The sequence below is a fragment of the Micromonospora sp. BL4 genome (genome assembly GCF_003667505.1).
Classification (GTDB): domain Bacteria; phylum Actinomycetota; class Actinomycetes; order Mycobacteriales; family Micromonosporaceae; genus Micromonospora.
Window position 1 is genome coordinate 1 of the sequence record NZ_RCVJ01000179.1, and the last position, 42,491, is coordinate 42,491.

General features: G+C 73.1%; 38 protein-coding genes. 20 read left to right on the forward strand and 18 right to left on the reverse strand.

All coding sequences use genetic code 11. The annotated features are described in order from the left end of the window. The first annotated feature begins 171 nt into the window (after positions 1 to 171). The 12 genes from EAD89_RS24060 to EAD89_RS24115 all read left to right on the forward strand — a co-directional run bounded on the left by EAD89_RS24060 (position 172) and on the right by EAD89_RS24115 (position 18,097). Positions 172 to 1,923: an ATP-binding protein gene (locus EAD89_RS24060; RefSeq protein ID WP_121652200.1), complete on the forward strand. Its 1,752-nt coding sequence runs from the start codon at positions 172 to 174 to the stop codon at positions 1,921 to 1,923. A gap of 15 nt (positions 1,924 to 1,938) precedes the next feature. Next, a complete protein-coding gene (locus EAD89_RS24065; protein ID WP_121652201.1) occupies positions 1,939 to 3,087 on the forward strand; it encodes an exonuclease SbcCD subunit D in 1,149 nt (382 codons plus the stop codon). Then, positions 3,087 to 5,561 (forward strand): AAA family ATPase, encoded by a 2,475-nt coding sequence (locus EAD89_RS24070; RefSeq protein WP_121677305.1) that lies wholly within the window; start codon positions 3,087 to 3,089, stop codon positions 5,559 to 5,561. The genes EAD89_RS24065 and EAD89_RS24070 overlap by 1 nt, the downstream gene beginning before the upstream one ends. Continuing rightward, complete coding sequence (locus EAD89_RS24075) at positions 5,558 to 6,517, forward strand: hypothetical protein (protein WP_121677306.1); 960 nt, start codon at positions 5,558 to 5,560, stop codon at positions 6,515 to 6,517. Before EAD89_RS24070 ends, EAD89_RS24075 begins: the two co-directional genes overlap by 4 nt. 18 nt (positions 6,518 to 6,535) lie before the next feature. Then, on the forward strand, positions 6,536 to 7,393 hold the full coding sequence (locus EAD89_RS24080; RefSeq protein WP_121677307.1) for a spermidine synthase: 858 nt from the start codon (positions 6,536 to 6,538) through the stop codon (positions 7,391 to 7,393). 126 nt (positions 7,394 to 7,519) lie between these two features. Further along, the gene (locus EAD89_RS24085) at positions 7,520 to 8,212 is read left to right on the forward strand and encodes a sigma-70 family RNA polymerase sigma factor (RefSeq protein WP_121654950.1); all 693 of its coding nucleotides are present in this window, start codon (positions 7,520 to 7,522) and stop codon (positions 8,210 to 8,212) included. Further along, on the forward strand, positions 8,209 to 8,994 hold the full coding sequence (locus tag EAD89_RS24090) for an anti-sigma factor (protein WP_121654951.1): 786 nt from the start codon (positions 8,209 to 8,211) through the stop codon (positions 8,992 to 8,994). The genes EAD89_RS24085 and EAD89_RS24090 overlap by 4 nt, the downstream gene beginning before the upstream one ends. Positions 8,995 to 9,199: 205 nt before the next feature. Then, the gene (locus tag EAD89_RS24095) at positions 9,200 to 9,850 is read left to right on the forward strand and encodes a hypothetical protein (protein WP_121654952.1); all 651 of its coding nucleotides are present in this window, start codon (positions 9,200 to 9,202) and stop codon (positions 9,848 to 9,850) included. Positions 9,851 to 10,061: 211 nt separating this feature from the next. Further along, on the forward strand, positions 10,062 to 12,125 hold the full coding sequence (locus EAD89_RS24100) for a DUF6541 family protein (RefSeq protein WP_147458861.1): 2,064 nt from the start codon (positions 10,062 to 10,064) through the stop codon (positions 12,123 to 12,125). Between the two features lie 346 nt (positions 12,126 to 12,471). Beyond that, positions 12,472 to 14,280, forward strand: a complete 1,809-nt coding sequence (locus EAD89_RS24105) for a stealth family protein (protein WP_121677309.1) — start codon at positions 12,472 to 12,474, stop codon at positions 14,278 to 14,280. Then, positions 14,277 to 15,263, forward strand: a complete 987-nt coding sequence (locus EAD89_RS24110) for a hypothetical protein (RefSeq protein ID WP_147458862.1) — start codon at positions 14,277 to 14,279, stop codon at positions 15,261 to 15,263. The genes EAD89_RS24105 and EAD89_RS24110 overlap by 4 nt, the downstream gene beginning before the upstream one ends. Next, positions 15,260 to 18,097, forward strand: a complete 2,838-nt coding sequence (locus EAD89_RS24115) for a stealth conserved region 3 domain-containing protein (protein WP_121677311.1) — start codon at positions 15,260 to 15,262, stop codon at positions 18,095 to 18,097. The genes EAD89_RS24110 and EAD89_RS24115 overlap by 4 nt, the downstream gene beginning before the upstream one ends. 90 nt (positions 18,098 to 18,187) lie before the next feature. Here EAD89_RS24115 and EAD89_RS24120 read toward each other — a convergent pair whose 3' ends face one another. Next, entirely contained in the window at positions 18,188 to 20,101 is a 1,914-nt protein-coding gene (locus tag EAD89_RS24120; RefSeq protein ID WP_121677312.1) for a stealth family protein, read from the reverse strand. A 430-nt stretch (positions 20,102 to 20,531) separates the two neighbouring features. Between EAD89_RS24120 and EAD89_RS24125 the strand changes: the two genes are divergently transcribed. Next, positions 20,532 to 21,452 (forward strand): DNA-3-methyladenine glycosylase, encoded by a 921-nt coding sequence (locus EAD89_RS24125; RefSeq protein ID WP_121677324.1) that lies wholly within the window; start codon positions 20,532 to 20,534, stop codon positions 21,450 to 21,452. A 10-nt stretch (positions 21,453 to 21,462) separates the two neighbouring features. Here the strand turns inward: EAD89_RS24125 and EAD89_RS24130 are convergent, their stop codons facing one another. Next, the gene (locus EAD89_RS24130; protein ID WP_121677313.1) at positions 21,463 to 21,966 is read right to left on the reverse strand and encodes a DUF1990 family protein; all 504 of its coding nucleotides are present in this window, start codon (positions 21,964 to 21,966) and stop codon (positions 21,463 to 21,465) included. A 95-nt stretch (positions 21,967 to 22,061) separates the two neighbouring features. Here EAD89_RS24130 and EAD89_RS24135 point away from each other — a divergent pair, with 95 nt between their 5' ends. Continuing rightward, positions 22,062 to 22,559 (forward strand): N-acetyltransferase, encoded by a 498-nt coding sequence (locus EAD89_RS24135; protein ID WP_121654958.1) that lies wholly within the window; start codon positions 22,062 to 22,064, stop codon positions 22,557 to 22,559. Here EAD89_RS24135 and EAD89_RS24140 read toward each other — a convergent pair. Both EAD89_RS24140 and EAD89_RS24145 read right to left on the reverse strand, forming a co-directional pair. Then, on the reverse strand, positions 22,534 to 22,956 hold the full coding sequence (locus tag EAD89_RS24140) for an SRPBCC family protein (protein ID WP_121677314.1): 423 nt from the start codon (positions 22,954 to 22,956) through the stop codon (positions 22,534 to 22,536). The two genes, EAD89_RS24135 and EAD89_RS24140, sit on opposite strands and share 26 nt — an antisense overlap. A 127-nt stretch (positions 22,957 to 23,083) precedes the next feature. After that, positions 23,084 to 23,296 (reverse strand): hypothetical protein, encoded by a 213-nt coding sequence (locus tag EAD89_RS24145; protein ID WP_121654960.1) that lies wholly within the window; start codon positions 23,294 to 23,296, stop codon positions 23,084 to 23,086. 135 nt (positions 23,297 to 23,431) lie between these two features. Between EAD89_RS24145 and EAD89_RS24150 the strand changes: the two genes are divergently transcribed. Beyond that, on the forward strand, positions 23,432 to 24,547 hold the full coding sequence (locus EAD89_RS24150) for an ATP-dependent DNA ligase (RefSeq protein WP_121677315.1): 1,116 nt from the start codon (positions 23,432 to 23,434) through the stop codon (positions 24,545 to 24,547). A gap of 58 nt (positions 24,548 to 24,605) precedes the next feature. Continuing rightward, positions 24,606 to 26,177: an alpha/beta hydrolase gene (locus EAD89_RS24155; protein ID WP_121677325.1), complete on the forward strand. Its 1,572-nt coding sequence runs from the start codon at positions 24,606 to 24,608 to the stop codon at positions 26,175 to 26,177. Here the strand turns inward: EAD89_RS24155 and EAD89_RS24160 are convergent. Next, a complete protein-coding gene (locus EAD89_RS24160; RefSeq protein WP_121677326.1) occupies positions 26,104 to 26,616 on the reverse strand; it encodes a potassium channel family protein in 513 nt (170 codons plus the stop codon). The genes EAD89_RS24155 and EAD89_RS24160 overlap by 74 nt on opposite strands. A gap of 72 nt (positions 26,617 to 26,688) precedes the next feature. Between EAD89_RS24160 and EAD89_RS24165 the strand changes: the two genes are divergently transcribed. Further along, a complete protein-coding gene (locus tag EAD89_RS24165) occupies positions 26,689 to 27,141 on the forward strand; it encodes a GNAT family N-acetyltransferase (RefSeq protein WP_121677316.1) in 453 nt (150 codons plus the stop codon). Positions 27,142 to 27,259: 118 nt separating this feature from the next. On the opposite strand, the gene EAD89_RS24170 is transcribed toward EAD89_RS24165, so the two are convergent. The 10 genes from EAD89_RS24170 to ligD all read right to left on the reverse strand — a co-directional run bounded on the left by EAD89_RS24170 (position 27,260) and on the right by ligD (position 38,834). Beyond that, on the reverse strand, positions 27,260 to 27,994 hold the full coding sequence (locus EAD89_RS24170) for an ABC transporter ATP-binding protein (RefSeq protein ID WP_121654018.1): 735 nt from the start codon (positions 27,992 to 27,994) through the stop codon (positions 27,260 to 27,262). A gap of 11 nt (positions 27,995 to 28,005) precedes the next feature. Beyond that, complete coding sequence (locus EAD89_RS24175) at positions 28,006 to 29,001, reverse strand: ABC transporter ATP-binding protein (RefSeq protein WP_121654017.1); 996 nt, start codon at positions 28,999 to 29,001, stop codon at positions 28,006 to 28,008. Position 29,002: 1 nt separating this feature from the next. Continuing rightward, positions 29,003 to 31,708: an FtsX-like permease family protein gene (locus EAD89_RS24180; RefSeq protein ID WP_121677317.1), complete on the reverse strand. Its 2,706-nt coding sequence runs from the start codon at positions 31,706 to 31,708 to the stop codon at positions 29,003 to 29,005. Positions 31,709 to 31,757: 49 nt separating this feature from the next. Continuing rightward, complete coding sequence (locus EAD89_RS24185) at positions 31,758 to 34,943, reverse strand: ABC transporter permease (protein WP_121677318.1); 3,186 nt, start codon at positions 34,941 to 34,943, stop codon at positions 31,758 to 31,760. Positions 34,944 to 35,092: 149 nt separating this feature from the next. Then, positions 35,093 to 35,257 (reverse strand): hypothetical protein, encoded by a 165-nt coding sequence (locus EAD89_RS30820; protein ID WP_199723370.1) that lies wholly within the window; start codon positions 35,255 to 35,257, stop codon positions 35,093 to 35,095. Further along, the gene (locus tag EAD89_RS24190; RefSeq protein ID WP_007457017.1) at positions 35,254 to 35,469 is read right to left on the reverse strand and encodes a helix-turn-helix transcriptional regulator; all 216 of its coding nucleotides are present in this window, start codon (positions 35,467 to 35,469) and stop codon (positions 35,254 to 35,256) included. The genes EAD89_RS30820 and EAD89_RS24190 overlap by 4 nt, the downstream gene beginning before the upstream one ends. Next, positions 35,469 to 35,927, reverse strand: a complete 459-nt coding sequence (locus EAD89_RS24195; RefSeq protein WP_233579055.1) for a DUF2975 domain-containing protein — start codon at positions 35,925 to 35,927, stop codon at positions 35,469 to 35,471. Before EAD89_RS24195 ends, EAD89_RS24190 begins: the two co-directional genes overlap by 1 nt. Before the next feature lie 154 nt (positions 35,928 to 36,081). Continuing rightward, positions 36,082 to 37,170 carry a hypothetical protein gene (locus tag EAD89_RS24200; protein ID WP_121677319.1) on the reverse strand — a complete coding sequence of 363 codons (1,089 nt, stop codon included), beginning with the start codon at positions 37,168 to 37,170 and terminating at the stop codon, positions 36,082 to 36,084. Continuing rightward, positions 37,167 to 37,733, reverse strand: a complete 567-nt coding sequence (locus EAD89_RS24205) for an RNA polymerase sigma factor (protein WP_121677320.1) — start codon at positions 37,731 to 37,733, stop codon at positions 37,167 to 37,169. Before EAD89_RS24205 ends, EAD89_RS24200 begins: the two co-directional genes overlap by 4 nt. A gap of 66 nt (positions 37,734 to 37,799) precedes the next feature. After that, a complete protein-coding gene (gene ligD / locus EAD89_RS24210) occupies positions 37,800 to 38,834 on the reverse strand; it encodes a non-homologous end-joining DNA ligase (protein WP_121677321.1) in 1,035 nt (344 codons plus the stop codon). Positions 38,835 to 38,881: 47 nt separating this feature from the next. On the opposite strand from ligD, the gene msrB reads away from it, so the two are divergent. After that, a complete protein-coding gene (gene msrB, locus EAD89_RS24215) occupies positions 38,882 to 39,286 on the forward strand; it encodes a peptide-methionine (R)-S-oxide reductase MsrB (RefSeq protein ID WP_121654010.1) in 405 nt (134 codons plus the stop codon). 37 nt (positions 39,287 to 39,323) lie between these two features. Here the strand turns inward: msrB and EAD89_RS24220 are convergent, their stop codons facing one another. The 3 genes from EAD89_RS24220 to EAD89_RS24230 all read right to left on the reverse strand — a co-directional run bounded on the left by EAD89_RS24220 (position 39,324) and on the right by EAD89_RS24230 (position 41,108). Further along, positions 39,324 to 39,914, reverse strand: a complete 591-nt coding sequence (locus EAD89_RS24220; RefSeq protein WP_121654009.1) for a DUF305 domain-containing protein — start codon at positions 39,912 to 39,914, stop codon at positions 39,324 to 39,326. Positions 39,915 to 39,977: 63 nt separating this feature from the next. Further along, positions 39,978 to 40,724, reverse strand: coding sequence for a lytic polysaccharide monooxygenase (locus EAD89_RS24225; RefSeq protein ID WP_121677322.1), 747 nt, complete (start codon positions 40,722 to 40,724; stop codon positions 39,978 to 39,980). Positions 40,725 to 40,832: 108 nt separating this feature from the next. Beyond that, on the reverse strand, positions 40,833 to 41,108 hold the full coding sequence (locus tag EAD89_RS24230) for an isoamylase early set domain-containing protein (protein WP_121654007.1): 276 nt from the start codon (positions 41,106 to 41,108) through the stop codon (positions 40,833 to 40,835). A gap of 155 nt (positions 41,109 to 41,263) precedes the next feature. On the opposite strand from EAD89_RS24230, the gene EAD89_RS24235 reads away from it, so the two are divergent. After that, the gene (locus tag EAD89_RS24235) at positions 41,264 to 41,524 is read left to right on the forward strand and encodes a Prokaryotic metallothionein (RefSeq protein WP_089017074.1); all 261 of its coding nucleotides are present in this window, start codon (positions 41,264 to 41,266) and stop codon (positions 41,522 to 41,524) included. Positions 41,525 to 41,704: 180 nt separating this feature from the next. Further along, a partial coding sequence (locus EAD89_RS24240) for an EamA family transporter (RefSeq protein ID WP_121677323.1) occupies positions 41,705 to 42,491 on the forward strand: 787 nt, incomplete at its 3' end.

Sequence of the window (42,491 nt, forward strand, 5' to 3'; positions counted from 1 at the left end):
GCCCCGACCCGCGACACCCCTGACGCTGGGTGCGTCGACGGTCACGCACGGCGCGCGACCGTGGGTGGCGATGGTGTCGTCCGCCGCGTCGCGTGGCGACCTGTCGTACTCCTCGGGCAGGATGCACGTCATGCGCGCCGACCGTGATGCCCGACCGACCCGGGTCGCCCGATGACCGACGCCGGCCTCGACAGCCCGGGCGAGCCGGTCGGCCGGGTGCTGGGCACCGCCGACGCCACCCCCCTGCAGTTCTGGACGGCCGTGGCGCCCGGCAGCTACCTCCAGCTCGACGACGTGGTGGTCACCCGGCGCGAGCTGCCGGACCGGGAGCCGGTGACGATCGCCGGGGTGGTCACCCAGGTGCGGGCCCGGCACGAGGGCGCCCAGTTCGACTCCGACGTGTTCGCCATCGCCGACGGCACGCTGCCCGCGCAGGTGCAGGAGGCGGCCGAGGTGACCACCACACGGGTCGACCCGGAGTTCTACGTGCCGCCGACCCCAGGGGCGGTGGTGCACCGGGCCGAGGGCGACGCCCGCGCCCGGGCGCTGCACTTCGACCGGATGGAGCGGCGCATCCCGATGGGGATGGGTCGGGACGGGGTGCCGGTTTACCTCAACGCCGACTTCCTCGACGGCAGCCGGGGCGCGCACGTCTCCATCTCCGGCATCTCCGGTGTGGCCACCAAGACCAGTTTCGCCACCTTCCTGCTCTACTCGGTCTTCCGCTCCGGCGTGCTGGGCGGCGACGCGGTCAACGCCAAGGCGCTGATCTTCAACGTCAAGGGCGAGGACCTGCTCTTCCTCGACCATCCCAACACCCGCCTCGACGAGCCCACCCGGGCGGCGTACGCGAAGCTCGGGTTGAGCGCCGGCGCGTTCCCCGACGTGCGGGTGTACGCCCCGCCCCGGGTCGGCGACGCGGCCGGCACTCCGGACGTGAGCAGCCGGCTCACCGGCGTGGACGCCTTCTACTGGACGCTGAGCGAGTTCTGCGCCGACCGTCTGCTGCCGTACGTCTTCGCCGACGCCGACGACGAGCGCCAGCAGTACACGATGGTGGTCCACTCGGTCGCCGCGCACCTGGCCCGGTACGCGCAGCCCGCCGACGGCGGGGTGAGCATCGACGGCGTCCGCCTCGGCTCCTACGGCGACCTGGTCGACCACATCGTCGACCAGCTCAACGACGACGAGACCCGCTCCGACTGGGCCGGCAGCGCGGTCGGCCTCGGCACCGTCAACGCGTTCGCCCGGCGGCTGATCGGCAGCAAGAAGGACCTCGCCCGGCTGATCCGTGGCGACCTGGCCACCCGCCGCCCCCACTCGATCAACACCAGCGAGTCGGCGCAGGTCACCGTGGTCGACCTGCACAACCTTCCGGACCGCGCCCAGCGCTTCGTGGTCGGTGTGACGCTCAAGAGCGAGTTCGAGCGGAAGGAGAAGTCCGGCACCGCCAAGCCGCTGCTCTTCGTCGTCCTCGACGAGCTCAACAAGTACGCGCCCCGCGAGGGCTCCTCCCCCATCAAGGAGGTGCTGCTCGACATCGCCGAGCGGGGCCGCTCGCTCGGCGTGATCCTGATCGGCGCCCAGCAGACGGCGAGCGAGGTGGAGCGGCGGATCGTCACCAACTCGGCGATCCGGGTGGTCGGCCGGCTCGATCCGGCCGAAGCGTCCCGCCCCGAGTACGGCTTCCTCCCGCCGGCCCAGCGGCAACGGGCGCTGCTGGCCAAGCCGGGCACGATGTTCGTCAACCAGCCCGACATCCCGGTGCCGCTCTGCCTGGAGTTCCCGTTCCCGGCCTGGGCCACCCGGGTCTCCGAGGCGGGCCGGGCACCATCGGAGACGCTGCGCTCGATCACCCAGTCCGCCGACCCGTTCGCCGTGGTGGGCTCCGGCGGCGGCACCGACGACGACATCCCGTTCTAGGGGGCCGACACAGCCATGAAGATCCTGCACACCTCGGACTGGCACGTCGGCAAGGTGCTCAAGGGGCAGTCCCGGGCCGAGGAACACAAGGCGGTGCTGGCCGGGGTGATCGACATCGCCGTGGCCGAGCAGCCGGATCTGGTGATCGTCGCCGGCGACCTCTACGACACGGCCGCGCCCACCTCCGAGGCGACCCGCCTGGTCACCCGGGCGCTGACCGCGTTGCGCCGCACGGGCGCGGACGTGGTCGCGATCGGCGGCAACCACGACAACGGCCCGGCACTGGACGCGCTGCGGCCGTGGGCGGAGGCGGCCGGCATCACGCTGCGCGGCGGGGTACGGGAAAATCCGAACGAGCACGTGATCGACGGCACCACCGCCGGTGGAGAGCGGTGGCAGCTGGCCGCGCTGCCGTTCCTGTCCCAGCGGTACGCGGTGCGCGCGCTGGAGATGTACGAGCTGACGGCCGCCGAGGCCAACCAGACGTACGCCGACCACCTGGGCCGGGTGCTGGGTCGACTCACCGAGGGCTTCACCGAGCCGGACCGGGTCCACCTGGTCACCGCGCACCTGACCGTGACCGGCGCGACCACCGGCGGCGGCGAGCGGGACGCGCACACCGTGCTCGGCTACGCCGTGCCGGCGACCGTCTTCCCGGCCACCGCGCACTATGTGGCGCTGGGCCACCTGCACCGGGCGCAGCGGGTCATCGGCCCCTGCCCGGTGCGCTACAGCGGCAGTCCACTCGCGGTGGACTTCGGCGAGCAGGAGAACGTCCCCTCGGTGACGCTGGTCGAGGTGACCGCCGGCACCGCCGCCCGGGTCCGCGAGGTGCCGGTGACCGCGGCGAGCGCGCTGCGCACCGTGCGGGGCACCCTGGCGCAGCTCGCCGAGATCGAGGCGCCGGACGCCTGGCTGCGGGTGTACGTGCGGGAGCAACCCCGTGCCGGCCTGCGCGAGGAGGTCCAGGAGCTGCTCCCCCGTGCCCTGGAGATCCGGATCGACCCGGAGCTGCTCGCCGCGCCGGGCAGCGGCGCCCGCATCGCGCAACGCTCGGGGCGCTCGCCCCGTGAGTTGTTCGCCGACTACCTGGACAGCCGGGGGCACGCCGACGAGGGCGTCCGGGAGCTCTTCGACGAGCTCTTCGAGGAGGTCGAGCACTGATGCGTCCGATGCGGCTGGACATGGCCGGGTTCACGGTCTTCCGGGACGACACCACCGTCGACTTCACCGACGCCGACTTCTTCGCCCTGATCGGCCCGACCGGCTCGGGCAAGTCCACCGTGCTGGACGCCATCTGCTTCGCCCTCTACGGCACGGTGCCCCGCTGGGGCGGCACCCGGGGGCTGGCGAACGCGCTCGCGCCGTCGGCGACCGAGGCCCGGGTGCGGCTGGTGTTCGAGTCCGGCGGGGCCCGGTACGTGGCCACCCGGGTGGTGCGCCGCGACGGCCGGGGCAACGTCAAGACCGCGAACGCCGGGTTGCAGCTGATGCCGGCCGGCTTCGACGTGACCAAACTGGACACCGGCCTGAGCCCGGACGACCTCGGCGAGGTGGTGGCCGGCACCCCCGCCGAGATGGAGCAGGCGGTGCTGGAGGCGGTGGGGCTGCCGTACGAGCAGTTCACCAGCTGTGTGGTGCTGCCGCAGGGGCAGTTCGCCGACTTCCTGCACGCCAAGCCGGCCACCCGGCAGCAGATCCTGGTCAACCTGCTCGGCCTCGGCGTCTACGAGGACGTGCAGAAGCGGGCGACGGCACGCGCGGCGCAGGCGGAGGCCCGCCTGGACGCGGTCGACCAGCTGCTCGCCGGGCTGACCGGTGTGGACGACGAGGCGCTGGCCGGGGCCGACGCCCGGGTCGACCGGATGGTCGAACTGGCCGCCGCGGTGACCGCCGCCGTGCCCGAGCTGGCGGCGGCCCGGGCCACCGCGCGCGAGGCGGCCGCGGCGCTGACCGCCCTCGACGACGAGCTGACCGTGCTGACCGGGGTGCGCGCGCCGGGCGGGGTGGCCGAGGTGGCCCTCGCCGTGACGGCGGCGCGGGCCGACGCGGAGGCGGCGGCCGCGGGAGTGTCGCTGGCCGAGGAGCGGGAGGAGAAGCTGCGCGGCGAGTTGGCCGGCGCCGGGGACGAGAGCGCGCTGCGGCTGTTGCTGCGGGCGTACGACGACCGGGACCGGCTGATCGGCGAGGCCGAGACGGTCCGCGCGACGGTGACCGCGGCGAACGACGAACACGCCGAGGCGGTGGCGGCGCTGACGGCCGCCCGCGCCGACGCCGAGCGGGCCGAGGCCGAGCTGGAGGCGGCGTTCCGGGCGCACGAGGAGGCGAAGGCCACCGACCTGGCGGTCAGCCTGCGGGTGCACCTGCATCCGGGCACGGCGTGCCCGGTCTGTGAGCAGCCGGTGGCCGAGGTGCCGGCGGTGCCGGCCGACTCGGCGGTGGCCGCCGCCACGGCGGCCGGCAAGGCGGCGCGGGCCGCCACCAAGGCCGCGCAGGCGGTCGTGCAGCAGCGGGACGCGGCGGCGCGCGACCTGGAACGGCTGCTGGTGCAGGCGCGGGCCCGGCAGGAGCAGCTGGACGCCCGGCTGGCCGAGTTGGCAGGGCAGCTCTCCGGGGCGGCCGAGCCGGCCGTGTTGCGCCGGGAACTGGCCGAGCACGCCCGGCTGCGGCGTGCGCTGGAGGAGGCGGCGACCGCCGTTCGGGCCGGCCGGGACGCGGCCCGTCAGGCCCGGGCCGGCGTGGACGCCGCCGAGGAGCGACTGCGGGCGGCCTGGCGGGGTTTCGACACCACCCGCGACGGGCTCGCGCGGTTCGGCCCGCCCGCGACCGACCGGGACGACGTCGCCGCCGCGTGGGCGGCGCTGACCGGCTGGGCGGCTACCGAGGCGGACCGCCGCCGCGCCGACCGCGCTGGCCGGGCCGCCGTGGTCGCCGAGGCCGAGGCGGCGGCCGACGCGGTGCAGCGGAGCATCGCCGGCATCTTCGCCGCCGCTGACGTGCCGGTCGCGGACGACCCGGTGCACGCCGCGACCGTGGCGGTGGAGCGGGCCGAGGCCGACCGGCGTCGGCTGCGGGAGCGCCGCGAGCAGGCCGGGACGCTACGCGAGCAGCGCGCCGGTCACGAGCGGGAGGCTCAGGTGGCCCGCGCGCTGGCCGGGCATCTGCGGGCCAACAACTTCGAACGATGGCTGCTGGCCGAGGCGTTGGACCTGCTGGTCGACGGCGCGTCGGGGATCCTGCGGGAGCTCTCCGGCGGGCAGTACGAGCTGGTGCACGACAAGGGCGAGTTCTTCGTGGTCGACCACCACGATGCGGGGCTGCGCCGGGGTGTGCGCACGCTGTCCGGCGGCGAGACGTTCCAGGCGTCGCTGGCGCTGGCGCTGGCGCTCTCCGAGCAGCTGTCCGGGATGTCGACGACCGCGGCGAGCCTGGAGTCGATCGTCCTGGACGAGGGCTTCGGCACGCTGGACGCGGCCACCTTGGACACGGTTGCGGCGACGCTGGAAAACCTGGCCGCCCGGGGCGACCGGATGGTCGGCGTGGTCACCCACGTGTCGGCGCTGGCCGAACGGATTCCGGTCCGTTTCGAGGTGCGCAAGGATGCCCGCTCGGCGCGGGTCGAACGGACCGGCCGGTGACTGACGCCGCGTTCTTCGTCGACTCGTGGGATCCGGCGTACGGGGCGTCGTTCGAGGCGTCCGCTGCCGGGCCGGCCGCGCCGAGCAGCGCGCAGGTCGACGCGGACGTGGAGCTGCCGGCCGTGGACTGGCGGGCGATCGGGGTTCGGCCGGGTGTGCGGGCGCCGGACGTGGTGCTGTTGGTCGACGGGGTGCGCCGGATCGACGCGAGCATCTGGACGGCCGAGGCCGACGGTGGGTCGTTTCCCGGGCTGGCCGCCTCGTACGCCGCGGGTGTGGTCCGCTGTGACCTGGGCCGGGGTGCGGCTCAGTTGGCCGGCACCCGGGTCGGCCGGGGCCTGTTCACCGCGAGTCCGTCGGCGCAGGACGTGGTGACGGGGGCGATCCGCTACCCGGTGCACCGGGTGGGCGGCACCGGCGAGTTGGCCAAGCTGCCGGCCGCCGTGCAGGGCCCGCTGACGGCGCTGGAGGTCGCGGTCTCCGACGCCGCCCGGGTCGACGGCGACCTGCTGGTGGTGGACGGCCCGTTGCGCAGCCGGCGGCAGTTGCCGCGCACGCTCGGTTACATCAAGACGCAGCACAGCCAGTACCTGGACGCTCGGCTGACGGCCGTGGTGACCGGCCTGGCGCCCGGTGAACGCTCGCCCGTGTTCCGGCTCGGCACGGCGTGGGGCGGCTGGTCGTGGTATCTGCGGCTGCCGGTGGCCGTCGGCGCTCCGTGGGCCGGGATCGTCCGGGTGGAGTGCTCCGCTGACCTGCCCGTCGAGGCGGCGATCGAGCTGGCCGACCTGTCGCTGGTCACCCTGCCGCGGTTCGCGTCGACCCCGTACAAGGATCCGCGCGCGCCGCAGAACCTGATCCCGATCGCCGGCCTGGAACGCCGGCTGCGGGCCCTGCTCGGCGACTCGCGGTTGTTGCACCGCGCGCTGACGGCCGCGGCCCGAGCGGGCCGCTGACCGCGGATACTGGTCGGGATGGGACGCAAACGGGCGGGTGACCGGGTGGTCGAGCAGGTGGACACCGGGCAGGCCGAGCTGCTCCCGGATCCGGACCGGCCCGGCTCGTGGACGTTGCTGTTGGACGGCGCCCCGCAGTCGCACGTCGACCTGACCGATCCGACCCACCTGGAGTTCGAGTACGTCCGGCGGCTGGCCGCGGCGATCGATCTGATCGCGCCGGCGGGCGCGCCGCTGCGGGTGCTGCACCTCGGCGGCGGGGCGTTGACCCTGCCGAGGTACGTCTCCGCCACCCGGCCCGGCTCCACGCAGCGGGTGTCCGAGGTGGACGGGGGGCTCGTGGAGCTGGTCCGCCGTGCGTTGCCGTGGCCGGCGGATGCCCGACTGCGGGTCCGGGTCGAGGACGCCCGTGCCGTGCTGGCCGCCACCCGGGACGCCAGCTTCGACGTGGTGGTGGCCGACGTCTTCGCCGGCGCGCGCACCCCGGCGCATCTCACCTCGGTCGAGTACGCGACCGAGGTGGCCCGGGTGCTCCGCCCCACGGGTTGGTATCTGGCGAACCTCGCCGACGGCCCGCCGCTGCGGCACGCCCGTGGGCAGGTCGCCACGGTCCGCGCGGTGCTGCCCCGGGCCTGCCTGGTGGGGGACGCGGCCGTGCTGCGCGGGCGTCGGTACGGCAATCTCGTCCTGGTCGCCGGGCGGACCGAGCCCCCGGTGGCCGAGCTGGCCCGGCGGGCGGCCGGCGACTGGTTCCCCGGCCGGATGGTGGCCGGCGACGAGTTGGACCGCTTCGCCGGCGGTTCGACCGTGGTGCGGGACGCCGACGCCACCGGCTCCGACCCGCCGCCGCCGGGCCTGTTCTCCGTCCGCCGCTGACCGGCCCGCCGAGCGGCGCCGCGGAACTTTTTTCGCCGTTTGTTGATCCGCTCGGGGCGGCGCTGCGTACCACCGGGCGGCCGACCTGGTGGGCGGCGTTGGTCAACGGACAACCCGGAGGTCTGCATGCACGCGGTGGCGGCCGGTTGGCATGGCGACGCGATTCGCGCGGACTGGATGTCCGCACGGTCCTCGTCGCGGCCGACCTCGTCTGCCCGGGGGGTCGACGGACGACCGCCCTCTCGCCAGAATGGTCCGGTGACGCCGCGACCGGCGCCCGGGCGCCATCAGGCGACGTCAACCGAGGCGAGCCATTCCGACCAGTTGATCCGGCTGCTCTACGCCGAGCACGCCGGCCCGTTGTTGATGTTCGTCATGCGGCTCACCGGGGGGGACCGGCAGCGCGCGGAGGACATCGTCCAGGAGACGCTGCTGCGGGCCTGGCGCAACGCGCACCGCCTCGGTACGCAGGGGCAGGGTTCGTTGCGGCCGTGGCTGGTGACCGTGGCCCGCCGGATCGCCATCGATGAGCACCGCAGTGAGCAGGCCCGGCCTCCGGAGACGTACGACCGGGACCTGACCGCGTTCGCCGAGGCGGACAGCACCGACCGGGTGTTGCGCACCATGACCGTGGCGGACGCCCTGCGTACGCTGAGTCAGTCGCACCGCGAGATCCTGATCTCGACGTACTTCCGGGGGCGGACGGTGCCGGAGGCCGCCGAGGAGTTGGGCCTTCCACTCGGCACCGCCAAGTCGCGGGTCTACTACGCGCTGCGCGCGCTTCGCACGGCTCTGCAGGAGCGGGGGGTGACAGAATGAGCCGGCCAGACCACATGGACGTCGCCGCGTACGCGCTGGGCGTCCTCGACGAGCAGGACACCGAGCGGTTCGAGGAGCATCTCGCCACCTGCTGGGCCTGCGCGGCCGAGTTGGAGACGATGGTGCCGGTGGTCGGGCTCCTGTCCGACATCGACGGCGAGACGATGATGGCGCTGGAGCAGACCGCGACCGACCCGGCGTTGCTGGACCGGACGCTGGTGGCGGTCCGCGCCGACCGGCGGCGCACCCGGTTCCGCCAGTTGCTCGCGACCGCCGCGGCGGTGGTGGTCTTCGGTGGCCTGACCGGGATCGGCTTCGTCAGCGTGACCGACAACGAACCGCCGGGGGTGCTCGCCGAGCCGACGTTGAACGCACCGGGGAACGAGCCGCCGACGAGCGCCCCGACCGGGCCGCCTTCCGGCCCGGGGGTCGGCGGCAACGAGGAGGTGGAGGGCGACCAGGTCGACGCCACCGACCCGACCACGGGTGTGCAGACGACGATGTTCCTGGTCACCAAGGATTACGGCACCCGGGTCAACTTCAGCCTCCAGCGGCTGCCCGGCCCGCTCGTCTGCCGACTGGTGGTGCAGCGCAAGAATTCGACCACGGAGGTCATCTCGAGCTGGTCGGTGCCGCCCGGCGGCTACGGCACCAACGCCCGCCCGCAGGGCCTCGAGTTGAGCGCTTCGACGTCGGCCCCGATCGACGACATCAAGCAGATCCAGGTGCAGTCGGTGAACGGCAACGGGGTGGCCAGCCCGCTGGTCACGGTGCCCATGTAGGTTCGCGTACCGCATCGGCGTCGGCCATTATGACAATGGCCGGCGCCGATGTGTCGTTGCGTCGGCACCGGTCCGCGTACGGGCACACGCACGGGTGCCCGGGTCGGTTCAATCAATTCACGTGAAATTGACCACTGTTACTCCTTCAACCTTGACAGCGCTCCTGCCGTACCTATGGGTGAACTGCCAAGAATGAGGAGGGCACGTGGCACAGATGAAGCGGACCGTCATCGTCGCGAGCGCGATGGTCGCACTAACGGCCTGCGCTCCCGCGGGTTACGACGGGGCGAACTCGAGCGCGGCCGAGCCGGTCGCCGTCGCCGCGGCCGAGCCCACCGCGGCGGCTGAACCCGAGGCCTCGGCGTCCGCGGAGGCTGCCGCCGCCGACGCGCCGCCGCCCGCGGACGTCGAACTGACCGCGCAGTTGATCGGCAAGAAGGTCGCCCGGATGGGCAAGGTGGTCACCGATCAGGACGGCTGGATCCTGTACCGCTTCGACAAGGACACCGCCGACCCGCCCGCGTCGAACTGCGTGGACAAGTGCGCGCAGGTGTGGCCTCCGGCGCTGACCGACGGCGACGCGCAGCTCACCGGCGTCTCGGACGACAAGGTCGGCAGCGTGACCCGGCAGGACGGCACCCGCCAGCTCACCGTCGGCGGCTGGCCGGTGTACCGCTACATCGGCGACAAGAAGCCCGGCCAGTGGAAGGGCCAGGCCGTGGGCGGCACCTGGTTCGTGGTCCAGCCGGACGGCAAGAAGAACCTCAGCTGCCTGCCCACGTCGACGCCGAAGGCGGTCGCACCGCCGGCGGACAGCGGGTCGGACGACGCCGGCAGCTCCGGCTACTCGTACTGAGTCCGGGCGCCACAGGGCGCGGTGGTCGGTCGCAGCCGGGGAGGGCGCGGCCGGCCACCGTCGTTGCTGAACAACGTCCGGGTTCCGCGGCGTCACCCGCTTCGACAACGACGCCGCCGCTCGGCACCGGACGGGTACACCCCACCGTCCTTTGTTCCGGTACTCTTCCGGCCGCTGCGGCTCTGCGGCGACCAGGGAGAGGGAACAGATCTTGACCACACTCATCGCCCTTCTCGTGGCCGTCGTGCCTGGGGCGCTGCTCGGCTTCGCCCTTCCGCCCGGCCGCTACCGCTGGGCCGCCTGGGCTGCCGCTCCCGCCCTGACCCTCGGCCTGATCGCGCTGGCGATGGCCTGGCTGCCCACGCTCGGGCTGCCGGACAGCGCCCTGGCGACGCTCGTCGTGGAGCTGCTCGTGGCCGGCGCCGCGGTCGCGCTCTCCCGGCTGCTGTCCCGGCGCACGGCCGACAACCAGCGGCCGACCGCCGAGAGCGGCGCCGACGACACGGACGGCGACCAACGCCGCTCGCTGGCGTCGCGCTTGCGGGTGCGGCCCGTCCTGCCGCGCCGCGCCGACCTGATCGCCATCGCCGTGCCGTCGGTGCTGAGCGTGGCGTACGGCTGGGCGATGGTGGGGCGACTCGTCGCCACTCCCGGCTGGGACGCGATGAACCACGGCTACATGGCGAGACGCATTCTCGACACCAACAGTGTCGACATCTCCTCGGCGTGCAGTTCGGGTTCGACCGACACGGTCACCTCGTGCGAGTTCTATCCGCTGGCGGAGAACGTCGCCTGGGCGCAGGCGACCCACCTGTCCGGCGGGTTGATGAGCACGACGATGACCGCGTGGGCGATCGTCATCGGGCCGCTCGCCCTGGTCGCCGGCATCTACGCCGCCGTCCGGATCCTCCGCGGGGGACCGGTGATCGCGGCCGCCGCCGCCACCGCTCCGATCTTCCTGGGCCCGATGTGGACCTCGCTGATCACCGGCCGGGTCAACGAGCAGACCGCTCCCTGCCTCGCCGGTGGGGTCGCCCTGCTGCTCGCACTCGCCCTGCGCGGCCCGCACCCGATACGGCTCGGCCTGCTGGCCGGTCTGGGGGGCGCCGGCATCGTGATGACGCACTCGTACGACGTCCTCTTCGTCGGTGCTCTCGCGCTCGGTGTACTCCTGGTGGCGAGGGGTGCGTTGACGTGGCGCCGCAGCGCGGCGGGCATCGGGGCGGCCGCCGTCGCGGGCCTCGTCTCGATCGTGCCCCTGCTCGGCGTCATCCTGGGCGCCGGTGGTGAGCGGATCACCGAACCGCCCGACCTGCTCGGCCAGTGGGGCAAGGCGATCGAGTACTGGGTCACCGATCCGCAACGCTACGTGCTGTGGGCCTACCCGTTGCCGGACACCTCCAAGGACCAGATCTACGGGCCGGCCGTTCAGGTTGGCCTCTGGATCGCCATCGCCTGTCTGCTCGCGTCTCCCCTGTCGCTGGTGCTGCCGCAGGTGCGCTGGGCCCGCCCGTGGCTGCTGGCCGGCGTGCTGTTCACGCTCGTCGGGATCTGGACCGTCGCGTCGGGTTCGTCGGCCGCGCGGGCCCTGGCCAGCCTCTGGTACGGCGACAGCGAACGACCCCGTGCGATGATCTTCCCGGTCTACGGGATCCTCACCGTAGCCGGCGCGATGGTCATCGGGTTGGGAATCCAGTGGCTGCTCGTGCGGCTCGTCGCCCGCGCCGGGGCGCTGCGCGGATCCGCCACCCCCGCCGCCGTCGCGGCCTCGCTCGTGGTGCTGAGTTTGGCGTCGCTCGCCCTGGTGCCGGACACCTGGCGTCCGCTGCGGAAGGCGATGGTGCAGCGGGCGCCGGTCGGGCAGGAGTACCCCCGGGCCTTCGAGTGGCTGGCCGAGCACACCCCGCCGGGCAAGGTGGTCGCGTACGACCGGCACCGGCAGTTCATGAGCTGGTCCTACGCCGACTACGGCACGCCCACCCTGTTCGGCATCCCGCCCCTGGAGAAGGTGGGCCGGGAGAACTACACGGACCGGTGGCGGGCGTTCAGCTGGCTGGTCAACAACAAGAAGGCGCCGAAGGACCAGGGCTGCACGGTACGCCGGTTCGCCATCGAGTACCTGGTGGTGGGCGGCCGCGACTACAAGGGTTGGCCGGCGAACTACGAGCAGGAGCGGCTCGACGACAGCAACCGGCTGACCCTGGTCCACCGGGAGGGCCACGTGCGGATCTACCAGGTCACCGATGCGGGGCGGGCCTGCTCGTCCGGCCAGTGACGGTTCGCGACCGGCACCGACGGAACAGCGTGAAGCGCAGATCGCACCATTTGCCGGATGTAGTCCGAACGGACAGTTACCCCGAGGTGAGGAGAGGGTGTTCGGGCGGAGATCACACTGGTACCTTTCCGCTGCGCGACCGGTGTGGTGAGCCGGCCGCCGGTGTGGCATGCCCGCACCGGCGATGGGACGTCGTCGACCGCTCACCGGTCGACGACAGGAAACGGGGGCAAGGCGTGGGAAGCAGGGTGATCGTCGCCCTTCCGCGGTCGGAACGGAGTGGCCCGGCCCGCCCGCGCCGCCGGATCGCGAATGGCGCGCGGACGCTTCGGAACGGTGGTCGAGGATGAATCTGCGTGCCCACCGCGTGGTGCCGAAGGCGTACCGGGACCGGCTCATCCAGCTCGTGCCTCCCCAGCGGCAGCTCTGGCTCGTCCGCCGGCTGACCCAGGTCACCGCCCGGCGCTCCCGGACCGCACCCGGTGAGGTTCGTCAGGTCCGCGACGTCGACGGCCACCGGGTGCAGGCCCGGGTCGTCGAGGAGGCGACGCCGCTGACGCTCCGGCAGCGCAACATCGACCTGGTGACCCGGGCGCTCGACGAGGCCGGGGTCGACGGTTTCCACGTCCGGCACGCCGACGACCTGCGCAGCGCGATCGCCGTGCCGCACACGCACCGGGCGACGGTGCTCCGGGCGCTCGGTCGGGTCACGTCGACCGACGAGGTCACCCTGCGTTTCATCGACGCCGGCCGCCGCGAGGTCGACGCCGACCACCACGACGCGATCGCACAGGTCTTCCACGCGGTCACCGACCCCTTCGGTCACACCGTTCTCGGCAGCGCCTTCGCCTGCGAGGTCGAGTTCTGGCGTACGGTGTCGCCGCCGGAGAAGCCCGGGACGGACCTCGTCGCGCCGCGCGGAAACCAGGTCGCGACGGCCGTTCCGGAGTCGGGCGAGACGATCCACGTCCCGGCGTCCCAGCTCAGCCGCTTCGCCCCGGCCGGCGGGCCGGCCACCTACCGCACCCGGGCCGAGTTCGCCGGCCTCGGCCACGAGCACGTCACCTTCCCGATCGACGTCGTCTACACCTGGGTGGACGGCGACGACAGCGACTGGCAGACACGGAAGAACGCGGCCCTGCGCGAGCACGGGCAGGCCGAGATCAATCTGGTCGGCGCACACGACTCCCGCTACGCCAGCCGCGACGAGCTGCGGTACTCGCTGCGCTCCGTGCTGTCGTTCGCGCCGTGGGTCCGACAGATCTACCTGGTGACCGACGACCAGGTCCCGCCGTGGCTGGACGTCGAGCACCCGATGGTGCGGGTGGTGCGCCACCGCGAGATCTTCGGTGCCACCGGCCAACTGCCGACGTTCAACTCGCACGCCATCGAGTCCCGGCTGCACCTCATCCCGGGCCTCAGCGAGCACTTCATCTACGTCAACGACGACATGTTCTTCGGGCGCCCGCTGCTGCCGACCACGTTCTTCCACGCCAACGGCATCTCGAAGTTCTTCCCGTCGCCGGCCCAGTTGGACGTCGGCCCGGCGACCGTCCACGACGCTCCGGTGACCGCGGCCGGCAAGAACAATCGCCGGCACATCGAGGAACGGTTCGGGCGCACCATCACGCAGAAGATGCGGCACGTCCCGTACCCGCTGCGCAAGAGTGTGCTGGAGGACATCGAGCGGCACCTGCCGGCCGAGGTGGTGGGCACCGCGGGGCATCAGTTCCGGCACCCGAAGGATCTGTCCATCCCGTCCTCGTTGCAGCACTACTGGTCGTTCTTCTCCGGCCACGCGGTGCCCGGGTCGATCCGCTACACGTACGCCGACCTGGCCGACCCGTCCACGCCGGTGAAGCTGGCCAACCTGCTGACCCGCCGGCACTGTGACGTGTTTTGCCTGAACGACACCGACTCGGGCGAGGTCCTCCTGTCCGAGCAGCTCGCCATGCTGACCGACTTCCTGTCCGCGTACTTCCCGTTCCGGGCGCCGTTCGAGCTTCCGCCCGAGGTCGAGGCAGAGCGGGCGAGGATGACGGCGACGGCGCGGGCGGCGGCGTACCTTCCGGAGACCACCGCTGTCCCCCGCGAGCAGGCCTCCGCGCCGGGCCGGGTCGACACGGGGACCGACGAACCCGAGTGGATCCGATGAACGCGCCCAAACCGTTGGCGCAGCCCCGCCTGTTGCAGGCGATGTACGGTGCCCGCCGCCGCGCCGGCCTGGTCACCGACCGGCTCGTCGAGCGGGTCACCCGCCTGCGGCACGACCCGGTCGCTGGGCTGCCACCGGCCGACTGCGACTTCTTCGCCGTGCTCGACGGGCGCACGCTGCACGTGCACGCGGTGCTGCCGGCCGACACCGAGCCGGCCGAGCGGGCCGAGATCTTCTTCGTCCGCGAGGGCGACACGCTCCGCTGCCCGGCGACGGTCCGCCGGGAGGACGGTCGGCTCGCCGTCGAGGTGGTGGCCCGTCTCGGTGCCTCCGCCGACGAGATCGCGCTGGGCAAGGGCACCTGGTCGGTGGGGCTCGCGGTGGACGCCGGCGCGGCAGGTGAGCGTCGCTTCTCCCTGACTCTCGACGAGACCCCGGAGCGGGACGGACCGACCGTGGGCAACCCGCCGCACCCGGTGTCCGGATGGCTGTACCGGCCGGGGCGCAGCGGCAACGGGCTCGCGCAGCTCACCGTCACGGGCGCGCGCGCCCGGGCCGAGGTGGTCCAGCTCGCGACCGGCCACGCCGAGGCCCGGATCCGGGCCCGGTTCCTCGGCGTACGGCCGCAGGACGCTCCGGCGGTGGTCTTCACGCCGCGGGGCGGTGGCGCCGACGTGGTGGTGCCCATCCTGCCGGTCGGAAACGACTTCGAGTTCGTCGTACCGCTCGCCGAACTGGCGCCGGGCCGGCCGGGCGAGGAGGTCATCTGGGAGGCGTGGGTGCGCACCTCCGCGACCCGCATGGTCCGGCTCGGCCGATTCCTGCACGACCTCGCCGACCCACGCACGGTCCTGCGCGTCAGCCGGGCCGTCCTGCCGCTGGACGGCGAACAGTTCGTTGGTTACCGCCCGTACTACACGGCGGCCGGCAATTTGGCGGTGGCTTGCCTCCGCTTCACACGTTTCACGGGGATACCGAGTTGAAGATCACATTCCTCCTGCTGACCGCTGACGCGATGGGCGGCACGGAGCGCGCCATCCTCACCCAGGCCGACCACCTCTCGCGGCGCCACACGGTCGAGGTGATCAGCGTCTACCGCACCAGCGACGAGGGCTTCTTCCAGGCCGACGAGCGGGTACGGATGCGGTACCTCGTCGACCTGACCGGCCCGACGCCGCGGCCGACCCGGCCGACGAACGTCGATGACGAGGCGTACGCGGCGCTGTACCGCAGCCCCAGCCGGTTGATGCCGGCCCGGTGGGAGAAGCAGGGCAGCCGCCTGGCCGACCTGGAGATCGACCGGGCACTGCGGTCGCTCGACACCGACGTGCTCGTCTCCTCCTCGCCGGCGCTGATGGCGATGGCCACCACGCTGGCGCCGCCGTCCGTGGTGACGGTGCACCAGGAGCACCGGCCGTCGCAGTTGCGGGGCGGGACCGGCGAGCCGCTGTTCCAGTTCGCCCCGCGGCTGGACGCGCTGGTGGTGCTCACGGACCGCACCCGGGACTGGTTCATCGACACCTTCGCCTCGTCCTGCCCGCGGATCGAGGTCATCCCGAACAGCATCCCCGACGGATTCCGTCCCCGGTCCACCCTCCGCAACCCGGTGGTGAGCGTGGCGGGTCGGATGGTGCCGGAGAAGCGCATCGACCACGCCATCCGCGCCTTCCGAACGGTTGCCGACACGTACCCGGACTGGACGCTGCGGATCTTCGGCGACGGCCCGCTGCTCGGTGAGATGCGCAGCCTCGCCGCCGACCTCGGTCTGAGCGACAGCGTGCAGGTGCTCGGGCCGACCAACCGGATGGTCGAGGAGTGGTCGAAGACCAGCGTCGCGCTGCTCTCCTCGCGCGACGGTGAGGCGCTCCCGCTGGTGCTGCTGGAGGCGTTCGCCGCCGGCGTGCCCGCGGTGGCGTACGACATCCAGACCGGTCCGGCCGAGATCATCACCCACGGTGCGAATGGTTTCCTGGTCAGCTCGGGCGACATCGACGGTCTGGCCGACGCGATGATGAGGCTCATCGCGGACGAGCGGTTGCGGCAGGACTTCGGCGCCGGTGCCCTGCGTGCCGCCGAGAACTACCGCATCGACCCGATCATGCACCGTTGGGAGCAGCTCTTCGCGGACCTGATCGCGGCGCGTGCCGCGGGCGAACAGACGCGGTCCGACCGGCTCGCGGCGTGGATCGGGCGCACCGGCGGATCGGGCTTCGCTCCCGCCGCACCCCGTCCCGCTCAGGTCACGAGCGGGCTGGACGTGACGGCCGTCGAGGAGCGCATCCAGCAGACCGTCGCGGGGCTGGTCCGCTCCGGCGGCCGCCTCAGCGTCGTCCGGGACGACATGACGCCCGCCGACGCCGCCCACGCGAACTTCACAGCGGTGACCGACCTCCTGTGGAGACAGGGCATCCCCTACTGGGTGGCGCGCGACCACGGTGTCCGACACCGCGTGGTGGTCGACCTGGAGCATCGCGACGCGACGCTCGCTGCCCTCGCGGAGGAGTTCTCCGCCGCGCCCTTCTACGCCGAGACCCTCACCACCGGCGCCAAGGTCACGGCCGTGACCCCCGCCGCGTGCCTGACCACCGAGAGCCGCGCCGCCGAGGCCGTCGGCCTGCGGCTGTTCCGACCGGTGGTGTCGTCGTCGCGGACCCTCCGGTACGGCCCCGCGCTCGGCTGTGACGTCGAGTTCTGGACCCCGTCGAAGGATGGCGAGGCGCTGGTCGCCACCCGCAGCACACTACTCGGCCCCACCGTCCCGGTGGCGGCCATGACACCGGCCACCCTGACCGTACGGGGTCGGCAGCATCCCACCATCGAGCCCTTCACCCACCGACTTTTGTCCGATGTGGACTTTCCCATCGACGTCGTCTACACCTGGGTGGACGGGGACGATCCGCAGTGGCGCGCGGCGAAGGACCGGGTCCTCGCGGAGCTGGGCCGGGAGCCGCTCGCAGCGGCGGACGGGTCGGCCCGGTTCCGGGATCGCGACGAGCTGCGCTACTCGCTGCGCTCCATCGACATGTACGCGCCGTGGGTCCGCAACATCTACGTGGTGACGGCGGGGCAGACCCCGACCTGGCTCGACACCGATCACCCCCGGGTCGCCGTCGTGGACCACCGCGAGCTGTTCGGTGGACGCGGCACCCTGCCGACGTTCAACTCACACGCCATCGAGTCGCAGCTGCACCACATCGACGGCCTCGCCGAGCACTTCATCTACTTCAACGACGACTTCTTCCTGGGCCGCCCGATCCTGCCGACGCTGTTCTTCGATCCGACCGGCCTGTCGAAGTTCTTCATCTCACCGACGCCGATTCCGATGCTCGACGTCACGGCGGAGGACGACTTCAACTTCAGCGCGGCCAAGAACAACCGCCAGCTGATCCGGAACGCGTTCGGCCGTACGCTGACCCATGGCCTGTTGCACGCGCCCTACGCGATGAGCCGCAGCGTCGCCAACGAGCTGGATCGGCAGTTCGCGGACGACGTGAAGCTCACCGCCGCGTCCCAGCTCCGGGCCCACTCGGACATCTCGGTGGCGTCCTCGCTGCACCACTACGTCGGCTACCTCACCGGGCGGTCCGTGCCGGGCAGCATCCGGATGAGCTACGTCAACACCGGCGAGCCGTCGGAGCACCCGCAGCTGACCCAGATCATGACCACCCGGGGCTACGACTCGTTCTGCCTCAACGACACGCACCACGGCCATCTCGACGCCGAGGAGCAGACCCGGATCGTCATGACCTTCCTCGAGAGCTACTTCCCCGTGGCCAGTCAGTTCGAGCGGGGCAGCATCCGCAACCGGGCCCGCTGAGCAAGCGGGCCCACTGAATAACCGGGCCCGCTGAACAAGCGGGCCCGGTTACGCGAGCGGGCCCGCTGAACGGCGGCCTCGGCGTCGGCACTAGCGCGGCGGAAGATCCGGTCCCGGGCGGTGCTCCTCCGCCTGGTGTTCGGCAGTCCGGCCGGCTGCGATGCGGCCCGAGGGCAGGGTGGGCGCGTCCAACCGGGGGCCGACCCGGGGCTTGTGCACCACGGGCGCGTCCGCATGCCGGCCGACCTTGAGTGCGGGGGTCGTCGGCGCGTCCAACTGCCTGCCGCGCCGCTCCACACCGCGAGCCTGTCGCCACAGCTCGGTGGCCCCGAGCTTCCGGCGTTCGGCGATCACGTCGTCGGGCAGCTCGAACGGGGCCGGGAACGGCAGGTAGCGCGGCAGGAAGTCGGCCAGCATGCTCTCCTGTTCCTGGAACGCGTTCGGGTCCGAGTCGGTGTCGTTGAGGCAGAAGACATCACGGTGCCGACGAGCGAGCAACTCGGTGAGGCGGGCGGGCGTCGAGGGGTGGCCGAGGTCGGCGTACTCGTACTCGATGTCGCCGGGCACCGCCTGCGCGGTCAGGTACGCCCAGTACTGGTGCAGCGACGACGGGATCGAGAGGTCGCCGTGGTGGCGGAAGCGGTGCTGCGCGGTGGCCGTCACGTCCGCCTGCAGGGTGACCTCGATCTGCCGCATGATGCTGCGCCGGAGCGCGAACGGCGTGTGCTTCATCTTCTGCGTGATCGTGACACCGAACTGCCGCTGGATGTGCCGGCGGTTGTTCTTGCCGGCGGCCTTCACCGGCGGGTCGCTCGGCTTCGCCTCGCCCAGCCCGAACTGCGCCGGTGACAGGAAGAACTTCGCGATCCCGTTGGCGTGGAAGAAGTGCGTCGGCAGCAGGGGCCGGCCCAGGAAGACGTCGTCGTTGAGGTAGAGGAAGTGCTCTGCCAGGCCGTCGATGCGGTGCAACCGGGACTCGATGGCGTGGGAGTTGAACGACGACCGACCGCCGAGGTCGGCGAAGAGTTCGGCGTGCGACACGACGGTGACCATCGGGTGGCTCGGATCGAGCCAGCTGGGCAACTGACTGTCGGTGATCAGGAAGATCCGGCGTAGCCACGGTGCGAAACTGTGCAGCGAGCGCATCGAATACCGCAGCTCGTCCCGGTTGTGGTAGCGCGACGTGTTCGCCGCGATCGCGTGCAGCGGGCCGTCGGGGGTGCCGAGTGCGGCCATCTTCCGCTGCAACCACTCCGGGTCCGAACCGTCCACCCAGGTGTAGACGGCGTCGATCGGAAAGCCCACCCGGTCCGGTGCACGAACGGTGAGATCACGTCGGGTGCGGTACGTGTGGTCGTCGGCCTCGGGCACGAAGTGGCTGAGCAGCGCGGCGGCGACCCGGACCGGCTCCGCCTCGGCGGGCGCCTCGTCGATCACGGCGTTGTGCCGGGGCGCGCGGACCACGTCCTGGTGTCGCGTCCAGAACTCGATCTCGCAGGCGAACTGCGCGCCGAGGACCACACCCGCCCGGGCGTCGGTCACCGGGAACCAGATCTGGAAGACCTCGGCCGGCGCCGCCTCCGGCTGGTCCCGACCGGGCAGCACCTCGACGACCCGGACGTGCGCGCCCTCCAGCGCGGGGGCCGAGCGCACCAGCCGACCGACGGCGGCACGGTGCTCGTCGAGAACCGCGACGGAGCTGCGGAGGTAGTCGTCGTTGCGCAGGCAGTGGTAGTCGATCCCGGCCGACTCCAGGGCGCTCGTGACGGCCCGCAGGTTGTGGTGCCACAGCTCCAAGGGCGTGGCCGCGGCGACCACCTCGGCGCGGGTACGGACGCCGCCGTCGGGCACCGTCACCCGAGCACCCAGCGCGTGGACGGTGCCGCCCCCGCGTGGCCCGGAGAGGGTGCGTACGACCCCCAGCCGCCGGTGCTCGGGAAGCAGGTTGACCAGTCGACGCCGGAGGGGCTGCGGCAACGCGCGGTAGATCCGTAGGGCGATCATGCGGCAGGCCGTTCTGAACGGACATCCACTCGCGCAGCCATCACCGCATGCCTCTCCACAGCTCCCCCGTGACGCTGCGCGACGAGCCGGGCAGGGTTGAGGCGCACGCTGCGACCGCTGCGGATCCCCGACTACCACCCAGCCCCGGGCTCTGGCCTGCCCGTTCCGAACGGGTGTGGCCGCCGCAGGTGAGCCCGAAGCAGCACCTTCACCTACTGGTCATCAAACAACCACACGATCGATATCTCGCCTACCGACAATCGTCACATATAACAGTCTTGCACTATTTAGCCCGTTTAATTCTGTCCGTTCGGTGGGCACCAATGCGGCGCAACGGTGGACCGAAGGTGTCTTCACGCTGCTGCCGGATCCGGCCGCGCACCGGTATACCGGCTTCCGGCGCCGCCTCCGCGCCTGGCAGAGTGGCCTGGTGACCGCAATGGAGCCCGCCGCGACCCGGGTGCTGCACCCGCCGGCCGGCTACCGCCTGGCAGCGTCGGTCCGCGCGCTCACCTTCAGCCCGTACGACCCGTGCGCCCGCGTCGCCGCCGGCACCTTCTGGTGGGCCACCCGCACTCCGGACGGGCCGGCCACGCTGGCCCTGCGGCCGGCCGGCGGCGAACTCGTCGCCGAGGGCTACGGGCCGGGCGCCGAGCACGTGCTGGCCCGGGCCGACTCGATCGCCGGGCTCCGCGACGACCTGACCGGCTTCGCCGAGCTGGCCGCGACGCACCCGCTGGTCGCCCGGCTGGCCCGGGAGCACCGCGGGCTGCGGATGCCCGCCACCGGGCAGGTCTTTCCCCGCCTGCTGCGCGCGGTCTTCGAGCAGAAGGTCACCGGCAAGGAGGCGTACCGGGCGTACTCGGCGACCGTGCGGCACTTCCGCGAACCGGCGCCCGGCCCGCTGCAACCGCTGCTGCTGCCGCCCGAGGCCGCCGCGGTGGCCGCCACCCCGTACTGGGTGTTCCACCCGTTCGGCGTGGAGCAGCGCCGGGCCGACACGCTGCGCCGGGTCGCCGCGATCGCCGACCGGTTGGAGCGCTGCGCCGACGCGACCGAGGCCACCCGCCGGCTGACCGCCGTCGCCGGTATCGGGCCGTGGACCGCCGCCGAGGTGGTCCGGACCGCCTACGGCGACGCGGACGCGGTCAGCGTCGGCGACTACCACATACCCAACACGGTGGCCTGGGCCCTCGCCGGCGAGCCACGGGGGGACGACGCCCGGATGCTGGCCCTGCTGGAGCCGTTCCGGGGTCACCGGGGCCGGGTCTGTCTGCTGCTGGAGGCCGCCGGCATCCAGGCGCCGAAGTTCGGCCCCCGCGCGCCGATCCGCTCGTTCGCCCGCTTCTGACCGACGCCGCTCAGCGGCCGGCGCAGAGCCGGCGCAGGGTCCGGCCCAGCCACCAGGCGTACGCGTGCTGCACGGCCCGGACGCCGGGGCCGCCGGCGCGCGTGAACCAGCGGTCCGGGCGACTGAACGCGCGTACCTCGAACCAGACCGCGCCGGTGTCGTCGCGGCCGACCACGAACGCCTCCTCACCCCGCTCCGGGTGCCCGGGCAGGGTGCCGTAGCCGAAGCCGGCGAGCCGCGGCGTGTGCTCGCTCCAGATCACCCGGCAGGGCCCCCAGACGCGGACCGGCCCGAGGCCCAGGCCCGCGCTCACCAGCACGCCCTCGGTGGCCCGCGGCGCGTCGGTGCGCATCCGGACCCCGGCGGCCCGGTGCAGCCGCCAGCTCAGCACCGCCTCGGCCGCGACCTCGAAGCAGCCCGCCGGCAGCGCGAACCGGTGGCGCAGGTGGTGGTACCCACCGGGCAGCGTCCCCTGCCGGGTGCCTCCGACCTCCGGGTACGTCAGCTCGGCCACCGCTCCCCCTCGTCCTCGTCCGGACACGGTCAGGGTACGGCCGGCGCGTCCGGGCCGCCGGTGGAGACCGACGACGGCTGTGGTGTGCTGCCCCGATGAGCGTCGAGGCGAGCATCGTCCCGGCCGGCGTCGCGGACGCCGGCGAGATCCTCACCGTGCAGCGCGCCGCCTACCTGACCGAGGCGCAGCACTACTCCGATCCGTTCCTGCCGCCGTTGACCGAGACGCTGGACGAGGTCGCGGCGGTGCTGGCCGGTCCCACCGCCGTCCTGGCCGCCCGGGTGGGGCACCGGCTGGTCGGCTCGGTGCGGGCCCACCTGGACGGCGACACCGCGCACGTCGGGCGGCTCTCGGTCGCCCCGGACCAGCAGGGCCTGGGTGTCGGCGGACGGCTGCTCACCGCGATCGAGGCGGCCTGCGCCGGCCGGGCGCAGCGGTTCACCCTGTTCACCGGCGCGGACAGCGCCCGCAACCTGCGGCTGTACCAGCGGCACGGCTATCGGATCGTGGCGCACCGGCCGGACCCGAACGGCATCCGGCTGGCGGTGCTGGAGAAACCGGCGTCGGTCAGCCCTGTTCGCACCGACGCCTGAGCCCGTCGGCCTCCAGCCGCAGGTAGCGGCGCAGCAGACCGCCGTACCACCAGCCGACCGGCCCGGCGAGCGGCCCGGACTGGATGATGGCCAGCTCGACCCGGGTGGGCCCACCGGGCAGCGGCAGCACCTGGTGCTCCGCGCGGGTGCGCACCCCCGGCGTGTCGGAGACCCAGGTGAAGGTCTGGTCCTCGGTCAGCTCGGTGACCCGCCAGACCGCCGGCCGCAGCTTCGGCTGCTCCATGCGAGCGGTCGCGCCGACGGTGAGCGGTCCCGGCTCCCCCCGCCGGACCTGGCGTACCGAAGCCGTCCACTCGGGCCACCGCTGCACGTCGACCAGCACCGCCCAGACCCGCTGGGGGTCGGCGGCGATCTCCGTGCCGGCTTCGAACCGCATCGCGTCTCCTCCCCGGCGGGCCGCCCGGCGCCGCCGCGCCTCGGGGACGAGACTGCCCGGTGAATCGTGACGCCGGCATCCGCCGGCCGGCCCGTTGGAGGGCCCGTTGCGGTCCGGCCGCCGGGAGTCAGGCGGCTTCGTGCAGGTCGGCCAGGCTGAGCGGGGTACACCGGCGCAGCAGCTCCGCCAACTCGGACACCGATCCGGCCTCGCCGAGCACGTTCTTGCCACCGCCGAACCGCTCCGGGTAACGGCGAATCAGTCGGTACCGGTAGCGGCCCCGGATCAGCTCGACGCTCACCCGCCACCGCCCGCAGCAGTCACAGACCCACTCGGACACCTCGCGAAACTAGCTCTGACCTTCGGTTATCTGATTCGCCCGGACAGGACGAGCGGCGCGGAGGCGGACACGCCACCCCGCCGCCCACGGTGATCTGCCTCACGACTGTCGGCAGCGTCTGATTGACTGGTCGCCGTGGACCTGCCGATCAACCCCCCGGTCGAGCCGATGCTGGCCAAGAGCGTCCCCAAGCTGCCCACCGCGCCCGGGATGACGTACGAGCCCAAGTGGGACGGGTTCCGGTGCATCGTGTTCCGCGACGGCGACGAGGTCGAGCTGGCCAGCCGGGGCGGCAAGTCGATGACCCGCTACTTCCCGGAGGTGGTCGAGCAGGCCCTCCGGCAGTTGCCCGAGCGGTGCGCGGTCGACGGTGAGTTGATCGTGATCCGGCGGGACGGCCCGGGCGGCCAGCCCCGGCTGGATTTCGAGCTGCTGGCCCAGCGCATCCACCCGGCCGCGTCCCGGGTGAAGCTGCTGGCCGAGACCACTCCGGCCGACTTCGTCGCCTTCGACCTGCTGGCCATCGGCGACGAGGCGCTGCTCGACCAGCCCTATCCGCGTCGCCGGGAACGGCTGGTCGAGGCGCTGGCCAGGGTTCGTCCGCCGGTGCACGTCACCCAGGTCACCACCGATCCGGAAACCGCGCGCCGGTGGTTCGACGTCTTCGAGGGCGCCGGGCTGGACGGGTTGATCGTCAAGCCGGCGGACCTGCCGTACGAGCCGGGCAAGCGGCTGATGGTCAAGGTCAAGCACGCCCGCACCGCGGACGCGGTGGTGGCCGGCTTCCGCTGGCACAAGTCCGGTCCGGTGGTCGGCTCGCTGTTGCTCGGCCTCTACGACGACGCGGGGGTGCTGCACCACGTGGGGGTGAGCGCGTCGTTCAGCATGGCCCGGCGGGCCGAGCTGCTCGACGAGCTGGCGCCCTACCGGGACATCGGTGGCGAGCACCCGTGGGTGCACGGCGACCACGAGCGCGGGCAGCGCATCCCGGGCGGGGTGAGCAGGTGGACCGGCACGAAGAACCTGGAGTGGGAGCCGCTGCGCCCGGAGCTGGTGGTCGAGGTGGGCTACGACGCGATGGAGGGTGACCGGTTCCGGCACACCGCACAGTTCGTCCGGTGGCGACCGGACCGCGACGCCCGTTCCTGCCGGTACGACCAGCTGGACCGCCCGATCCGCTTCGACGTGGACCAGGTGCTGCGCGGCGACCCGGCGACCACCGTGGACCGGGCCGCCGCCGGCCCGGCGTAGCCTGGCCGTCGACTCGACCCCGGAGGACCACGTGACCCGCACCGTCGACCAACCTCGGATGGCGACCAGTCGCCGGGTCCGTCGTCGTCTCGCCGCCTTCGCCGTGGCCGCGTTGCTCACCGCCGGCTGCACCCTGCCGGCCTTCGCGCCCCGTACCGAGGTGGAGGGTGAGGCGGCGCCGGCCGGTGGCGCGGCGGCCTGGCGGGCCTGCCCGGAGGTCGCCGACGAGCTGGTCGGGCGGGGCGCCCCGGACATGCGCTACGAGTGCGCCCGGATCGCGGTGCCGCGCGACTGGGGCACCGGCGGCGGGGCGACCGCCGGCCCGGGCGCGGGGCAGACCTTCGAGATCGCTCTGCTGCGGGCCCGGTCCACCAAACAACGGGACCGGGTCGGTTCGCTCGTGGTCAACCCGGGTGGCCCCGGCGGCTCCGGCGTCGACACGGCCGTCTACCTCTCCTTCGGCACCCAGTTCGGCGGCCTGCCCGCCTCGATCACCGAACGCTTCGACATCGTCGGCTTCGACCCGCGCGGGGTGAGCCGGTCCAGCCCGGTCAAGTGCATCTCCGACGCCAACCTGGACGCGAGCTTCGGCTACGACCCCGATCCGACCAGCCAGGCCGCGTTCGACGGTTTCGTGGGGCTGAGCCAGCGGATCGGGCGCGGCTGCGGCGACCGGTACGGCGACCAGTTGCCGCTCTACGGCAGCGAGCAGGCGGCCCGGGACATGGACGCGGTCCGCGCCGCCGTCGGCGACGACAAACTCACCTACCTGGGCTACTCCTACGGCACGCTGCTCGGCGCGATCTACGCCCAGCTCTACCCGCAGCGGGTGCGGGCTCTGGTCCTCGACGGCGCGGTCGACCCGCGGCAGCGGCTGGTGGCGGGGTCGGAGAGTCAGGCCCGCGGCTTCGAGCGGGCCTTCGGCAACTTCACCCGCTGGTGCGCCGCCAACGCCGACCGCTGCCCGATCGCCCCGGACGCGCGAGCCGCGGTCACCTCGGCGATCGACAAGGCCCGGGTCTCCCCGGTACGCGGCGACGACGGGCGGGAGGCCACCGCCGGCTGGGTCTTCTACGCGGTCATCTCGTCGCTCTACACGGAGTCCGGCTGGCAGGAGCTGGCGCGGGCGATCGACCGGCTGGCCGAGGGCGACCCGAAGGACGTGTTCCGGCTCGCCGACGCGTACGCCGGCCGGGAGGCCGACGGGCACTACTCGAACCTGTTCGACGCCAACCTCGCCATCAATTGCGCGGACGAGACGGAGAAGCCGAGCCGGGAGCAGATCCGCCAGTTGCAGTCGCAGTGGCGCACGAAGTATCCGCTGTTCGGGCCGGCGCTCGCGGTCGGCATGCTGAGCTGCGTCGAGTGGCCGGGCAAGCGTGACCCGTACCCGACCGGCCAGGCGGCCGGGTCGCCGCCGGTCGTGGTGGTCGGCACCACCGGTGACCCGGCGACGCCCTATGAGCAGACCGGTCGGCTCGCCTCGATGCTCGGCGTCGGCCGAGTGCTCACCTGGGAGGGTGAGGGGCACACCGCCTACCCGCAGACCTCCTGCATCACCGCTGCGGTCGACGCCTACCTGATCGACCTGACCGTTCCCAGGGAGGGGCTGCGCTGCCCGGCCCGGTGACCGTCCGGGTCGGCGGCAGCGGCGGCAGCTCGATGCCCTGCCGGGCGGCCAACTCCTCCAGCAGCGCCCGCATCCGGCGTACGTCGGCCTTGAGCTGCTCCTGCTCCTCGTGCTCGAAGGCGTCGTCGTCGACGATGAGCCGGCTGGCGAAGTGCGCGGTGATCAGCGGGATGACCAGCAGGACCATGGTCGAGATGAGCAGCGCGGCGAGCGTGCGGCCCGCCCAACTGGTCGGCGAGATGTCGCCGTACCCGACGGTGGACGCGGTCACCACCGCCCACCAGACGGCGTCGGCGGGGCTGCGCTGCTCGACCTCGCCATAGATCACCCCGGCCACCACGATCATCAGCAGGTACGACGTGATCAGGGTGCGCGGCGAGTTCGCGAACCAGACCAACGCCCGGTAGATCCAGCGGAAGGGCAGCAGCAGGGCTTCCATGCCGCCCATGCTGCCCCGCATCGGCAAGCGGCACCGACCCATCCGCCGATGTCGTTGTGTCAGGCTCACGGCATGACCGATGTGATCTACCGCGAGGCGGTCCGCGCCGACCTGCCGGCCGTCATCGCCCTGCTCGCCGACGACGTCCTGGGCAAGGCCCGCGACTTCACCACGGTCGACGAGGCGTACGAGCGGGCGTTCACCGACATCAGCGCCGACCCGCGCAACCAGCTGATCGTCGCCGAGCAGGGCGGCGAGTTGGTCGGGTGCCTTCAGATCACCTACATCCCGGGGCTCGGCCGGCACGGCGCCGAGCGTTCCCTGATCGAGTCGGTCCGGGTCCGCTCCGACCGGCGCGGCCAGGGCCTGGGCCGCGACCTGATGGCCTGGGCCGTCGACCAGGCCCGGCAGCGCGGCTGTGCCCTGGTGCAGCTCACCACGGACAAGAGCCGCGAGGACGCGCACCGCTTCTACCTGGGCCTCGGCTTCGTGGCCAGCCACGAGGGAATGAAGCTGGCTCTCTGACCGGCTCTGCCGCCGAGGAGCGCACCACCGCCACCGCCAGCCAGCCCGCCAGCCCGCCAGCCCGCCAGCCGCCGCACGCTAGCCAGCCGCCAGCGAGCCAGGCTGCGGCGGCGTGCGGTCAGCCGTCGACCAGGCGACCGTCACGCAGGTTGAGCACCCGGTCGGCGAGGTCGATCAGGGCCGGGTCGTGCGTGGCCACCAGGGCCGTCATGCCACGGGCGTGCACCACCGCGCGCAGCAGGTCCATGATGGACCGCCCGGTCTCCGAGTCGAGCTGACCGGTCGGCTCGTCGGCGATCAGCAGGTCCGGCTCGTTGGCCAGCGCGCGGGCCACCGCCACCCGCTGCTGCTGCCCGCCGGACAGTTCGTACGGTCGCTGCGCCGCGTGCCCGCCCAGGCCCACCAGCTCCAGCAGCACCGAGACCCGCTCCTCCCGCTCGGCCGCCGGCACCTGGGCCAGCCGCAGCGGCACGCCCACGTTCTCGGCGGCGGAGAGGATCGGCACCAGCCCGAAGGTCTGGAACACGAAACCGACGGTGCCCCGACGCAGGCGCAACAGCTCCGCCTCACCCGCCGCGGTCACCTCGTGCCCGGCCACCACCACCTGACCGCTGTCGGGCCGGTCCAGCCCGCCGATGATGTTCAGGAGCGTGGTCTTGCCGGCGCCGGAGCGGCCCCGGATGGCGACCAGCTCGCCTCGGGAGGCGCCGAACGAGACGTCCCGCACGGCGTGCACGGCGTGCTCGCCGCGGCCGAAGGTCCGGCTCACACCGCTGACCCGGACCACCTCGCCGGTGGCGGACCCGGCCCGTCCGTCGGCCCCGCCAACGCCGGAAGCGTCAGTCACCACCATGTTCCGACGGCTCACGCCCGTGCCTCCTGCCCACCCGTGGCCCGGTCACCGGGCCGTACCTGCACATGGTCCGGCTCCAGATCGAGCCGAACCCGTTCCCGCAGCGCCAACGCGTCGACGAACGCGGCCGGCAGCTGCATCCGGCCGTTCCGGTCCAGCACCGCGTACTCCTCGCTGACCAGCTCGGTGCTGCCGTCCGCGCCGACGCGCGCGGTCCGGCGTACCTCTGAGGCCGTCCGGCCGTCGCGGATCGCGACGGTCCGGCGGACCTGCGTGGCCACGGCGTGGTCGTGGGTGACCACCACGATGGTCACACCCAGCTCGGCGTTGATCGTGCGCAGCGCCCCGAAGACCTCCGCGCCGGTCGCCTCGTCCAGCTCGCCGGTCGGCTCGTCGGCGAAGAGCACCTCGGGGTCGTTGGCCACCGCCACCGCCACCGCGACCCGCTGCTGCTCGCCACCGCTGAGCTGCCCCGGCCGCCGGTCCGCGCAGTAGCCCACGCCGACCAGGTCGAGCAGTTCCCGGGCCCGTTCCCGGCGGCCTCGCCGGGACCGTTTGCCGGCCAGCTGCATCGGCAGCTCGACGTTCTCCAGAGCGTTCAGGTACGGCAGCAGGTTGCGGCCGGTCTGCTGCCAGACGAACCCGACCAGCTCCCGCCGGTAGCTCAGCCGTCGCTTGGCCGACAGCGCGAGCAGGTCGTAGTCGGCCACCCGGGCGATACCGGCGGTCGGGGTGTCCAGGCCGGACAGGATGTTGAGCAGCGTCGACTTGCCCGAGCCGGAGGCGCCCACGATCGCCACCAGCTCACCCCGGTCGATGACCAGGTCGAGCCCCTGCAGGGCGACCACCTCCACCCCCTCGGTCTTGAAGATGCGCACCAGGCCGTCGCAGACGATGTGCCCACGGAGCCGGTCCTGGCCGCCGGCCCGCTCGGCGGCGCGTTGCGCGGCCCGCTGTTGCAGAGCGGCCAGGTCGGGCACCAGTGGAGTCTGGGCGGTAGCGGTCATCTCAGCTCTCCTCTCCGAGCCGGAGCACCTCACCGAGGCGCAACCGGCGGTTGTTCAGGGCTTCGACGGCGACCGCGAAGCCGAGGGCGACCGCCCCGAGCACGAGCACCGCGGCGACCAGGCTGGGTTCGAAGGCCACCCGGACCGGCACACCACTGGTGAACGCGGACAGGCCGAGCACCGGGTTGAGCAGCAGGGGCAGCACCGCGCCGACCAGCGCACCGGTCAGCACCGACACCGCGACCAGCGGGGTCAGTTCGACCAGCAGCAGCCCCCGCCACTGCCGGCGGGACAGGCCGAGGGTGCGCAGCCGGGACAGCACCTGGCCCCGGGCTCGCGCCCCGGCCAGCACGGTGAACGCGATGGCCAGCAACCCGAGCACGGTGCCGCCGACGGCCCCGGCCACGAAGCCGAAGGCCAGCACCCCGTTGGCGCCGCCGTCGCCGAGCACCCGTCGAACGTGCGCTCGGGTGTCGACCGTCGCCCCGATGGGGCGTTCGCGCCCGGTCACCGCACCGGTCTGCTGGTACCGCAGCTGCCCCTGGTCACCGGCCTGGCGCAGCGCCTCCGGGTCGAGCCGGTCGCCGGCGACGAGCAGGCTGGTCGGCACGGGCGTGGTGTTGCGCGCCGGCAGGGCCTGCGAGGGCAGGATGACGAACCGGCTGGCGCTCGTCGACAACAGCGGGAAACTCTGCGCCGTGCCGGCCGTCCGGAACTCGTACTGCTGGCCCTGAACGGTGATGAAGGCCGAGTCGGCCAACCCGGCCCGGGTCAGGTCCGCGGCGACCGCCGGCGAGACGATGGCGGGCAGCGCCCCGGGCTCGGCCCGGGCGGCGCGCAGCGCGGACGGTATCGGCAGATCCACCTCGGACTCCCGGCTCACCGACTCCAGGCCTGGGCCGTCGACCAGCAGCACCGTCACCCGCCGAAGCTCCGCGTTGGTGCCGAGCGCATCGGCGGTCAGCCGCTGGTCCGGCTCGCTCACCAACGGGGTCACGGCCCGGACGCCGGGCAGGCGGGTGAGCGCGTCGACGGTGTCCGGGGCGAAGCGCTCGCCCCGGATCAGCGCGTCGGCCGGGACCGACTGCTCTGCGGCCCGGTCTCGGCTCGCGTCGACACCGGCGGCGACGACCCCGCAGAACGCCGCGGTGCCGATCGCCAGCACCACGACGACCAGCGGGGCGGCGACGGCCGACCGGCCGGCCCGCGCCGTGCCGAGGAAGGCGACGCTGCCCCGGGTCCGCGCGGCCAGCCGGCTGACGAGCAGCAACGGCCAGGGGTACGCCCGCAGCGCGAGCACCGCCACCGCGACGGCGAGCAGCACCGGTACCGACACCAGCAGCGGATCCACCTCGCCGAGGGTGAGGCCGCGCCGGCGCAGCAGTACCGCGGCGAGCCCGGCGAGCAGCAGCAGGGAGACCTCGACGGTGAGCCGGCGCGCCGACGGGCGCATCCGGATCAGGTCGCGCCGGGCCGCCCCACCGGCCGGCACGGCCAGCGTGGCCAGCGGCAGCGCCAGGGTGACCAGCACGGTCGCCGCCGCGGCGTACGGCGCGGTCGGGTCCGGGTCGCCGGGGAACAGGGTGCCCAGCCACCAGCCGAGCGCCGCCGCGACCGGTACGACCAGCAGCGACTCGGCGAGGCTGCGCCGGGCGCCGGCGGTGGCCGCGCCACCGCGGGCGCGCAGCAACGCGAACTCCGCGCGGCGCCGCCGGGTGGCGAGGGTGGCCGCGAGCACGACCAGCCCGGCCAGGGTGGCGAACACACCGGCCGCGATCACCGCCAGCAGGGTCCGGGCGGCGTTGACCTGGGCGGCGAACGACCGCAGCGGAACGTCGACACCCTGGGTCAGCGTCAGGCCGGTCGGGGCGTCGCGCTGCACCTGTTGCAGGTCGTCGATGAGCTGGTCCAGGTAGCGCGCGTCGATGCGGTCGACGCCCAGCCGGTAACGCCAGTTGGCGCTCACCGGCCATCCCGCCGCCGCCCGCTTGCTGAGGGCCGCCTCGGCGACCACTCCCACGATGATGAACGGCTCGCCGTCCCCGCGCGGCTCGGTCACCCGTAGCAGCGGCGGCAGGCCGTCCCAGACGCCGTCCGCGCGGTCGGCGGGGCGGAACAGCCCGGCCACCACGACCGGGATCGGATCGTCGAGGGCACCGGTGGTGGGATCGATCGCGCCGAGCTGGAGCTGGCTGCCGGCCCGAAGGTTGACCTTGCGGGCCACGTCGGCGTCGATCGCCACCTCGATCGGCCTGTCGGCGACAACCGTGTCGTTCGGCCACGAGCCCTCGACCAGGGTGCCGGCCTCCCGGACGCCGGGCGCGGCACGCAGACCCAGGTCGACCATCAGGTTGCGGGCCGCCAGGTCGGGACCTTTCACCCGGCCAGGCAGGGCGTCCACGCTGTACCACCGGTCGGCCACCGCCGACGACACCCGCGGCGGCAGCTGCCCGCCGAGGGCGTCGAACCGCTCGCGGACGTCGGCCATGACCGACTCCCCCGCGGTGCCCGCCCCGGAGGTGTACGAGATGTCCCGACGGGCCGCCGGCTCACTGATCAGCTGCTCCCGCAGGCCCTGCTCGGCGAGCCGGTTGACCAGCCGCGGCACCCCGCTGACCAGCAGCGTGACCACCAGGGTCAACACCGCCAAGAGCAGGAACTGCCCGCCGTACGTCCGGACCCGCCGGACGGCCGCACCGATGCTCATCGGGTACTCCCCCGTCGTGCCCGGTCACCGGGTCGCACGTCGCGCCGGCTCATCGTTCTCCCCCGATCCGCAACTGCACCGCCGCCACCCGCTGCCGGATGCCGGTGGCGATGAACGCGCTGAAGGCGAGCGCCGCCAGCAGCAGACCGGCCGCGGTCAGGCCGATCGGCACCCAGGGCAGCACGAAGGTCGCCGCGGGCACCGGCCGGCCGGCGGCCGGGGTGAGGATGACCAGCGGTGCCATGGTGGCCCCCACCGCGGCGCCGAGCAGCAACCCCACCCCCACGCCGATGCCGGCGAGGAAGGTCTGTTCGGCCAGCAGCGCCCGAGCCAGCAGCCGGGGCGTGGCGCCCAGGGTGTGCAGCACCGCGAACTCGCCCAGCCGGTGGCGGGCGGTGGCCCACACGTCGACCATGAGGCCGACCAGGGCGAGCAGCACCGCACCCAGCGCCGCGGCAAGCATGCCGGTACGCGATCCCCGCCAGTACGGGTCCTCGGCGGCCGACTCGATCACCGCCTCCCGGTCCAGCACGGTGACCCCGGGCAGTTCCCTGACCGCCCGGCCGGCGGCCGTCGCGTCGTCGGCGCCGACCCACCACTCCGGCACCGATCGAACCGTGCCACCGGCGCGGATCATCGCATCGACCGCGGAGGGCAGGTCCAGGAGCACGCCCTCACCGGTGGTGCTGGGGACGGACGTCAACTCCCCGACGAGCGAGACCTGCACCGTCGCTCCCGAGAGCGCCAGCGGGACGGTGTCGCCGATGCGCAGGCTCAACGCCTCGCGTACCCCGGGGGTCATCAGCACCGGGACCGGTGCGCTCTCCCCTCCCGGCACGATGGCGAACCGGGTCTGCGGTTGGTAGGCGAACTGGCCGCCCGGAATCAGCTCCACGTGCCGTTCGCCGGCGACCCCGTTGGCGCTCGGCTGCGCCGGCAGGGACGGCTCGCCGGACCTCCCCAGCACCCAGTCGCCGGTCAGCTCCGCCGGCCGGGTCGTGCCGTCCGCGCCGACCAGTGTCAAGCCATCGACCTCGAGCCGGTACGAGGTGCCGGCGGCCGGCCCACCGTCGGCCTCGAACCCGGCCAGCCGCAGCCGCGTCCCACCCACGTCCGGCAGGCGCACGGTGAAGGGCGTGGCCCGACCGTCGCTGGGAGCGTCGACCGCCGGCAGCCGGAAGGCGAGCCCGTTGGCACTGGTGAACAGCAGCGCCACCGCGATCCGGTGCGGCCGGACGGCCTTGCCAACCGGGGTGCGGACCGTGCCGGTGACCGCACGACTGTCCGCGGGTAGCTCGATTCCGCCGGGGCCGCCCCGGGCCTCGACCATCCGCCCATACTGCTTCGACATCGGTTCGTCGCTCAGCCGGTCGGCGAGCCGGACGACGCCCGCCGCGCTGGCGGAGTCGAGGCCCACGACCGTCACCGGCAGATCCTCGCGCCCGACCCGGATCTCGTCGCGCCACGCCGGCAACGCCCGGTCCACGCCCGGCAGGGCGGCGATCTGACCGGCCCGGGTCGGCGGGGCGGAACCGGCCCGCTCGGTCACCCGCAGGTCGGCGCCGACCGTGTGACCGGCCTGCTCGACCTGGGACCGCTCGCCAGTGCTGATCAGGGACCAGGCCAGGGTGCTCCCGCCGACGGCGAGGGCGAGCAGCAGCACCGGGCCGGCGTGTGGACGCCGACCGGCCTGCCACATGCCGAACATGGTGGCCGTCCAGGGGCGCCGGTCGACGAAACGCTCGGCGAAACGGGTGAGCGGCGGAAGCACCCGCAGCGCCAGCACGGCACCGGCCAGCACGCCGAGCGTCGGGGCGGCGACCAGCAGCGGGTCGAGCCCGAGCCGGCCGCCCGAGCCGGCCAGCGGGGAGGCGTACTGGCGCAGCTGCACCCAGGCGAGCACGGCGAGCGCCACCAGCACCAGGTCGACGCTGGCGCGCTGGACGCTCGCCGCCCGGTTCGGCCGGGACCGGGCGGCCATGTCGGCCACGTACGTGCCGGCGCCGCGCAGCGTCGGAAGGACCATCGCCACCAGGCAGCCGGCAGCGGTGGCCGCGGCAGCCGCCCAGACCAGGGTGGTGTTACCGCCGGCGGTGGAGAGTTCCGCCGACCCGCCGGGCCGGACGAACCGTAACGCCTCCCCGGCGATCACCGGCCCCAGCAGGGCGGCCGGGGCCACCACCAGGGTGGCCTCGCGGGCGGCCAGGCCGGCCAGCTGCCGGCGAGCGGCGCCGCGGGCACGCAGCAGTGCCGTCTGCGGGCGGCGGTCCTCGTGCAGCAGAGCGGCGACCAGCACCAGCGCGTACCCGCCGAGCACCAGGATGAGCAGCAGCGGGGTGGCCAGCGCGGAGCGGCCCACCAGATCGGCTCGGGCGATCCGGTCCAGCAGCAGCTCCATCTTGGTCATCGCCTGCCCCGAGGAGCCCAGCTCGGCAGCCTCGGGGACCGCCGCGGCGGCAGCCGTGAGAGCCGTGCGTAGGGCGGGCAGGTCGGCCGTGTCGACGCCAGCGAGGTCCGGTTCGGCCAGCCAGGACGCCGACACCGAGCCCGGGAAGGTGGTCGCGAAGTCAGCCGGGTCGAGCGCGAACGGCCCGTACGAGGTGTTGGAGCCGACGCTGCCCGCTCCTACTCCGGGGGCCAGCAGCCAGTACGCGTCGGTCGGGTCACGGGGCCGCCAGATGCCGGCGACCACCAGTTCGCTGCGCCGTTCGACGGACCGGTCGCGCACGGGGACACGTTCACCGACGCTCAGGCCCAGCTGGCCGGCGACCCGTTCGGGGAGGCTCACCTGGATCGGGTTCGCCCCGGGCCGGGGCCACGCCCCGCTGGTCAGCTCCGCGTGCCCGGCCAGGTCGTCGAACGTGGCCACGTTCGCGAAGACGGGCTCGTCGTCGGTGCGGGGCACGGATCCGAGGTCGCCGGTCAGCTCCCGGCCGGTGCCGTACCGCGCTGCGCCGACGGTGACCGGGACGCCGGCGAGCCCGCCGGCGAACCCGGCCCGGACGGCCTTGTCCCGGGCGGCGAAATCGGCGGCGTCGCGTCCACTGGAGCCGCTGACCAGCAGGCCGCGTTCCTCGGCCGGCGAGGCTGCCACCAGGGCCCGCTGCCCGGCGTCCACCGCGCGGCGGTTGTAGTCGGAAAGGCCGGTGACCAACGCGACGGCGACCAGGGCGGCGATCACCGCGGCAACCAGCAGACCGCGCGCCTCGCGAGCCCGCCTCCACACCAACTTCATCCGACGCCTCCCCTGGCCCCGGCGGGCCGACGACCATCAAGACAGGTCATCTACCGGGAAAGGTTCGCGCCCGTTACTTGATCGTTACGCGGGGACACCGGTTCAGCTCGGTCGGATCGGGCCGGGCTGCGCGGCGCTGGGCCGCGCCGCTACCTGCCGCGTCGGGCGCTCCGGACGCCGAACGCGATCGCGCCGACGACGATCACGACGCCCAGGAGCTGGAGGCCCGGAGAGTCATCGGCCTCCCCGAGCACGATGCCCGCGACACCGAGCGCGACGACGAGGATGACGGCGATCACGAGGACGTACTTCACGGGGTTTCCTCCTCGACCCACTCGAGCAGATCGCCGGGCTGGCAGTCGAGCACCCGGCACATGGCCTCCAGCGTGCTGAAGCGGACAGCTTTGGCCCGGCCGTTCTTCAGGACGGCCACGTTCGCCGGCGTGAGGCCGACCCGTTCGGCGAACTCACCGACGCTCATCTTGCGTTTCGCCAGTTCGACGTCGATGCGGACGATGATCGGCATCAGATCACCGCCTCCATGTCGGTACGCAGGGCGGTGGCCTGCCGCAGCAGTGCGCGCATCACCACCATCAGCAGCCCCAGCACCGTGACGCCCGTCGTCATGAGGAACAGCAGGAGTGGCAGTCCCGGGTCAGCCGCGTTGAACCCGACGTACAGGAAGACGCCCACGAGCACGACCCACGCAGCGGCGACGGCCCAGACGATGGCGTCCACCCACTTGAGGGCCCCCTCCGTGAAGATGCGGTCGTTCTCGACCAGGCTGAGCAGCTTCCACGTGGCCACGATGACCACCTGGACGCACAGCACCCAGAACACCGTCACGGCGGTCGCCGGCCACCTGAGGTAGGCGAAGTCCGGCGACTCCTTCGCCATGTGGGCGAACTGCCCGGGCAGCGAGAAGGTCTGGAACATGACCAGGACCCCGAACAGCACCACGAGGAAGACTCTGAGCGGAAACACCGCTCGATGCTCTACGACCATGCATCGATCTTCGCTCGGTACCTATCGAAAGTCAATAGGTTCGGGAAAATGTTGCCGCTCGCGACGACAACGGGCGCCGAGGATCCGCTGATCCTCGGCGCCCGGCCGAAAGCCGCTCGACGGCCTGGAGCGGTCACTCGCAGCCCAGGGCCTCCCGGTACCCGGCGGGCCGCTTCCCGGCGGCAACCTCGTCGGCGGTCTCCCAGAACACCTCCGGCCAGTCGCCCTCGTCGTTCATCTGGTGCAGCACCTTCCACGTGTGGCTGCTGCGCAGAGCGTCGACGGCCCGCTTCGCCGCGGCGTCGTCGCCGGCCTGCTTCGCGCGCAGCCACTCGGCGATCCACCCACAGCCAACGCGACTGGTCACCTTGGCGCCGAACTGGTAGGCGTCGTTGACGCCCAGGTCGCCCAGCGCCGCGGCGTCGAAGCCCGGAGGGAGCGGCACACCCGCGAGGATCTTGGCCGCCTGCTCGTCCACCCGCCCCGGCGTCACGATCTCCGCCGGAAGGGCGGCCAGCCAGGTACGGGCGTCGACGCGGACCACGTCGGCCAGAACCCGGTCGAATTCGTTCCGCGTCAAGGCGCCCCCGGTACGGAGCTCGACGAAGGAACCGTCGCGGGGCTTCAGCATGACTGCGAAGTCGCTCGCGCTGTACCGGAACAGGTCGCCCGGCCAGCCGTCGACCTTGACCGGCTCCGGCTCGCTGACGTGGAGCCGATCCCTGTGGTAGCCGTCGTACTGGCCGGCGGGGTACCAGTTCATCGCCAACTGCACCTCGCCGTTGCGGAAGGCGATGGTGCCCTCCTTCTCGGCGAACCCGTAGACGGTGGTCGCCTTCCAGCCAGGCTGGTCGATCAACAGGCGCGGGCTCTCCTCGGCCGCCTTGAGGACCATCGCCGAGTAGGAGGTTGCTGTCGTCGCCTCGGAGGTGGGACCGACCTGCGGGGACGCTTCGGGGCCGGCGGGCGAATCCGCATTCATGATCGAGACAGCGAAGACGACGGCGAGAACGACCGCCGCGGCGCTGGCGCTGACGAGACCGCTCAGCACCGTACGGCGCTGGCGGGACCGTACGGCCGGTGGTTCGGCCGCGGGTTCGAGGGTCGGCGTGGACATGATCTCCTCCAGGAGGTGCTGTGCGGCCGCGTCGAGGTGGGTGATGACATCGGGTCGGTGCGGGTCGGCGTCTCGGACCATCCGGTCGAGGTGCTCGTCGGTCATCTGCCCTCCTCTGACGCTCGTACGGCCATGACGTCGAGTACATGTCCGGGTGGCCCGAGATCGTCACCGACGAGTTCGCGCAACCGGGCCCGGGCCCGCGAAAGCCGGGTACGGACCGCGGCCGGGCTCACGCCCAGGACCGTGGCGACCTCGCGCGGCTCCAGGCCCTCCCAGAAGGTCAGCATCAACACCTCCCGGTCGACCTCGCCCAGCCGGGCCAGCGCGGCCCGGACCGCGAGCCGTTCGGGCACCTCACTGCCCGGGTCGACCGTGACGGCCGCCCTGATCCGTTGCCGTAATCGTTCACCCAGTCGTCCCCGGCGCATGCCGCCGCGGTGGTGGTTGGCCAGCACCCGCCGGGCCACGCCGTGCAGCCAGAGCCGGACCTCGGCCTCGGCCGGCATCTCCCGGCTGCGCCGCCAGGCGACGAGGAAGGTCTCGGCGACCACGTCGGCCGCGTCCTCGGGCTGCTCGACGCGCCGCATGGCGTACGCCAGCAGCGGCTCGAAGTTGGCCGCGTAGACGCGTCGGAAGCGGTCCTCGTGCTCGGTCCCGAAGCTCACGTCTACCTCATGTCCGGTCGAGCGCCGGTCGTGACGGGCGCGAGCCAGAAAAAGGCGCGACGCCTGTCAGGCGGAGCCGTCGGGGGCGCGCTTGGCGCGGCTCGGCTGCACCCGCTTGGGCTCGCCGGGCATCTTCGGGTGGTCCGGTGGGTACGGCAGGTCGCCCTGGCCGGCCGCGGCGTCCCGCTCGGCCCACTCCAGGAGCGGAGTGATGTCCCACGGGATGTCGTCGATGCCGGCGTGCGGGTCGCCCCGTTCCGTCAGCCGAGCGGGGACGGTGCGCAGGTCGAAGTCGTCCGGGTCGACGTCGGGCAGCTCGTCCCAGGTGACCGGGGTGGAGACGGTGGCCCGCGCGTTGGCGCGCAACGAGTACGCGCAGGCGATCGTGCGGTCCCGGGCCATCTGGTTGTAGTCGACGAAGACCCGGCTGCCCCGCTCCTCCTTCCACCAGGCGGTGGTGACCAGCTCGGGGCAGCGGCGCTCCACCTCCCGGGCGAGCGCGATGGTTGCCCGGCGCACCTCGGTGAACGTCCAGCGTGGGGCGATGCGCAGGTAGACGTGCACGCCCCGGCCGCCGGAGGTCTTCGGCCAGCCGGTGGCGCCCAGCTCGTCGAGCACCGCGCGGACCTCCCCGGCGGCGCGCGCCGCGTCGGCGAAGTCGGTGCCGGGCTGCGGGTCCAGGTCGATGCGCAGCTCGTCGGGGCGGTCCACGTCGGCGGCGCGCACCGGCCACGGGTGGAACACGATCGTGCCCATCTGTGCGGCCCAGGCCACGTGGGCCAGGTCGGCCGGGCAGAGCTCCGCCGCGCTCCGGCCGCTCGGGAAGGTGATCTCCGCGGTCGTCACCCAGGGCGGCACGCCCCGCGTCGGCACCCGCTTCTGGAAGAACATCTCGCCTTCGACGCCCTCGGGGAAGCGTTGCAGCGTGGTGGGCCGGTCCCGCAGGGCGCGCATGATCCCGTCGCCGACCGCCAGGTAGTAGTGGAAGACGTCCGCCTTGGTGAAGCCCCGCTCCGGGAAGATCACCCGGTCGGGACTGCTCAGCCGTACGGTGTGCCCGGCCACCTCGACCTCGGCGACCGCTGCCTTGGTGCCACCCATCCCGCGACCTTATGCCACGCCCCCGACGTTCGACGTACCGTTGGGGCGTGAGTCTTGACGACAACGAACTGCCCCAGACCGAGGACGAGTGGCGGGTCCGGTTGACCCCCGAGGAGTTCCACGTACTGCGGGAGGCCGGCACCGAACGCCCGTGGACCGGTGAGTACGTGGACACCAAGACCGCTGGCGTCTACAACTGCCGCGCCTGCGGGCTGGAACTCTTCTCCAGCGACACGAAGTTCGACTCGCACTGCGGGTGGCCGAGCTTCGACGACGCCATCCCGGGCCGGGTCAAGGAAATCGAGGACCGCAGCCTCGGCATGGCCCGCGTGGAGATCCGCTGCGCCCGCTGCAACAGCCACCTCGGGCACGTCTTCCACGGCGAGGGCTTCACCCCGAAGGACACCCGGCACTGCGTCAACTCGGTCTCCATCCGGCTGGAACCCCGCTGACCTGAGCGGCCACCGCGCGGCGGACGGCGTACCCCGCTCACCGCCGCGCGGCCGGCGGCCCGGTCAGCAGCTCGACCTCGGCGGTCCGGGACTGCTCGATCCGCCGGGCCAGGTCGCGGACCTGCTGGCTGCGGCCCACGTCCACCTGGGCCCGGGCCAGGTCGGCCGCCGCCCGCTGATGGTCGGCGAGCACCTCGCGCAGCACCCGGTCCACGTCGGCGTCCGACGCGGCCCGCAGCCGGTCGAGCGCGGCGTCGTCCCCGTGCCCGGCGTGGTGGTGCCCGCCCGCGCTGGCACCCGGCCCCGCCGTGGGCAGCCAGCCCCGCATGGCGGTCAGCTCGTCCGCCTCGGTCACCTCGATGGCGGCGGCCAGGGTGCGCAGCGAGCCGTCGCGCACCCGGTCCCGGGCGAGCCGGACGATCTGCAGGGTGCGTTCGCTGTGCCCGACCATCGTGCTCAGGAAGACCACGTCGATGCCGCTCAGCGCGTCCCCGGCCGCCGCCGACGCGGCCGGGGACGCGGGAGCCGGTTGGGGCGCGGCCGACGGAGTCGACGCGGGCGGCCCGGCGCAGGCGGCGGCGAGCAGCAGCACGGTGAGCAGGGGCGCCAGCAGGCTTCGGCGTGTCATGCCGGGTGCTCCGATCAACGCGAGGACGGCGACACGGGTGCGACCGGGGCCGCACCCGTGCGGTCAGACCTGACTCCAGAGCGCCGGCACGTTCGGCGGCTCCCACCCGGCGATCGCGGTGTGCGGCTGCCGGCAGCGGTACGTCCGACCGCCGTAGGTCACCTGGTCACCGACCTGGTACGCCCGGCCGGTCGTCCAGGTGCCGCCCGGCGCGGGCGGAGTGGTCGGCGTGGCCGTCGGAGTGGGCCGCGGCGTGGGCGTGGGCGTCGGGGTGGGCGTGGGCGCGGGCCCACCGCCTCCGCCGCCGATCTGCACGTCGATGCAGGAGTAGAAGGCGTTCGCGGTGTCGGCGATGTTCCACACCGCGAGGATCTTCTGCCGGCCGGAGAAGCCGCCGAGGTTGACATTGTGCGAGACGGTGGCCCCCGGCTGCTGGCCGTTGCCGTTGACCGAGGCGACCCGGGTGTTGCCGATCCAGTACTCCCAGTTGCTGGTCGCGTGCCGGGCGGTGTTCACCCACGTGAAGGTCAGCGAGCTGCCGACCGACGTGGCCGGCCAGCCCCGGCTGTCGTCGTTGAGAACGGCGAAGTGGGCGATTCCCGCGTTGCAGCTGCGGAGGCCCTTGGGCCCCTCGACGCTCTGCGGCTCGTACTTGATCTGCCCGCAGTCGGGCACCCGGCCCTGGGCGCAGAGCGCCTGCCGGCTCGGTGGGGCGGACACGTAGCCGTGCGCCTGGGCGGGCGCGGCGACGGTGAGGGTGGCGGCGACGGCCCCCGCCGCCACCAGGGGGACGGTGATTCTTCGACGCATCGGGGCAGCTCCTTCTCCAGGTCCGGTGGGTGCCCCTCAACGTAATTTAAACTTTGTTAACAGTAAAGACCCTCATCGATAAATACATCGATGATGACGAGTTTTCCGTCAGAGCCGGAGCAGACCGCCCCGGTCGTCGACCTGGTCGGCTGATTCGTCGTCCAGCCAGACCCCACCGCTGGCGAGGTAGCGGAACCGGTACTCCCCCGGCCCGAGCCGCACGGTCACCGTCCGGGTGCCGTCGCGGCGGGTCACCAGCTCGTGCCGGCCGGGCTCCCAACCGTTGAAGCAGCCCACCACGCTCACTGGGCCGGGCGGGGTGTCCCGGGGCAGGCAGAAGGTGACCCGGGTCTGGTTGCCGAAGAGCTTGTTGCGCTTGATCACTGCGATCCCTCCCGGTGTTGCGGCGGTTCACCCGGCCTAACGGACGACACGCCGGAGCCGACACGCCGCCCGGGCCGCCCGGATGGTGGCATTCCGCCCGCACCCGCCGCCAGACGCGGCATTCTGAAGGTACATGTCCTGATACGGGGGTTTCTGTGGCTACCTGCGAGGTCTGCGGCAACGACTACTGGATGGCGTTCGAGGTGCGTACGGTCAGCGGCGACGTGCACACCTTCGACTCGTTCGAGTGCGCGATCCACCGACTGGCACCGATCTGTGAGCACTGCGAGATCAAGATCGTCGGGCACGGCGTGGAGGTCAACGGCCGGTTCTTCTGCTGCGGGCACTGCGCCCGCGCGGTCGAGGGCGCCGAGGGCGCCGAGATCCGCGACGCCGTCGGCGCGCGCCCCGCCTGATCCCCGCCTCCTGGGGTACGGTCGTCCGATGCGGCCGTTCCTGGGCGTCCTGCCCCCGCCGCGCTCCTGACCGGAGCGCCGCGCCTCCCGCCGACCGGTGACTGACCGGCTCGGCCACCTCGCCGTACGCGCTCCGTCGACGTCGTCCCCGTCAACGGCTCACCCTCTCGGAGCGCGCCCGTGTCCACCTCCCATACCCTCCCGCCGGCCGCCCCGGCCGTCACCCAGGCCCGCACCGGCCTGATCCAGATCACCGTCACCGGAGTGCTGTGGGGCACCACCGGCGTGGCGGTGCAACTGCTGCGCGAGAGCACCGGGCTCAGCCCGGTGAGCATCGGCTTCCACCGCCTGGCCATCGCCGCGCTCGTCCTGCTGGCGTGCACCGCCGGCCGGCTCGGCGCGCTGCTGGCCGCCCTGCGCGCGGCACCGGTGCCGCTGCTGCTCACCGGCGTCGGCCTCGGCCTCTACCAGGCGCTCTACTTCGCCGCCGTGGCGCTGGCCGGAGTCGGCGTGGCCACCGTGGTCAGCCTCGGCCTGGCCCCGGTGCTCGCCGCGGCCTGGGAATCGGCGCGGGCCCGCCGGATCCCCGGCCCGCTGCGGCTCGGCACACTGGTCGCCGCCGTGGCCGGTCTCGCGCTGATCACCGGCGCCACCGCGGAGCCCACCGCGGCGGCGCCCGCCCCACTGCTCGGCCTGCTCGCGGCGGCCGGGTCCGGCCTCGGCTACGCCGTGACCACCCTGATCAGCCGACAGGTCTCGCAGCGCACCGCGCCGATGACGCTGACCACCATCTCCACCGTGATCGGCGCGCTGACGCTCGCCCCGGTGGCGCTGGTCGCCGGGGTCGGCGTGCCGGTGCGCGTCGACACCGTGGCGCTGCTGCTGCACCTGGGCGTGGTCACCACCGCGGTGGCGTACGCGCTGTTCTACGCCGGGCTGCGCCCCACCCCGGGCAGCGTCGCCGCCG

Coding starts and splice junctions, on each gene's coding strand:
- EAD89_RS24135 (WP_121654958.1), top strand. CDS start 22,062: ATGAGCGTCGAGGCGAGCATCGTCCCGGCCGGCGTCGCGGACGCCGGC.
- ligD (WP_121677321.1), bottom strand. CDS start 38,834: ATGGGTGGCACCAAGGCAGCGGTCGCCGAGGTCGAGGTGGCCGGGCAC.
- EAD89_RS24225 (WP_121677322.1), bottom strand. CDS start 40,724: ATGCGTCGAAGAATCACCGTCCCCCTGGTGGCGGCGGGGGCCGTCGCC.
- EAD89_RS24085 (WP_121654950.1), top strand. CDS start 7,520: ATGCACGCGGTGGCGGCCGGTTGGCATGGCGACGCGATTCGCGCGGAC.
- EAD89_RS24175 (WP_121654017.1), bottom strand. CDS start 29,001: ATGACCGCTACCGCCCAGACTCCACTGGTGCCCGACCTGGCCGCTCTG.
- EAD89_RS24080 (WP_121677307.1), top strand. CDS start 6,536: ATGGGACGCAAACGGGCGGGTGACCGGGTGGTCGAGCAGGTGGACACC.
- EAD89_RS24170 (WP_121654018.1), bottom strand. CDS start 27,994: ATGGTGGTGACTGACGCTTCCGGCGTTGGCGGGGCCGACGGACGGGCC.
- EAD89_RS24160 (WP_121677326.1), bottom strand. CDS start 26,616: ATGGAAGCCCTGCTGCTGCCCTTCCGCTGGATCTACCGGGCGTTGGTC.
- EAD89_RS24155 (WP_121677325.1), top strand. CDS start 24,606: ATGGCGACCAGTCGCCGGGTCCGTCGTCGTCTCGCCGCCTTCGCCGTG.
- EAD89_RS24105 (WP_121677309.1), top strand. CDS start 12,472: ATGAATCTGCGTGCCCACCGCGTGGTGCCGAAGGCGTACCGGGACCGG.
- EAD89_RS24180 (WP_121677317.1), bottom strand. CDS start 31,708: ATGAGCATCGGTGCGGCCGTCCGGCGGGTCCGGACGTACGGCGGGCAG.
- EAD89_RS24220 (WP_121654009.1), bottom strand. CDS start 39,914: ATGACACGCCGAAGCCTGCTGGCGCCCCTGCTCACCGTGCTGCTGCTC.
- EAD89_RS24185 (WP_121677318.1), bottom strand. CDS start 34,943: ATGAAGTTGGTGTGGAGGCGGGCTCGCGAGGCGCGCGGTCTGCTGGTT.
- EAD89_RS24110 (WP_147458862.1), top strand. CDS start 14,277: ATGAACGCGCCCAAACCGTTGGCGCAGCCCCGCCTGTTGCAGGCGATG.
- EAD89_RS24065 (WP_121652201.1), top strand. CDS start 1,939: ATGAAGATCCTGCACACCTCGGACTGGCACGTCGGCAAGGTGCTCAAG.
- EAD89_RS24140 (WP_121677314.1), bottom strand. CDS start 22,956: ATGCGGTTCGAAGCCGGCACGGAGATCGCCGCCGACCCCCAGCGGGTC.
- EAD89_RS24090 (WP_121654951.1), top strand. CDS start 8,209: ATGAGCCGGCCAGACCACATGGACGTCGCCGCGTACGCGCTGGGCGTC.
- EAD89_RS24120 (WP_121677312.1), bottom strand. CDS start 20,101: ATGATCGCCCTACGGATCTACCGCGCGTTGCCGCAGCCCCTCCGGCGT.
- EAD89_RS24070 (WP_121677305.1), top strand. CDS start 3,087: ATGCGTCCGATGCGGCTGGACATGGCCGGGTTCACGGTCTTCCGGGAC.
- EAD89_RS24190 (WP_007457017.1), bottom strand. CDS start 35,469: ATGCCGATCATCGTCCGCATCGACGTCGAACTGGCGAAACGCAAGATG.
- EAD89_RS24165 (WP_121677316.1), top strand. CDS start 26,689: ATGACCGATGTGATCTACCGCGAGGCGGTCCGCGCCGACCTGCCGGCC.
- EAD89_RS24200 (WP_121677319.1), bottom strand. CDS start 37,170: ATGACCGACGAGCACCTCGACCGGATGGTCCGAGACGCCGACCCGCAC.
- EAD89_RS24060 (WP_121652200.1), top strand. CDS start 172: ATGACCGACGCCGGCCTCGACAGCCCGGGCGAGCCGGTCGGCCGGGTG.